Source organism: Flavobacterium plurextorum, assembly GCF_002217395.1.
Taxonomy (GTDB): Bacteria; Bacteroidota; Bacteroidia; order Flavobacteriales; family Flavobacteriaceae; genus Flavobacterium; species Flavobacterium plurextorum.
Genome location: NZ_MUHD01000005.1, coordinates 1 through 57,671 on the forward strand (window position 1 = coordinate 1; position 57,671 = coordinate 57,671).

The following is a 57,671-nucleotide window of genomic DNA, read 5'->3' on the forward strand; positions in this document are numbered from 1 at the left end:
AAAGGCAGTAATGTCATAGTCGAGTAGTACTAATAATCCGTAAGCTTATGTACACCCTTTTCCCCGCTTCGGCGGGGAAGAAACTTTCTAAAATAGTAAATAAAAGTACTTTTCTTTATCTCAGTATGTTAAGATATTTTTTTTAATTATCAATTGTTCATAATGAATTGTTAGTTAAAAAAGTTGCCTAAAGCAACTAACAACCTTAAGGTGGTTATTGCGGCGGGGCTCACCTCTTCCCATCCCGAACAGAGTAGTTAAGCCCGCCTGCGCAGATGGTACTGCAGTTATGTGGGAGAGTATGTCGTCGCCTTTCTTTTGAAAACCCTATTTCCTCGAAATGGGGTTTTTTATTCAAATTTTGCTTAATTTTTTAAGCAAAAAAGGTACCTTAGCTCAGATGGTAGAGCAATGGACTGAAAATCCATGTGTCCCTGGTTCGATCCCTGGAGGTACCACATAATGCTCGGATGGTGAAATTGGTAGACACGCTGGACTTAAAATCCAGTGAACAGCAATGTTCGTGCGGGTTCAAGTCCCGCTCTGAGTACTAAAACTTCAATTAGCTTTTGCTAGTTGAAGTTTTTTTTTGATATAAAACGCCGGTTTTATTTACTACTATTAGTATAATTTAAATTATGATTGATTAAATAGGTACTTTGTACATAATTTTTATATTTTTACTTTACATATTTAACTATATACTGTTTTTTAATCATGCAAAATGTTTTTTCAAAAGAAGATTGTGATCAGTTTATTAATAGAATCAATCAGCTTAAGCCTGATTCGAAAGGGCTTTGGGGTAAAATGTCTGTCGATCAAATGCTTGCGCATTGCAATGTGTCGTACGAAATGGTTTATGAAAATGTTCATCCAAAACCAAACGGTTTTATTAAGCTTATTTTAAAATTATTGGTTAAAAATAAAGTGGTTGATGATAAACCATATCCTAAAAATAACCAAACGGCGCCGCAATTTATAATTAAAGGAAATCGTGATTTTGAAGCTGAAAAGGAAAGACTGATATCTTATTTGGTTAGAACTCAGTCTTTAGGAATAAATGAATTTGAAGGTAAAGAATCGCACTCTTTTGGAAAATTGACTTCGAAAGAATGGAATAATATGTTTGCAAAACATTTAGAGCATCATCTTTCGCAATTTGGAGTTTAAATAGAATAAAATTTATGAGAAGTTTTATTGTTATAATTGCTTTATTCCTTGGGGGAGTATCTAATGCTCAAAAGCAAGAAGTTCAAAAATGTATTGATGTATTTTTTGAAGGATTTCATCAAAAAGATACTTTTAAGTTGAAATCAGTTTGTGGAGATAAAGTTATTTTGCAATCAATAAGCGAAAGTAAGAGCAAAGGCAATAAATTGACAAATGAAAGTGCAAAAGACTTTTATAAATCTATTGCTTCAATTCCAGAGGCTACTAAATTTCAGGAAAAAATATTGAGTTATAATATTCAAATTGATGGAGCAATGGCACATGTCTGGGCGCCTTATGAATTTTATATAAATGATAAATTAAGTCATTGCGGCGTAAACACTTTCACATTATTTAAAGAAAAAGATAATTGGAAGATTGTTTATTTAATTGATACGAGAAGAAAGTAGTTTTTTTTTAGATTACTTCTTGCAAATAGTAGTGACATACATCAGCTATAAGGCATTCTTCACATTTAGGTTTTGGTCTGCAGGTTTCTCTCCCAAGAAAAGAAATCGCCATGCCAATTTCAGACCAAATATTTTTTGGTAGTATTTGCATGAGATCCTTTTCTACTTTATTTCCGTCTTTACTTTCTTTAATAATTCCAATTCTTGGAGCCACTCGAATTACATGTAAATCAGCAATAATGCCCTCAGCTGGCTTATTAGTTTCTCTTAAAATTACATTTGCAGATTTTCTTCCAATTCCTTTTAAGGCTGTTAAGCCACTCATAGTTAATGGAATATTATTGTCTTCTTGAATAGTTTTTGCAATTTCTAAAAGCCAGTTTGCTTTTGTCTGGAAGTTTCGAACTTTACTGATATAAGGAATGAATGTTTCTAAATCTGTTTTTGAAAGACTATTTAATGAAGGAAATTTATCAAATAGAGCAGGTGCTATTTTATTAATATTAGCATCAGAATCTTGTGCTGATAAAACAACCATAACCAATAATTGGTAAGCGTTCTTATATTCTAAAGGATGTTTCTTCCCTTTATATTTCTCTAGAATGGGTTCTAATTTAGTTTCCCAATTTGATGTTTCTCCAAATAAATCCATTTTTTTCTTTTTTTGAATTAAGCAGGTAAAACGTTTATTCTTATAAAATTAAGAGTTTTTGATGAATTCTAAAGTCTTTTTAATTACATTTTGATTTCCTAGAATTTTTCTATGTCCTAAACCATCTGTTAAGAATAATTCTCCATTTTCAAGATTTTGATGAATATGAATTCCAGCTTTTACAGGCACTTCAGGATCATCATTATCGTGTATAACCAAAACTGGTATTTTTACTTTTTGAGCAGCTCTGTAAGCTGAAAAATTATCCATTTTCACTTGATATTTATTCTCAAAAAACTCGCGAAGATGTTCGCTGATAGCTTGTTTTAAACCTAATTTAGCAACAAAATCATCTAGAATATCCTGAACAATATCTCCGCTTCCAATTACAATTGCTTTTTTAACCTGCAAGCCGTCTTTAATTGCATTTAATACCGACATTCCGCCTAAAGAATGACCAATTGCATATTCAAATGGACCATATTGTTTTTCTATTTCTAGTATAGAAGCGATAAATTCAGACATTATCGTCGTATTTCCTTTTGATTTTCCATGTGCAGGAGCATCAAAACTTACTACGGAGTAACCATTATCTAAAAGTTCGTCGGCTATTTTAAACAATTGGGTGCCGCGTCCTGACCATCCATGAACTAATAAAATTTTGCGTTCACTTTTGCCGTACTCATACGTAACAACACTTTTGTTTATTTCTGGAACATAGATTAAGTTTTGGATGCTTTTTTTATCCATCTCAAATTCTCGTTTTGGAACCTTATGTTTTATGGGTGTTGTAAATAATTTTGCGGCATATGATGTTACTAGTTTAGATGAAATTAAAGCACAAATTTTACACGATACAATAATAAACTGTGGAATTTTTAATGATTTAGTAGGATTGTTTGTCTTTTTTGACATATCAATAAATTTTACTTGTGGGCTTAATTCTGTTTATTTTTTGCTAAATTTAAAAAACATAAAAGTAGCTATTTATATAGGACTGCTGAAAAATAATTCACAATTTGTTATAATTTTTAACATGGAAATATTTCATATTAGTGCCGAATGTTATCCAATGGCAAAAGTTGGCGGTCTAGCTGATGTTGTTGGAGCATTGCCAAAATACCAAACTAATGCAGGTCATCAGGTACGAGTAATTGTTCCTTGTTATGATACTAAGTTTAGAAAAGAGAATGACTTTGAATGTGTTCATTGGGGCACAGTTAAACTTGGGAATTTTAATTTCCCATTTAGTATTCTGAAAGAAACAACTAACAAATTGGGGTATGAGTTATACCTTGTAGAAATAAATGAATTATTTGATCGCCCTAATGTTTATGGTTATGAAGATGATATAGAACGTTTTTTAGCTTTTCAGATAGCAGTTTTAGATTGGATAATTTGTCGAAATACAGTTCCAGATGTTATAAATTGTCACGATCATCATACTGGATTAATTCCGTTTTTAGTTCAATTTGCGTACAAGTATGATAGTTTGAAGAATGTTAAAACGGTAATTACAATTCATAATGGTTTGTATCAAGGCTGGTTTGGATTTGATAAGCTGCATTATTTACCAGAATTTGATTTAAAGCATGTTGGATTTTTAGAATGGAACAATTCTATTAATTCATTGGCAGTTGGTGTAAAATGTGCAAATGCTGTAACGACAGTGTCTCCAAGTTATTTAAATGAAATTAATCATGCCGCTAATGGTTTGGAATCTTTGTTCAAGTCAGTCCGCAGTAAATCGAGGGGAATTTTAAATGGAATTGATATAGAAGTTTGGGATCCTTTAAAAGATCAAATGATTACCGCAAATTATTCTATAGAAACTTTTGAAGCGGGAAAACAAAAGAATAAGGAAAAACTTTGCGAACAGTTTGATTTAGATCCTGAAAAACCGCTATTTAGTTTTATCGGCCGTTTGTTTGAGGAAAAAGGAGGTGATTTATTACCCCAAGCTTCAGCTTTAGCATTATCTGAAAATTTTGAAAATATTAATATTCTGATTTTAGGATCTGGAAATGCTGTTATAGAAGAGCAGTTGGTGCAATTAAGAAACGATTATAATGGTAATTACAATGTTTTTATAGGTTATAACGAAGAATTAGCGCATTTGATTTATGCAGGTTCAGATTATATTTTAATGCCTTCTAGAGTTGAGCCTTGCGGATTAAATCAAATGTATGCGATGCGTTATGGAACAATTCCGATAGTTAGGAGAACTGGAGGATTAAGAGATACGGTTGCTGATTTTGGAGATGAAGGAAACGGAATTTGCCATGATCAGGCTTCAGTTGGAGATATCTGTTATTCTATAAATCGGGCTGTAAAGCTGTACAATAATAAATTAAATTTCAATAAAGTTTTAGAAAGAGGAATGGCTGCTGACCATTCCTGGGAAAGAGTTTGCCAAGAATACATCGAGATATACAACCTAATAATTGAGAAAAATGAAATTTAAAAAGAAAAATGTAGTTGCTATTATTTTAGGAGGAGGACAAGGATCACGTTTATTTCCATTAACCGAAACGAGATCAAAACCTGCAGTGCCAATTGGCGGAAAATATAGATTAGTCGATATTCCAATTTCAAATTGTATTAATTCGGATATTTTTAAAATATTTGTTCTAACACAGTTTAATTCGGCATCTTTAAATGCGCATATCAAGAATACCTTCAATTTTAGTATTTTCAGCCAGTCGTTTGTAGATATTTTAGCAGCCGAACAAACTCCAGATAACCCAACATGGTTTCAAGGAACTGCAGATGCTGTTAGACAATGTATGTCTCATTTTTTAAAACACGATTTTGATCACGCGTTAATTCTTTCTGGCGATCAATTGTATCAAATGGATTTTAATGAAATGCTGGAGGCTCATATTGCAGCCGATGCGGCTATTTCGATTGCAACTCTTCCTGTAAATGCTAAAGATGCTCCGGAGTTTGGAATTTTAAAAACGAATCATGAAAGTTGTATTGAAGCTTTTATCGAAAAACCAGATCCATCATTATTACCAGATTGGGAATCTGAAGTAAGCGAACAAATGCAGGAAAAAGGTAAAAAGTATCTTGCCTCAATGGGAATTTATATTTTTAATAAGCCATTGTTGGAAGAATTAATGGCGAATCCAGAAACAAAGGATTTTGGAAAAGAAATTATTCCGCAAGCCGTTGGAAAGCATAAAATTCTAAGTTATCAATATGAGGGTTATTGGACTGATATTGGAAATATCGAATCCTTTTTTGAAGCAAATATTGGTTTAACTGCTGATATTCCAGAGTTTAATTTATTCGATAATGAGAATAAAATTTTTACGAGACCTAGATTATTGCCGCCGTCGAAATTTAGAAATTCAATTGTCGATCAATCCTTAATTTCTGAAGGCTGTATTATTAATGCAAAAGAAATTAAAAGTTCTGTAATTGGTATTCGTTCTAGAATTGGAGTAGGAACGGTACTTGAAAATTGTTATGTTATGGGGAATGATTTCTATCAGGATCTTGACGAACTAAATCATGAGAGTACAATTAATAAAATTCATGTTGGTATTGGTGAAAACTGTTTTATAAAGAATGCTTTAGTCGATAAAAATGTTAGAATTGGAAACAATGTTCATATTAGCGGCGGAAAACATCTAGAAAATTTCACCAATGAATTGTACAGCATAAAAGACGGAATTGTTGTAATTAAAAAAGGCGCAGTTCTTTCTGATAATTTCAGAATAGAATAAATTATTAAATAAGTTTCCAATAAAAATAAATTCCAATTGCCTTAAAAAACAAATATGACAAAAGTAATTACACATTCTCTATTTACTGATTTTGATATTGATTTATTCAAAGCTGGAAAGCATTTCAAATTGTATGAAAAGCTGGGAGCTCATTTAATTGAAGTTAATGGAGTAAAAGGAGTTTACTTTGCCGTTTGGGCTCCAACTGCGCAGACAGTTTCGGTGGTAGGCGATTTCAATTATTGGACTCAAGGAGAACATGTTTTAAATGTGCGTTGGGATTCTTCCGGTATTTGGGAAGGTTTCATTCCAGAAATTACAAAAGGAGCTCTTTATAAATATAAAATTCAGTCAAATATTGACGGAATTGTAACTGAAAAAGCAGATCCATTTGCTCTGTATTGTGAGAAGCCGCCGCATACGGCATCAGTAGTATGGGATTTGGAATACAAATGGAAAGACGAAAACTGGATGCAGAATCGTAAGCAGAATAATGCGTTAGACAAACCTTATTCTGTTTACGAAGTGCATTTAGGTTCATGGAAACGTGCCGAGAATAACCGTTTTTTAACTTATTTGGAGCTTGCTGATGATTTAGTTAAATATGTTAAAGAAACTGGTTTTACTCATGTTGAGTTCATGCCAATAATGGAGTATCCTTATGATCCTTCGTGGGGATATCAGTTAACTGGATATTTTGCGCCAACATCGCGTTTTGGTAAACCGCAGGACTTTATGGTTTTAGTTGATAAACTGCATCAAGAAGGAATTGGAGTAATTTTAGATTGGGTTCCATCACATTTTCCAGATGACGCTCACGGTTTAGGCTTTTTTGATGGATCACACTTGTACGAACATCCAGATCGCCGAAAAGGATATCATCCTGATTGGAAAAGTTTGGTTTTTAATTATGGGCGAAATGAAGTTCGAGCCTTTTTGATTAGTAATGCTGTTTTTTGGCTTCAGAATTATCATGCCGATGGTTTAAGGGTTGATGCCGTTGCTTCAATGTTGTATCTTGATTATTCAAGAGAAGATGGAGAGTGGGAACCTAATATTTTTGGCGGAAGAGAGAATCTAGATACCATTAGTTTTCTAAAAGAGTTCAACGAAGTAATTTATGCTAATTTTGATGGAGTACAAACTATTGCCGAAGAAAGTACTTCGTTTTCAATGGTTTCTAGACCAACTTTTACAGGTGGTTTAGGTTTTGGAATGAAATGGATGATGGGTTGGATGCACGACACTTTAGAGTATTTTCAAAAAGAAACAGTTTACAGAAAATACCATCAAAATGATTTAACTTTTTCGATGACGTATGCTTTCACCGAAAATTTCATGCTTCCGTTTTCGCACGATGAAGTAGTTTACGGAAAAAAATCTCTTATCTATAAAATGCCTGGCGATGAATGGCAGCGATTTGCCAATTTGAGATTATTGTACGGATATATGTTCACGCATCCTGGAGCAAAATTATTGTTTATGGGTGCAGAATTTGGTCAAACGAGTGAGTGGAATTTTGAGAATAGTTTAGATTGGCATCTGCTTCAATATGATTTTCATTCCGGAATAAAAAAACTAATTACAGATTTAAATCTGCTGTATAAATCATATCCTGCTTTATACGAAAAGCAATTTACAGTCGAAGGCTTTGAGTGGATTAATTACTCAGATCATCAAAATGCCGTTTTGTCCTATATTCGAAAAGGAAACAAACCTGACGAAAATGTTATTGTGGTTCTTAATTTTACACAGATTGTACGTGAGAATTATAGAATAGGAGTGCCAAAGAAAGGAAAATTACAAGAAATTTTTAACAGCGATGCAGCAGTTTATGGAGGAAGCGATGTTGGAAATTCTAAAGTATTAAAAACAGATGCAATACCATATGACGGAAGAGAATTTTCTGTTGAATTAATTCTGCCGCCTTTAAGTATTACTGTTTTTTCTTTTGCATAAAAATAAGGCAATTAAAATTTTACAGTTATTTTATTATTATTTCGTTCTTAAATTATCAAATTGATGATTTTTTGAGAGGAATTCTAATACCCATTCAGAAAAAACGTTTTCGTGAATAAACCTTTTATTCATAGGGCTTTATAAACTTTTTTTGTAAGTTTGAAAGAGCGTTAACGTTATATAATTAATTCATTTGGAGATATGATTACAAACACGGCATTAGAATACAAAGGCGATTTATATCCATCAAAAATCGTCTCTTTTCAACACGAAGGCGATTCCATTTTTTTTAATACAGATAATAAAGTAATCTTAAAAGTCACTATCCTTAGAGATAGTTTAATTCGATTTCGCTTTACAACAAAAGGGTATTTCAGCAACGACTTTTCGTATGCAATTGATAAATCCCAACTTCATGGTTATAATTTTCTTGAACTAACAGAAGAAGAAACTTATTTTCAAATTAGAACCAGTAAAGTAAAATGTAAAATTCAAAAATCAGATCTTCGTTTATCGATTTACGATTTGAATGATTTTCTAATTCTTGAGGATGAGCTTGGTTTTCATTGGGAAGAAAGCTACGAATATGGTGGAAATATCGTAAAAATGAGTAAATCATCTAAAGATGGTGAATGTTTTTACGGACTTGGAGACAAAGCAACTCAAATGAATTTAAAAGGCAAAAGAGTAGAGAATTTTGCAACTGACCAATATGCTTATCAAAAAGAACAAGACCCGCTTTATAAAGTAGTTCCTTTTTATATAGGTTTACATAACAAACAATCCTATGGTATTTTCTTCGACAATACATTTAGAACTTTCTTTGATTTTTGTCAGGAAAGGCGAAATGTAACTAGTTTTTGGGCAGAAGGAGGTGAAATGAATTATTATTTCATTTATGGGCCGCAAATGCAGGATGTGGTGACCAATTATACAGATTTAACTGGTAAACCAGAACTTCCGCCGCTTTGGGTTTTAGGATATCATCAATGTAAATGGAGTTATTATCCTGAAAGTAAAGTAAAAGAAATCACTTCAAAATTTAGAGAACTTAAAATTCCGTGTGATGCCATTTATTTGGATATTGATTATATGGAAGGATTTCGATGCTTTACATGGAATAAAAATTACTTTCCAGATCCCAAAAGAATGGTTGCCGAACTAGCCGAAGATGGTTTTAAAACGGTAGTAATTATAGATCCGGGAATTAAAATTGATCAAGATTATTGGGTTTATAAAGAAGCTTTAGAGAAAGATTATTTCTGTAAAAGAGCCGACGGACCTTATATGAAAGGAAAAGTATGGCCAGGCGAATGTAATTTCCCAGATTATACAAACCCAGCAGTTAGAGAATGGTGGGCAGGATTATTTAAGGAATTAGTTGCCGAAATTGGAGTAAAAGGAGTTTGGAATGATATGAATGAACCAGCTGTTATGGAAGTTCCAAATAAAACATTTCCAATGGATGTTCGCCATGTTTACGACGGAAACCCTTGCAGTCATAGAAAAGCACATAATATTTACGGAACTCAAATGGCAAGAGCGACCTATCATGGCGTAAAGCGTTTTGCTTATCCTAAACGTCCCTTTGTTATTACAAGGTCAGCTTATTCAGGAGCACAGCGTTATACATCATCTTGGACAGGAGATAACGTAGCAACTTGGGAACACTTATGGATTGCTAATATTCAGGTACAAAGAATGTCAATTTCAGGAATGGGATTTACAGGTTCTGATATTGGTGGTTTTGCCGAGCAGCCAACAGGCGAATTGTATGCACGCTGGATTCAGTTAGGCGTATTTCATCCGTTTTGCAGAACACACTCTTCAGGAGATCACGGTAATCAAGAACCTTGGGCTTTTGATGAAGAAGTGATTAATATTACTAGAAAATTTGTAAGCTTACGTTATCAATTACTTCCGTATTTATATACCATGTTTTGGCAGTATATCGAAGAAGGAATTCCAATGTTGAAACCATTAGTTTATTTCGATCAAGATGATACACAAACGCATTATCGCAACGACGAATTTATCTTTGGAAATCAAATATTAGTCTGCCCAATTCTTGAGCCAAACGCAGTAGGAAGACGTATGTATATTCCAAGAGGAGAATGGTATAATTACTGGACAAATGAATTTTCAGTTGGAGGACGTGAAGTGTGGATTGATACTAAATTTGATGAGATTCCAGTTTTTGTAAAAGCAGGTGCAGTAATTCCAAAATATCCAGTGCAGCAATATGTTGGAGAATTAGAGTTTGATGAATTAACACTTGATGTATACTATAAAAACGGCAAAGAAAAATCAGTAGTTTATGAAGATGCACAAGATGGTTATGATTATAAAAAAGGGCGTTACAGCTTTCTATCTTTTAGAACCGTAGGAAAAGAAAAAGAATTGATTATTCAGCTTCATAAAGAAGGTAAATATGATACGCCTTACAGCAAATACAAAATAAACTTGATTGGATTACCATTTAAAGTGAGTGAGATTGAAATTGACAATGAAAAAATACAATTTGATAAAATTGCTTTTGAATCCAATCAGTTTTTAATTGTTGAAAAAGGTTTTAATGAACTTCACATAACTGGAGAATAAGTTAATTCTGATAAATTAGTCAATAATTATATAAAAGCGAAATTAATAATTATTGTATTTTTGTATGTTGAAAAATATCAGAATCATGAAAAAGCAATTATTACTAGGGTTATGTGCGGCTCTTTTTGTTGGATGTGCAACCAATCCAGTGACCGGAAAAAAGAATTTAAATTTCGTTTCAAATAGCGAATTATTTCCCTCTTCTTTTCAGCAATACAGTCAGTTTATTTCTGAAAATAAAGTAATAACAGGAACAGCCGATGCAAAATTAGTAGAGAAAGTTGGTATTAAAATAAAAGCTGCGGCCGAAAAATACTTAACCTATTTGGGACAATCTCAATATCTAAAAGACTACCGATGGGAATATAAATTGGTAGATAATAAAGAGGTAAATGCTTGGTGTATGCCAGGAGGGAAAATCGTAGTTTATTCAGGAATTTTGCCAGTTACACAAAATGAATCTGGTTTAGCAACTGTTATGGGACACGAGGTTTCGCACGCTTTGGCTAATCATGGAGCACAAAGAATGAGTGCAGCACAATTGCAGCAAATAGGCGGAGCAGCATTAGATGCGGCTACAAGCGGTAAATCGCAATCGACAAGAGATATTTTTGCACAAGCATATGGAGTAGGTTCACAAGTAGGAGTAATGCTTCCGTTTAGCAGAAGCAACGAAAGTGAAGCAGATAAAATTGGACTTACTTTAATGGCAATTGCAGGTTACAATCCAGATGATGCCATAGCATTTTGGAGTAGAATGTCGGCAAAATCAGGTGCGTCTGGAACACCAGAATTTATGAGTACGCACCCTTCTGATGCCACTAGAATTGCTAACTTAAAAGCATTAATTCCAGAAGCAAAAGCTACAGCATTGAAAGTTGGAGTTATTAAATAAAAACAAAACACTACAAAGATAATTTGAAAGCTGTCCAGATTTTTGGACGGCTTTTTTGTTTCTATAGATGACATTACACAATAGCCTTGTTTATAATTTATTAATACATGATTTATTGAAATTCTATTTGATTATCATAAAAAAGAGATAAATTCGTAGCCTGTTAACAAAACCATTTCTATGAAAGAATTAAAAAAAGGCGATAAAAAATTGTTAAACGCCTGGGCATTTTATGATTGGGCAAATTCTGTTTATACGCTTACAATAGCATCCGCAGTATTTCCCATTTTTTATGAAGCATTATTTTCAAAAAGAGATCATTACATTGATGTTTTTGGGCTTCATCTAAAGAATTCAGCACTAATTAGTTTTATTACCGCAGCAGCATTTTTAGTTGTTTCTTTTATTTCACCTCTATTATCAGGTATTGCAGATTATGTAGGAAATAAAAAATCCTTTATGAAGTTTTTCTGTTATTTAGGAGCATTATCCTGCATGGGATTATATTGGTTTGAATTAACAGATATTTATATCGGATTGGCATTTTATTTCTTTGGATTATTAGGATATTGGGGAAGTTTAGTTTTTTACAATTCATATTTACCAGATATTGCTTTTGAAGAACAACAAGATAGAATTAGTGCAAAAGGATATTCTTTAGGTTACATAGGAAGCGTTATTTTATTGATTATCAATTTAGCGATGATTATGAAGCCGGAATGGTTTAATATTTCTGGTCCAGAACCAGCAATGAAAGCTATGCGTTATTCTTTTATCATGGTAGGAGTTTGGTGGATATTATTTAGTCAGTATACGTATTATTATTTACCAAAAGGGAGAAAAGAAAAAGGCGAAAAACTAACAAAATCTGTCATTTTTAATGGCTTCAAAGAATTGAAAAAGGTTTGGGGTTTACTGAATGAAAATGTTCCTTTACGACGCTATTTAGGCGGTTTTTTTGTTTCAAGTATGGCTGTACAAACCGTAATGCTGGTTGCAACTTATTTTGGAGCACAGGAAATTCAATGGTCGTCAAAAGAAGAAAGCACTATTGGTTTAATAATTTGTATTTTGATAATTCAGCTGGTAGCTGTTGTGGGTGCGGTTTTAACTTCGAGAGCTTCCGAAAAATTTGGAAATATTCCAACCCTGATTTTTATTAATGCCATTTGGGCAGCTTTTTGCGCCTTGGCTTATTTTATAATATTGCCAATGCATTTTTATGTTATGGCAACAGTTGCCGGTTTTGTCATGGGCGGAATTCAGGCGTTGTCACGTTCGACGTATTCAAAGCTCTTACCAGAAACAGAAGATACAGCTTCGTTTTTTAGTTTTTATGATGTTGCTGAAAAAATAGGAATTGTAATAGGAATGTGTGTTTACGGAATTATCGATCAAATAACAGGAAGCCCTCGTGCAGCAATTGTTATTTTAGCAGTTTTCTTTGTAACATCGATTTTCTTATTAAGAAGAGTGCATAAAAAAGACGTTTTAAATTAATAAAACGCCTTATAAAAATTTAAATGTCACGAATTAGAATTTGTTATTGATTGATGATGAATAAAAATTCGTGACATTCATTGTATCATACTTTTGAAATATTTCCTGATCCAGAAACTTTTACATCACGTTTCTCAGGATTTCCAGTATATTTAATATCACCTGAGCCAGAAACTCGAGCAGTCAAACTTTCGTTACAATTTACTTTACTGTTTCCAGAACCCGAAACATTCACGACTACATTTTTAGATTTTAAAGCGCTTGCATCGATGTCGCCAGAACCTGAAAGTTTTGTAGTAAAGTTATCAGCGTTTCCTTTTAAATTTACATTTCCCGATCCGCTTAAGTTTAATTCAAAAGAATTTGAATCAACCGCTAGTCTAAAATTTCCTGATCCAGAAAGCTTTGCTAAAAACGAATCGTTTTTGATAATATCTTTTGATTTAATATTTCCAGAACCAGAAAGAGTCAGCTCTGATATTTTCTCAAACGGAATTGTTACTTCAACTTTTTTGCCTATACTAGAACGGATGTTAGTGTTTTTCTTTGTATAAATTTTTAAAGTATTTTCTTCAACTTCAACTATCATTGCAGATAGAATATTTTCTTCACCTTTAACGATAATTTTCCCTTCTTTTCCAGCAACCAAATCAACATCAAAAGAGCCTGCAATTTTTATTGCATCATAGCCGGCTGTTGATCTTGTTTCAGTAACAACTTTACCGTTTCCGTTTATTTTTTCAGATTGCGCATTAGCCATAAAACCAATTAAAAATGCACCACAAGCTACTAATAGAGATAATTTTTTCATTTCTTTAAATTTTTATGATTATTGTTTTTTGTTTAATGTTACGTTTCCGTAATTAGAATTAATAGTAACCTTATTTTGACCTTTCTTTTTATTAAACCCGCTGATTCTTTTACTTGTATTTTTAGTTTCATTGACCAAAACATCTAGAGAATTGTCGCTTTTGATGCCTCCGTATCTTGTATTAATATCAAAATCAAAAGAATAGTTCATGTCATATCCCAAATAAACATCAGAATAACCAGAGTTTATATTGACATTATTTGCCTTGCTTGTTATAGTCGAAATATTGATTTTACTATAGTTAGTATCCAAATTAACGCTATTTGAAATCTCACCAATAGATATGGTCAGATAATTTCCTGCACCAGAGAAGGAGTTTATTTTCTGAAATTTAAACGTTCCATAATTACAGTCGTATTTTATGTTTTGTCCTTCAAGAATTACTAAATCTGTATAATTAGTATCTAAATTTAAATTACCTGATTCGTTAATTTTTAATCCAGAATACCTTGCTTCAATATTCCCGTTTTTGATATAATCAATAGTTGAGTTTTGACAATATTCTATTTTTACGTTATTGGTTGAACTGTTTAACTTTCCTAAAGAAATTTTGCCATATCTGCAGGCAATATCTGCAGCTCCAAAAATGTTTTCAGTTGCAATATTTCCGTATTTATTAAGCAGTTTAACAGAGCCGTTTTTCGGAATTTTTATGACATAATTAATTTCAAAACTATTATTGCTCCCTTTGCTTTTATACGAAGAAGTTCCAATTGAAGTTACCGCAGTAACCATTGACTTTAGAGCCGTAATGTTAACATCAATATTGTTTAATTTTTCGTTAACCCAATTTTCATTTGGTCCGTTAACTTTTATCGTGATATCAAGATCTATTTTATCCTCGTCCCAAGTAGAGACAGAGATATTTCCGTATTTGTTTTCAATATCAATACCCGCATTTGAGTTTACGATATATGTTTTTTTAATGTTTTTTTGTTTTGTGATATAAGTACCGTCATTTGAAAAACCTAAAAAAGGAATCAAAAGAAGTAAAAAAAGTAAGTTATAAAGTTTTTTCATGAGAAGTATTTTTTAAGTTTTCGTTTTCTTCGATTCGCTGTAAAACAGTCTGCAAAAAAGAGATTCTGGTTTGCAGGTTGCTGATCATAGCGTAGATAATTTGTTTGTTTTCTCCATTCTTCTGAACCTCTTTAATGATTTTTTCGTAGTCAGCATCAAAGACTTTCATTTGTTTTAAAGCATCATTTATAATTTGCTCATTTTCTGGAGAGTTCTTTTCTTTTAATTTAACCAGCTCATTTTTAATCAAAATACTAAAGATAGAATCCGTGCGTTTTGTCTCATTTGAAGCAAATTTTAGTTCTTTCGGTTTCTCATTATTGTTGTAAAATATTGATACTCCCAAAAACAGAACTATTGAAGCAGCAATTGCCCACACAGCATAATTTTTTCTCTTAGGTTGTTTTTTGTTTAATTTGTTTAAAAAGTCAACTTGATGATCTGAGCTCATTTCGCGAACATCCCATTGGTTTTCAAACTTGTTAAACAATTGATCTAATTCGTCATTTTCCTTTTTCATAATATCCAAAATTTATTTTTTTAGAAGTGTTATATTGTATCGCATTTTATTTACCGGCGTTTGTGTACACAAACATTTTTTAAACGGCGATCTCATAAATCTTCTAATTTTTTTCGTAAACTTTCTTTAGCTCTGCTCAACGTTGTTCTGCAATTAGCATAACTAATATTTAAAATTTCACAGATCTCTTCCTGATCGTAACCTTCAATATAAAATAAGGTTAGAACCATTCGGTAATTATCTTTTAAGCCTGAAATTGTGTCTAAAACCTGTTGCACTTTAAGAGAATTGAGATCGATGTTTTCAGATAAAATAGAATTATCTTCTTCAATCTTATAAAGTGTTTTGTTCAGGTCTTCCATTTGGAAAGCATTGTTTTTTTTGTAAAAATCAATACTATAATTAATTACAATTTTTTTGAGCCAAGCTCCAAACGCTACTTCCTGTTTGTAATCGTTAATCTTTGTAAAAGCTTTCAAAAAACCTTCCTGCATGACGTCTTGTGCAAAATGTTCGTCCTTTACAATTCTATAAGCTACGTTGTACATAGCTTTAGAATAGCGGTTGTAAATTTCGAATTGAGCCTTTTGATTATTGTTTTTACAAAGTGCAATTAATTCTTCGATATTTTGATTAGTTATACTCAAGTAATGGTTGCTAGTTTTTTATAAGGACGGTGCTTTTTTTTGTTTGTTACAGTTTTATAAAAATAATTTTATTTTTTTTAGAAATAAATGCAAATACTAGTTAAAATATAAAATTCAAAACTGACTATTTTGGATTTGGCATAATGATTGTCTAATTTTATGGCCTATCTTGTAACTGCAGTACTTAATAGAAATTATAATCTTTTATGCTCCATTTGCAATTTGGATTAAACTTTTAATGACAAAACGACTTATATATTATTATGTCAAATCATAAAATACTCACTATTGACAATCTGTCACTTCAAGAATTTGATTCAGAAGCAGAATTAATTCCATTATTAACTCCAGAGGACGAGGAGGAAATGAACAACGAAGAACTTCCTGTTTCGCTTCCAATTTTGCCATTACGTAATACCGTTTTATTTCCAGGCGTTGTAATTCCAATTTCTGCAGGAAGAGACAAATCAATTAAACTGATAAATGATGCCAATGCAGGCGGAAAAATTATTGGTGTAGTTTCTCAAATTAACGAAGAAGACGAAGATCCATCAAAAGATGATATTCATAAAATAGGAACTGTAGCACGAATTTTACGTGTTTTAAAGATGCCTGACGGAAATGTAACCGTTATTTTACAAGGAAAAAAACGTTTTGAAATTGACGAAGTTGTTTCAGAAGAGCCTTATATAACTGCTACAATCAAAGAAGTATCAGAAGAACGTCCAGACGAAAATGACACCGAGTTTACTGCGATCTTAGATTCTGTAAAAGAATTGGCAATTCAAATTATAAAAGAAAGTCCAAATATTCCATCAGAAGCGACATTTGCGATAAAAAACATTGAAAGCCAGTCGTTTTTGATCAATTTTGTTTCTTCGAATATGAATTTATCCGTAAAAGAAAAACAAGGTTTGTTATCTATTAACGGATTAAAAGACAGAGCTCTTGAAACTTTACGTTATATGAACGTTGAGCTGCAAAAGCTGGAATTAAAAAATGACATCCAGTCAAAAGTTCGTTTTGATTTAGATCAGCAGCAGCGCGAATATTTTCTTCACCAGCAAATGAAAACCATCCAAGAAGAATTGGGAGGTGTTTCGCAGGAAGAAGAAATGGACGAAATGGGGCAGAAGGCGAAAACCAAAAAATGGGACGAAAAAACGCAGAAACATTTCGAGAAAGAATTATCTAAAATGCGCCGCATGAATCCACAATCTCCTGATTTTGGAATTCAGCGTAACTATTTAGAGTTGTTTTTAGAATTGCCTTGGGGCGAATATTCTAAAGATAAATTTGATTTAAAACACGCTCAAAAAATATTAGATAAAGATCACTTTGGTCTTGATGAAGTTAAGAAAAGAATGATTGAGCATTTGGCAGTTTTAAAATTGCGAAATGATATGAAATCTCCAATTATATGTTTAACAGGGCCTCCAGGAGTTGGAAAAACTTCTATCGGGCGTTCAGTTGCAGAAGCCTTAGGTCGTGAGTATGTTCGTATTTCATTAGGTGGTTTACGTGACGAAGCGGAGATTCGCGGGCATAGAAAAACATACATCGGTGCTATGCCGGGAAGAATTATTCAGAGTTTGAAAAAAGCAGGAACATCAAATCCGGTTTTCATTTTAGATGAAATCGATAAGTTATCAAACGGAAACAGCGGCGATCCTTCATCTGCATTATTAGAAGTTTTAGATCCAGAGCAAAACAATGCTTTTTATGATAATTTCCTAGAGATGGGATATGATTTATCTAAAGTTATGTTTATTGCTACTTCAAACAATATGGCGGCGATTCAGCCTGCATTGCGTGATAGAATGGAAGTTATAAAAATGTCTGGTTATACAATTGAAGAAAAAGTAGAAATTGCTAAAAGACATCTTTTTCCAAAACAATTAGAAGCACATGGATTAACTTCTAAAGATCTAACTATTGGAAAAAAACAATTAGAAAAAATTGTTGAAGGTTATACAAGAGAATCAGGTGTTCGTAACTTAGAAACTAAAATTGCTCAAGTAATTCGTAACGCAGCAAAAGCTGTTGCGATGGAAGAGGAGTATAACAAAAAAGTTACAGACGAAGATATCGTAAAAGTTTTGGGCGTACCAAGATTAGAGCGTGACAAATACGAGAATAATGATGTTGCAGGAGTTGTAACAGGTTTAGCGTGGACAAGTGTTGGAGGAGATATTTTATTTATAGAATCATTGATTTCTGAAGGAAAAGGTGCTTTGACCATTACAGGAAACCTTGGTAATGTAATGAAAGAATCTGCTACAATTGCTCTGGAATACATCAAAGCAAATGCTAAAAAGTTAGGTTTAGGAATTGAGTTATTTCAAAAATACAATATTCACTTGCACGTGCCGGAAGGAGCGACCCCAAAGGATGGTCCAAGTGCAGGTATTGCAATGCTGACTTCATTAGTTTCGTTATTGACACAAAAGAAAGTGAAAAAAAATCTTGCTATGACAGGAGAAATTACACTTCGCGGTAAAGTATTACCAGTTGGCGGAATTAAAGAAAAAATCTTAGCAGCAAAAAGAGCAGGTATTAAAGAAATCATTTTATGTCACGAGAATAAAAGTGATATTGATGAAATTAAAGCAGAATATCTAGAAGGACTTACTTTTCATTATGTAAAAGAAATGAGCGAAGTATTGGCATTAGCACTTACAGATCAAAATGTAAAAAATGCCAAAGTATTGAAATAAAAACTTCAAATTGAAGTATTAAATTATTTAAAATCCAAATTCCAATTTTTAATTAAGATTGGGATTTGGATTTTTTTTAAATGTAGTTTATTTTTTTAGGTTTATAATTTTACCTTCGCAACTGCGTTATTCCCATATAGGAACGCCAAGAAAAGAATGCTAAAACATTTTGTTTTATTTTTTGTGATATTCGTTTGTTCGGTTTCTTTCGGACAAGTTGGCGGGCGTTACACCTATCAATTTTTAAATTTGACAGCATCACCTAGGCAGGCGGCTTTAGGAGGTAAAACGATCACTATTTATGATGAAGATGTTAATCAGGCAATGTCTAATCCTGCAGTTTTAAACGACGAAATGGATAATCACTTGGCTTTAAATTATGGAAATTACTACGGACAAGCTTCTTATGGAAGTGCTTCGTATGCTTATACCTATGACCGACACGTGCAAACATTTTATGCCGGAGTTAATTATGTAAACTACGGATCATTTGAAGGTTACGATGAAAATGGGCAGTCAACATCGGATTTTAGAGGAAGTGAAGGTGCATTATCGCTGGGATATGCCTATAATGTTCCGTATACAGATCTTCATATTGGAGCTAATGTTAAGTTAATAACTTCAACTTTAGAGAGTTATAATTCTGTTGGAGGTGCTATTGATTTAGGTTTTTTGTATATATTTGAAAAAAATAACGTAAATTTGGCTCTAGTAATCCGTAATATTGGTACACAATTTACAACCTACTCAGGAATACAGGAAAATTTGCCCTTTGAAATTACTGCAGGAGCATCGCAAGAATTAGAACATATTCCTATTCGCTGGCATCTTACATTAGAGAATTTGCAACAATGGAATATTTCATTTTCGAATCCCGTTCGAGGTGAAACTAATATCGATGGATCGACAAGCAGCGAGAAAGTTTCGTTTGTTAATAACGCTTTAAGGCATGTTGTTTTTGGTGTGGAGCTATTTCCCAAAAAAGCAATAAATCTGCGTTTAGGATATAATTTTAGAAGAGGGGAAGAATTACGAGTAGAAGAAAAACGTAATTTTTCAGGAGTTTCATTAGGATTTGGTCTGAAAATGAATAAATTAAAATTTAATTATTCATATTCGAGATACACATTGGCGGCGAATACAAGTCTTTTTGGTCTAATTTTAAATTTTCAATAATTTGTATGAAAATATTTAGTTTATTTTTGTTTATGACTGTGGGGTTTTTTACGGGCACAAACCATTACTTCAAAGAAGAATCTATTACCAGTTTAGAAATTGAAAGAATCAACAGCAGAATAGGCGATATAAGAAACATGATTACTATCGATAAAAAGTACAATACAAAAATTGCTTTTTTGATTGATATGAAAGTGCCTTCTGGAAAAAATCGCTTCTTTGTATACGATTTAGAAAACAACAAGGTTTTAGATCAAGGGCTTGTTGCGCATGGTTCTGGTTCAGAAACTGGAATAAAAGGGTTGCTTAGATTTAGTAATACACCAAACTCCAATTGTACTGCGTTAGGCAGATATGTTGTTGAAAAATGCTATAAAGGGATTTTTGGAAAAGCATATCGATTAAACGGTTTAGAAGAATCTAACAATAATGCTTTAAAAAGAGCAATTGTTTTACATTACTATTCTGCGGTTCCTTATGACGAACAAGATTATTATATTAGTAATAGTCACGGTTGTCCAATGGTGAACGAGCAGTTCTTTAAACGAATTGAAAAAATAATTGATAGTTCTAAGTCGAATATTATCTTAGATATTTATTATTAAAATAATAGTTACCAGTACTTTAAAAAGTATAGTCCTTTTATAATTGTAAACAATTGTGTTTTCGATTTTAAAAGGATTTTTTTTTGCCTTAGTTATTTATGAAAAAGATATTATTTGTCGCAGTTTTCATTCTCTTAGCATTTGCGGTTTATAGATTTGTTTGCAGAAATGAGAATCTGAAAGAAAAAGAGAAAAATGAAGAAAGATTTAGTTCTCAGGTAAATGAAATTAAAAAGTTGCTTAAGAAAGATTCGAAATACAATCAGGATATAGTGTTTTTAATTGATATGAAAATACCTTCAGGTAAAAATCGATTCTTTGTTTATGATTTAAAAACAAATAAAATTATAGATCAAGGTTTGGTAGCTCATGGTTCAGGTTCTGAAACAACAACGAAGGGGAAACTTAAATTTAGTAATGTGCCAAATTCCTTAAGTACTTCATTAGGCAGATATTCGATAGGAAATTCTTATGTTGGTAAGTTCGGAAAAGCATATAGACTACATGGTTTAGATTCAACTAATAGTAATGCTTTTAAGCGAGATATTGTTTTTCATTACTATTATGATGTTCCGTATAAAGAGAAAGATGGTTACATTTGTAACAGCTTTGGCTGTCCAATGGTCAATAAGAAATATTTTGAAAGAATGGCTGAAATTATAGATAACTCAGAATCTGATATTTTAATGAGTATTTATTACTAGAGGCTTTTAGGAATAAAAATTAAAACATAAAAAATTGAAAAAAATTACAATTGCTATCGACGGATTTTCATCAACAGGAAAAAGTACATTAGCAAAACAATTGGCAAAAGAACTTGAATATGTATATGTAGATACTGGAGCAATGTATCGTGCGGTAGCTTATTTTGCTATGCAGAATAAGTTTATTGGAGTTGATTTTTTTGATAAAAATGCTTTGATAAATGCTTTGTCAAAGATTCAGTTAGAATTTAAATTTAATACGGAATTAGGTTTTGCCGAAATGTATTTGAATAATGAAAACGTTGAAAAACAAATACGAACTATTGAAGTTTCAAATTATGTGAGTAAAGTGGCAGAAGTTTCGGAAGTGCGTGCTAAATTAGTAGAGCAGCAGCAGGAAATGGGAAAAAATAAAGCAATAGTAATGGACGGAAGAGATATAGGAACTGTTGTTTTTCCTAATGCTGAACTTAAAATATTCATGACTGCCAGTGCCGAAACTCGCGCACAAAGACGTTTTGATGAATTGCAGCAAAAAGGAGATAATGTTTCGTATGAAGATGTTTTAAAGAATGTGGTTGAAAGAGATTATATTGATACACACCGTGAAGATTCTCCTTTGGTGATAGCAGATGACGCAATAGAAATAGATAATTCTTACTTAAATAAAAAAGAGCAGTTTGAGTCCGTTTTAGAATTGGTAAATGATGCTTTAAAAACCATTTAATTTTTTGTAGATATTATTTTTAATGGTAGTTTTACCGCTTCATTTTTACTAAAAAGACAATTTCATCATATGGGAATTAAAAATAGATTAATTGTAATGAGCTTTCTTCAGTTTTTTGTTTGGGGAGCTTGGCTTATCACAATTGGAAATTATTGGTTTGGAACCAAAAATTGGGAAGGAACACAATTTGGTTTAGTATTTGGAACCATGGGAATTGCTTCTTTGTTTATGCCAACTTTAACTGGAATTATTGCCGACAGATGGGTAAATGCCGAAAAATTATATGGTGTTTTGCATATTGCTTATGCGGCAGTTTTATTTGGAATTGCTCATGTGACTACTCCAGATAATTTTATTTATGTAATGTTTGCGGCAATGTGCTGTTATATGCCGACAATTGCATTAAGTAATTCAATTTCTTACACTTCACTGAAGTTGAATAATAAAAACATTGTAAAAGATTTTCCGCCAATTCGTGTTTGGGGAACAATTGGTTTTATTGCCGCAATGTGGATTACTAATTTAAGCGGAAGTAAAGCAACTGAATATCAGTTTTATATTGCTGGAATTGGGGCTTTAATTTTAGGAATTTATGCTTTTACATTACCAAAATGTGAGCCGCAGCGTTTAACTAAAGAAGACGCTTCGTTAACCGAAACTTTGGGCTTAGAAGCTTTTAAATTATTTGGTAATTATAAAATGGCTTTGTTTTTTGTTTTTTCTATGTTTTTAGGAGGAGCACTTCAATTGACAAATGCGTATGGAGATGTGTTTTTAGATGAGTTTAAACATTTTCCAAAATATGCTGATTCTTTCGTGATTCAGTATTCGACTATTATTATGTCGATCTCTCAAGTTTCTGAAACGTTGTTTATCTTGGCGATTCCGTTTTTCTTAAGACGTTTTGGAATCAAACAAGTGATGCTTATTAGTATGCTGGCTTGGGTTTTACGCTTTGGATTATTTGCTTTTGGAGATCCTGTTGGCGGATTATGGATGATTATTATGTCTTGTATCGTGTACGGAATGGCATTTGATTTCTTTAATATTTCAGGTTCATTATTTGTAGAAAGTAATACAGATTCTAAAATACGTTCTTCTGCACAAGGTTTGTTTATGATGATGACCAATGGAGTAGGAGCGGTTTTAGGAAGTTTAACTTCTGGTTGGGCGATTGATCGTTTCTTTACAAAATCATTCACCAATACTACTGAATTAGCAGGTTTTTTACAAACTGATGTAACAAATTCTAAGATGTTAGAATTTGTAAAAGGTCAAGGAAATTCGATTTCGACAGATGGAATTTTTGCTAATCCGATTTTGATGAAAGATTGGCATACGATCTGGCTTTCATTTGCGGCTTATGCTTTGGTTATTGCAATTGCTTTTGCTGTGTTGTTTAAACATAAACATGATCCGAAAGAGATTGAGAATTTGAGTCATTAAGATTCTAGTTTTTAGATTTTAAAAGATCTAAGGGCAAAAAGGAATAATCTAATAAAATAAAAAATACCACAAAAGTTTCCATTGTTGGAAACTTTTGTGGTATTTTTGTTATACATAAGTTTGATGAAATACTTTGAAACAAAATTTTTGGAAGAAGCTGATGAATTTATTTCTAGGCTTGACCGAAAAATAATTGCTAAAATCTTATATAATATTGATTTGGCTGAAAAAAATCATGATCCAAGATTGTTTAAAAAGCTTAAAGATGATATTTGGGAGTTCAGAATTAAATTTAGCGGTTTGCAAATAAGATTTTTAGCTTTTTGGGATAAAACTGACAATAAAGAGACTTTAGTTTTTGCGACTCATGGTTTTGTGAAAAAAGTTGATAAAGTTCCAACAAAGGAAATTGAGAGAGCAAATAAAATTAGGTTGAATTATTTCGAGAATAAATAAAATTTAAAAAATGGCAAAAGCAACAGTAAAATCATATTCTCTTTCTGAAATGAAAGATAAATATATTGGTGAAATAGGAACTTCAGAAAGAGATCAGTATGAATATGAGCTTAATATGGAGATTCTGGGCAGAATGATTAAAACTGCTAGAAAAGAACGAAATCTAACTCAGGAACAATTAGGAGAGTTAATAGGAGTTAAAAAAGCGCAAATTTCAAAACTAGAAAGCAGTATAAATAGCGCTACAATTGATACTATAATTAAAGTTTTTAAAGCTTTGAAGGCAGAGATAAGTTTTAATGTAAAGATTGAGAATCAAAATTTGCAGGTTTCGTAAGATTGTAGCGGATAGCGGGACTTCAGGTCTTGAAAAACCCAAAAACGTCTGCTTCCGAGCAATTGATTGATAATCATTTGAATTTATTTTGTAAGTACAGAAATTTGTAGTAATTTTGCAAACCTTTTGGCAGAGAAGAGTTTCCATTAGGTATCAACCATTTATGTAAAACAACTTCTGTTTTTTCTATCGCTTTGAGAAACTCAAGAAAAACAGAATACAAATTTTTTATCAGCATGTCTGAACAATTAAAATCACAAGAAGAGTTTTTAGCAAATTTTAACTGGCATAACTTCCAAGAAGGAATTGATGCAGTAGATGAGAAAAACTTACAAGAGTTTGAAGAACTAGTATCAAAAACTTTCATCGCTACAGATCAAGAAGAAGTAGTTGAAGGAGTTGTTGTTAGAATTACAGATAGAGACGTTATCGTTGATATCAATGCTAAATCTGAAGGTGTTATTTCTTTAAATGAATTCCGTTACAACCCAAACTTAAAAGTAGGTGACAAAGTTGAAGTATTAATCGACATCCGTGAGGACAAAACAGGTCAATTAGTATTATCTCACAGAAAAGCACGTACTATCAAATCTTGGGATAGAGTTATTGCAGCTAATGAAACTGGAGAAATCGTTAACGGTTTTGTTAAATGTAGAACTAAAGGAGGTATGATCGTTGACGTATTCGGTATCGAGGCGTTCTTACCAGGATCTCAAATTGACGTTAAGCCAATTAGAGACTACGATGTATATGTAAACAAAATGATGGAATTCAAAGTGGTAAAAATTAACCACGAATTCAAAAACGTTGTTGTATCTCACAAAGCTCTTATCGAGGCTGATATTGAAGTACAGAAAAAAGAAATCATCGGTCAATTACAAAAAGGACAAGTATTAGAAGGTGTTGTTAAAAACATTACTTCTTATGGTGTGTTCATTGACTTAGGTGGTGTTGACGGATTAATTCACATTACTGACCTTTCTTGGAGTAGAATCAATCACCCAAGTGAAGTTCTTGAATTAGACCAAAAATTAAACGTTGTAATCCTTGATTTCGATGATGAGAAAACAAGAATTCAATTAGGATTGAAACAATTAAACGCTCACCCATGGGATGCTTTAGATGCTAATTTAACTATTGGTGATAAAGTAAAAGGTAAAGTAGTTGTAATCGCTGATTACGGTGCATTTATCGAAGTTGCTGAAGGTGTTGAAGGTTTAATCCACGTTTCTGAAATGTCATGGTCAACTCATTTACGTTCTGCACAAGATTTCGTAAAAGTTGGAGATGTTGTTGAAGCTGTTATCTTAACTTTAGATAGAGATGACCGTAAAATGTCATTAGGTATCAAACAATTGACTCAAGATCCATGGACTGATATTACTTCTAAATACCCAGTAGGTTCTAAACATACAGGTATCGTTAGAAACTTTACAAACTTTGGTATTTTCGTAGAATTAGAAGAAGGAATTGATGGATTAATCTACATTTCTGACCTTTCTTGGACTAAGAAAATCAAACACCCATCTGAGTTTGTAAACGTTGGTGAAAAACTTGATGTAGTTGTATTAGAATTAGATGTTGAAGGACGTAAATTATCTTTAGGTCACAAACAAACTACTGCTAATCCTTGGGATCAATACGAAGATTCTTTCGCTGTAGGAACTATCCACAACGGTGAGATTTCTGAAATCGTTGACAAAGGAGCTACTGTAGAATTCGGAGATGATATCGTTGCTTTCATTCCAACTCGTCACCTTGAAAAAGAAGACGGAAAGAAATTGAAAAAAGGTGATACTGCTGATTTCAAAGTAATCGAATTCAACAAAGAATTCAAAAGAGTAGTTGCTTCTCACACTGCTATCTTCCGTGAAGAAGAAGAGAAAAACGTGAAAGCTGCAACTGAAAATACTTCATCTAACTCTACTACAAATGCACCAGCTGCAACTTTAGGAGATAACAATGATGTATTAGCTGCATTAAAAGCTAAAATGGAAAAAACTGAGAAAAAATAATTCTTAAGTTTCCTCTAAATAGAAAGTCCCACAGTAATGTGGGACTTTTTTTTGTCTTATTGTTTCAGTTTTTTTTGTTTCAAGTTTCAAGTTGTCACGCTGAGCGAAGTCCAAGCGCATCCCAATTAGATTTTGGAATTTATAGAATTAGTATTTTAAGGAGCTATTTCCTGCTCTCGGCTACATCTTTTCCTGGCTAAAGGAGCCAGAAAAAGGATGCCGCTTCGATCAGGGCTAGGGTATTCGTTTTTGCAAGAAGCTTTATTTTGAAGCTAGTAATTTTGATTCTTCTGGCGTGAATTCGTTGACTATTGCATAAGTGTCAATTTTTGCAATTGCCATTTCATCTAAAATATCTATCAAATTTTTAAAGTTTGATTTTTTGCTTGGTTTTATAATGATTATTACACCACTTTTTGGTTTTCCCATCGCGGTCATATATTCTTGCATTTCTTTTTTCTTAAGAAACACTTCTTTTTGAATTCCATTTTTCCCATATTTAATTTCTTTCGGAGAATGAGTAGGATAGTGTAATAAACCAGAATAGGTAATTATTTTGTCATTTTTGTCTAATAAAATAGTGTAAAGTCTAGTTGCATCAATACATCCTATTGGGCCACAACCTCTTTCTTTATTTGGTAAAGCTAAATCCATAACATTTGGCTTCGATAATTCACCAACAACCATAAAAAAAATAATCAGCAAAAACGAAACGCTGACCATTGCGGTTAAATCGACTTTTGTATTTAACTTTTTACTTCTCACTTTTTTAGGTAGATTTTCCATAATGAATTGGTTTTGAATTTAAAGTTAATAATAAAATAGAGACAAAAATCATCGTGTCTTTAAAAATAATTAAAAAACTTTTGAAGAGCTAAAGGCTTGTTTTATAATCGATTTTGAGAATGTTTCGGTGTTATTTAAGATTATTTCAGATTTCTTTAAAACCAAAACAAATAGTTCTCCGTAAATGAAGATATAACTTAAAACATTAATTATGAAAACTAGAAAATTTTTAGCTGCAGCAATTTTGACATTAGCATTAGGATTTACATCTTTTGCTCAAAAAACAGTAATGGTAGGCGGTGCCGCAATGTATCCAAACAAAAATATTATTGAAAATGCCGTTAATTCAAAAGATCATACAACATTGGTTGCTGCTGTAAAGGCTGCTGATTTAGTAGAAACACTTCAAGGAAAAGGTCCGTTCACTGTTTTTGCTCCAACAAATGCAGCTTTTGATAAACTGCCAAAAGGAACTGTTGAAACATTGTTGAAACCAGAGAATAAAAAAATGCTTCAAAATATTTTGACTTATCACGTTGTTGCAGGAAAATGGAATGCATCAGACATTGCAAAAGCAATAAAAGAAGGAAAAGGAAAAGCAACAATAAAAGCGGTAAACGGTGGAACACTTACAGCTTGGATGAAAGGAAAAGATTTATATATAAGCGATGAAAGCGGAAATAAATCTAAAGTTACAATTGCCGATGTCAATCAATCAAATGGCGTAATTCATGTTGTTGACACAGTATTATTGCCAAAGAAATAATTTAAAATCTCCAAAACAATTACCTACGTTTATGAAAGCCTTGTATTTGCAAGGCTTTTGTTTTTTTATCGTTTTGCTGTTAATGTAGCGCCAACAGAGGCAGATACTACACAAATGACAGCTAGGATCTCATAAAAGTTCAGTTTTTCTTGTAGAAATAGAAAAGCACAAATTGAAGCAGCGGCTGGTTCTAAACTCATTAAAATGCTAAATGTGCGGGGAGGAAGTTGTCCAAGAGCTTTCATCTCTAAAGTAAATGGAATTGCGCTTGATAAAAGTGCAAGAGCAACACCATAACCAAAAAGTTTAGGAGTAAGATTAGCTAATCCGTTCTCGTAAAAACCAAAAGGTAAAATTAGCAGCGAGGCAAACAACATACCAGTTGCAACGGCCTGACCACCATGCATTATTTTTGATACTTTTCCGCCTAGAATGATGTAAGTTGCCCAGAATGCTCCAGCTAAAAGTGCAAACAAAACTCCTACTATGTCTATTGTGTCATTTGACCACGGTGCTATTAAAGCAATTCCGGTTGCGGCCAATAATACCCAGCAATAATCAATTAGACGTTTTGAGCCAATGATGGCCAGTAATAAAGGCCCCACAAATTCTAAAGTAACGGCTAGTCCAATTGGAATTCGTTCGATAGCCAGATAAAAAGTTAAGTTCATGACTCCTAAACACAAGCCGTAAGGAACTACAATTTTCCATTGGTTTGGTTTTACCTGTTTTAAATTTGGTCTATATGCTAAAAGCAGAATCAATGCCGAAACACCAATTCGGATAGATGCCGTTCCAGCTGCTCCAATAGCAGGAAAAAGGGTTTTTGCAATTGCAGCTCCACATTGAACGCTAATGATTGCTAAAAGTACGGCAGGAACAGGAGGGATATTTAATTCTTTATTTTTCATGGAGAAATTCATGTAAAGTGAACAGCAAATTTTATCTCATTGCGGTTCATTTACGTTATGCTGCTATTTTGAATTCGATTTATAAATATCGATTCAAATATGATTTTTATTCTAAACTAAATTATTCTAAAGCCCGTTTAGTAATAAAAGCTCTGTAACCAATAATAGCCATCTGCCATTTTTTGGCTTTAGAAATATCTAAACCTTGTTTAGTAAAACTTGGTAAAAGTATTTTATTTAATTTGGCTAAAAATTTGTACATCGCAGGTTAATTTTGCGCAAAGATACAAAAAAAAGACTTTGCGGTTAGGCAAAGTCTTTTTTGTAACGTATTCTTAAATTTAAGATTAAGAACGTTTATTATCCTTTTCAAATTTCTGCATGTTTTTTTCGTACACTTTCATCTTCTGTTCGTATACTTTCATGTCTTTTTCAAATTGCTCCATCTTTTTTTCAAAATCACCTCCAAATTGCTGATCGATCTGAGCGTTATATTTGTCCATTTCTGCGTTAAATTTATCCATTGCAATTTCGAACTTTTGCATTTCTTTATCATAGCCGCCTTCACGTTTAGACATAATTTCATCTACTTGTTTTTCATAAGCTGTTAATTGTGGCTGAAAAGCTTCCATTTTTCTTTCAAATTCCGCCATCTTTTTTTCGAAGTTCTTCATTGCAGCTTTGTCTTCAAGATTTCTTGGCGCAACTGGAGGTTTTGGCATTTTTGACATATTTGGTACAGGAGGAAGCTCTAAGTTTTTTGGTAACTCAGGTGCCATAGGAGGTACTGGTGCAGCTGGCAGTGCTGCAGTTGCTGGTGGTGCAGGAGGAACTGGCGGCTCAGGCATATCTTTACCGTTAAAATGCTTAATTTCTACAACACGATTTCCTGTTGTCATTGGTTGGTCAACTTCTTCACCAGTAAGGATACCAGCTTTTTTAGAGCCATTACTGTTCGTTGTAATTACTATGCCGCTGTCATTAATAGGATTATTGCCTTCAATCTCTAGAGTTCGTGCTTTTCCAGTTCCCTTGTCAATATCAACTTTAATAGCTGTTAATTCATTTTTAGAGTTTCTTACGACATTAGAAACGACAACATCTACATCATGTTCTTTTTTAAGTTTAACAGTCATTTCTTTTAGCTCCTGATCAGTTGTTGTTTTCTTAATTTTGAATACAATAACCGAATCACCTTTTGCAGTGATTTCTTGAGCTTCTTTTCTCTCTTTTTCTTGTGCTACTGTTTTGATTTGGAATAAAAGTACAAAAGCGACAAGAGCAGGAAGTATAGCATAATACTTCCAGTAATTCCATTTTTTTGATTGATTTTTGTTTAACATGACAATTCGTTTTTTGATTAATGATTGATAAAAATGATTGGTGATTGCGACACAGCTTTCATGTGTCGTGATTTTTAAAAGCGTGTATTGATACGCTTTTTTGTCTGAAATTTTTTTGGCTGCTTCGCTGTCAGCAATAAATTCAAGATTTTGCAGAATTGCTTTTTTGTACAGCCAGATAATTGGATTGAACCAAAACAGCACACAAAATACTCTAGAAATCAAAACATCCATTGTATGATTTTGATCGCTGTGCACTTTTTCATGCTCAATAATATTCTCTAATTCAGCCTCTGTATACATTGATGAGTTGTATACGATATAATCAAAATAAGAGAACGGAGCAATATTTTCATTTACATCTATAAATTTAAAATCAGCTTGCTGTTGTACTTTTTTGCCTTTTAAAACGGAATTTAAACTATAAAAATCCATTCCAAATTTTATGATTAAAGCTAGAAAGCCAAGAGCATAAACGGCTATTGCAACATAATTCCAGTTGATCTCAAAAGATTCTTTTTCGACAGTCTGCGGAAGATAGTTTTGTGTGTAATTAAAGTTTTGAATTATTGGAGCTGGATCAACCCAAACGATTTTGGTGTAAACCAGAAACGGCAAAGCGATAGAGGTGAATAATCCGGCTAATAAAAACCATCTGCTGCTATTGAAAAAAGTCTCTTTTCGAAGTAAAAAGAAATAAGCACAATAAAACAGTACTAATAAACCGCTCGATTTTATAATAAAAATAAAAAGTGCTTCCATAACGATTATTTTTCTTCTTTTGGAGTTTCGATCATAGCTAAGATTTCGCGTAATTCATCGGCAGAGATTTTTTCTTCTTTGGCAAAAAACGAAACCATATTTTTGTATGAACTATTAAAATAGTTGTCAATCGCAGTATTCATGTACTTTTTGCTGTAAGCTTCTAAACTAATTGCAGGATAATATTGATGTGTATTTCCAAATGCATTGTGCGCCACAAAGCCTTTTTCTTCAAGATTACGAACAATAGTCGAAAGCGTGTTGTAATGCGGTTGATCTTCAGTGATTTCTGCCTGAATTTCTTTTACGAAAGCTTTTTTAAGCTTCCATAAAATATGCATTATCTCTTCTTCTTTGTTGGTTAACTTTTGCATTTTTTGATTATTTATTTGTTTCAATCTCAATTACACCATTCGATCCGCTTTCTCCATATTTAACTTTTGCTTCAGTTCCTTTAGAAATAACAATGGTTTTAATCTGATTTGGTTTAATCTCTTCTAAATTAAAATCAGTTGACATTACAGTTCCATTTAAAACTATTAATTGATTGCCTTTTTTCATATTACTTCTAGTAGAATTCGAGATCGTTATGGTCGAAGAATCGCCATCTGTAGTAATTACTTTTGTAGTAACATTATTGTTAGTATCTGTAGTTACAGTAGTGCTAATATTTGTAATATTATTAGCGTCAGCTTTTGCATTAACATCAGAATTAGTGTTGTCATTGGTGTTTGATTTAGTAGTTGTTTTTGTGCTGCTTACAAATTTTGCTTTTTTGTCAGTTTTAGAATTATTGGTTTCATCAGAAGTTTGAATACCAACTTTTTTACTGCCATCTTTATCCGTTGTAATAACTATTCCGAAACTATTAATTGGTTTATCACCTTTTGTTTGAATAGATTGTACCTGCTGAGTTCCATTTTTGATATCAACTTTAATTGAAGTTAAATCATTTTCTGCATTTCTTTGTGTTTGAGAAAATTCGAAATCAATATTGTGTTTTTTCTTTAAGTTTTCTTTGATTTCGTTTAATTCTTTGTCAGTCGAGTTTTTCTTGATTTTGTAAACATCCTTTGATTCTACTTTTTCAGAAACTCCTTTTGAAACGGGTTGTTTTTCTTTTGCAATTACTTCAATTTGAAATAAGAATACAAAAGCGATAAGAGCTGGAATTACAGTATAGTATTTCCAAGAATTTCGTTTTTTTGATTGATTTTTGTTTAACATAACGATTCGTTTTTTGATTAATGATTGATAAAAATGATTGGTGATTGCAACGCAGGTTTCGTGCGTTGTTATTTTTAAAAGCGTGTATTGATAGGCTTTTTTATCAGATATTTTTTTAGCAGCTTCCTTGTCGGCAATAAATTCTAAGTTTTGAACTATTGCTTTTTTATAAAGCCACATAATTGGGTTAAACCAAAAGATAATGCAAAAAATACGAGCGATTAAAACATCGATGGTATGATTTTGTTCGCTGTGTACTTTCTCATGTTCAATAATATTTTCTAACTCTTGTGCATTATACATTGATGAATTGTATACGATGTAATCAAAGTAGGAGAAAGGGGCGATGTTTTCGGCAATATCGATAAATTTAAAATCGGCTTGTTGTTTTATTTTACGGCCTTTTAAAATGGTATTTAAACTATAAAAATCGAAAGCAAATTTTACGATCAATGCTAAAAAGACGACAGCATAAACCGCAAGTAAGATATAGTTCCAATTAAGTTCAAAAGTTTCCTGGGTAATTTGTGACGACTGAAGTGGTGAATAGTCCATATTAAATGATGGAGCAGGATCAACCCATATAACTTTAGTATAAACTAATAAAGGTAAAACTACTGCTGTTATTAAACCCGCCAATAAAAACCATCTGTTGCTGTTGAAAAATGTTTCTTTTCGAAGCAAAGCTTGATAAGCACAGTAAAATAATACGATTAAACCTGTAGATTTTGCAATATAAATGAAAAGTGCTTCCATAACGATTATTTTTCTTCTTTTGGAGTTTCGATCATAGCTAGTATCTCGCGTAATTCATCAGCAGAGATTTTTTCTTCTTTGGCAAAAAACGAAACCATATTTTTATAGGAACTGTTGAAATAGTTGTCAATTGCCGTTTTCATATATTTCTTGCTGTAGGCTTCAAGAGTTACAGCAGGATAATATTGATGTGTGTTTCCAAATGCATTATGCGCTACAAAACCTTTTTCCTCCAGATTTCGAACTATTGTCGAAAGTGTATTGTAATGCGGTTGATCTTCAGTGATTTCTGCCTGAATCTCTTTTACAAAAGCTTTTTTCAACTTCCATAAAATTTGCATTATCTCTTCTTCTTTGTTGGTTAACTTTTGCATGTTTTCTAATTTTAATTCAAACCTACAACTATTTTTCTAGTTATGCAACTATAAAATTAGTTATTTAACTAAAAAACACGTTTATTGAGAATAAAAGGCACAGAAAAGTTATTCAAGTTCAAAGTTAATGAATTGAATTTTAATGGTTTAATTTTGAATAGAGGATTTATTTGTTTTTCTCTTGCAGTAAAGCTTTTTTAATCCAAAGGCAGCAAAGAGTTGCAATTATTCCGATACAAGCCATAAATAACCAATTTATTTGATAGCCAAAATCAGAGATAATTTCAAACCCAACTTTAGAACTTACAATATGTGCGAGACTAAAACTCATCGTGTAAAGCGCCATATAACGTCCTTCCTGACCGCGGGGAGCACGGCTCAATGCAAATGCATTTGAGAACGGAAAGGTTAAGATTTCTCCAATCGAAATACAGATCATGCTGATTACTAACATTCCTGCCCAAAAATTAATTAGTAAAAGAAAGAAGCTCGAAGCCATTACAAAGGATCCTAGAATTATTATTTTAATTTTAGCAAATCCTCGTCTTTCCATAAAACCAACCGTCGGCATTTCTAAAGCAAAAATCAAAAGTCCGTTTAAAGTCATTAAAAGACCTGTTTGAAGTTCGCTTAACCCAAATTTTTCGTTATGATATAATGGAAGCGTTGTAAAAAGCTGAAAGAAAATCATAGCGGTTATGAAGCTCACAAATAAGAAAACCCAAAATATTCCATCATGAAAAACAGATTTCACTTCAGCGGCACTTTCGGTTTTATCACCATGATCGACTTTTTTCTTTTCCTTAACTAATAATGCAAAAATTAGAATAGAAATAATACAAGAAGCACCATCAACCCAAAATAATCCAGAATAACCCATTCCCATAATTATTAAACCGCCAAGTGCAGGTCCGGCTGCAAAACCTAAATTTACAGCAAGACGAACCAGTGTTAATGCACGGGTTCTATTTTCCGGTTTTGCATATGCTCCAAGAGATACAAACATTGCTGGTCGAAACATGTCGGCAATAGTCATTAAAACAAACATTGCAATACACAAACCCCAGAAAGTGGTAACAAATTGTACTAGAAACATTGAAATTCCTGTAGTAAATAAACTAAAAATCATGATTTTATAAAAACCAATTTTATCAGATAATTTACCGCCCAGCCAAGAACCAAGCATTGAGCCTAAACCAAATGCTACCATAATCCAGCCAACTTGATTATACGTAAAATGAAGATCTTCTTTTAAATATTTAGACAAAAAAGGAAGTACCATTGTTCCGGCACGATTGATAAAAGTGATAATTGTAAGTATCCAGATTTCTCTAGAAAATCCTTTAAAATTGTTTATATAATGACTAAAAGCAGTTTTGAGCATTGCGATGATTAAAATTTGCAACAAAGTTAGAAAACTTTGTCATGTTCTGCCGTTGTCATTTTGTTACTTTTAAACTATTTTTGCACTAAATTTCTACGATGAAAAACTACATTATCCTATGTTTGCTTTTAACTTTTAGTTTTGGCTTCAGCCAAAAGAAATTTAAAAGTGTTGATGCCGAAAAATTTCAAAAGCAAATAAACTCAGAATATGCTGATGCTAAGACAAGTCCGTTGATGGAGGAAGATTTAAAAACTTTTAAAACACTGGATTTTTATCCCATTAATGAAAAGTATTTTGTTAATGCAAGATTCGAAAAAGCAGAGAATGAAAAGGTTTTTGAAATGAAAACTACTGGAACAAGAACGCCAAAATATGTAAAATACGGAACTATTTATTTTACGATTGACGGTGTCGAAATGCAGTTGAATGTGTATAGAAACATTGAACTGTCTAAACAAGAAAAATATAAAGATCATTTGTTTCTTCCTTTTTCAGATTTAACCTGCGGAAAAGAAAGTTACATAGGCGGAAGATATATTGATTTAAAAATTCCAAAAGGAAATACAATTGCAATCGATTTTAATCAAGCTTACAATCCGTATTGTGCATACAACCATAAGTATTCCTGCCCAATTGTTCCTTTAGAAAATGATTTAAAAATAGAAATTAAAGCAGGTGTAAAAACGTTTCATTAATGGACTTTTTTAATTTTCATACACATCAATTTACTAATCAATCTGATATTCTAGAATTGGTTAATCAGTATCCGCAGGATTTTGATGCATCGATTCCGTATTATTCAATTGGAATTCATCCTTGGTATATTAAGGAAGATCGTTTAGAAGATGATTTGAAAATTATTGAAGAAAAACTGCAGACCAAAAACTGTTTAGCACTTGGAGAATGTGGTTTAGATAAACGTGTTGAAATTCCGCTTGAACTTCAAATTCAGGTTTTCGAAAAACAATTGGCTTTAGCCGAAAAGTACAGGAAACCAGTTGTTATTCATTGCGTTGCGGCGTTTCAGGAAATTATTGCAATCAAAAAGAGAATGAAAATTTCGGTTCCAATGATTATTCACGGTTTTTCTAAAAACAGTCAAGTTGCAGAACAGCTTATCGCAGCTGGATTTTACATTTCGTTTGGGAAATATTTGCTGCAGAATCCGAATTTGAAAGAGGTCTTTCAAAAAATTCCTAACGATCGATTTTTTTTAGAGACAGATACAATCGATGAAAGTATTCAGCAGGTTTACAATTTGGCAGCAGCATATAAAAACAGTACAGTTAAAGAACTACAAGAAATTATTACAAGAAATTATGAAAGAGTTTTTGGTGAGAAGTAATTAGTAATTAGTGAAAAGTAAATAGTAAAAAGTAAAATGAGTTTGTCACCCTGAGCGAAGTCGAAGGGGCGCTCAAATTGGACTTCGACTTCGCTCAGTCTGACAGGCAGTGAACTTGAAACTTGAAACAAAATTTAAAACAAACAAAAAGAACAAAAGAAAATATATGGCAGAGTGGACAGAAAGAGCTGAGCTTTTATTTACAAAAGAAGGATTAGAGAATCTAAAAAATGCAAATGTACTGGTAGTAGGTTTAGGCGGAGTAGGATCATTTGCAGCCGAGTTTTTGGCTAGAGCGGGAGTTGGAAATATGACAATTGTAGATGGAGATGTTGTTGATATTACTAATATTAACCGACAATTACCTGCTTTGCATTCAACTGTTGGTCAGCCTAAAATTACTATTGTAGGCGATCGTTTAATGGATATTAATCCCGAATTGAAATTAACTCGTGTTCAAGAGTTTTTGTCGCCGGAGCGCGCTTTTGAAATCGTTTCTCCTGAGTTTGATTATGTTTTGGATTGTATTGACAGTATTACGCCAAAACTAAATTTGATTATTGCAGCAAAACGTAAAAGAGTAAAAATTATCAGCAGTATGGGAGCAGGAGGAAAGATGCTGGCTTCTAAAGTAAAAGTGGCTGATATTTCTAAAACTATAAACTGTTATTTCTCAAAAGCAATTCGTAAGAGATTAAAAGCTGTAAAAATCAATAAATTAAAAGTAGTTTTTTCATCTGAAATTCAAGATGAAAACAGCTTAAAATTGACAGACGGGAAAAATTTTAAAAAATCATTTTACGGAACTAACAGTTATATGCCTGGTTTGTTTGGACTTCATGCCGCTGAAACTGTAATTCGTTATTTGCTAAAAAAATAAGAAGCTAAGATTCTAAGTCGCTGAGTTTAAAAGCAGCATTTTTAGAATTGGATCAATTAAAAAATTGTAGAGACGCACAGCTGTGCGTCTCTACAGAACCTCAGAACCTAAAAAAAAATGATTAAAACAGTAATTTTTGATATGGACGGTGTAATTGTCGACACAGAACCCGTTCATCGTTATGCGTATTACAAGCAGTTTTCAGAATTAAATATCGAAGTTTCAGAGGAAATGTATACTTCATTTACTGGATTTTCGACTCGAAATACATTTCAAACATTAAAACAACATTTTCCTTCGATCGCGCATGAAGTTGAAGATTTGATTCAACGAAAAAGAAGTATTTTTAATGATGCTTTTGATACAAAGGAAGATTTGTATCTGCTGGAAGGTGTTGAGGATTTAATTAAAGATTTACATGCAAGCGGAATTCAGTTAATTTTAGCTTCTTCGGCATCGAAGGTTACAATAGAAAGAGTTTTTACTAGATTTAATCTGCACCAGTATTTTTCTCATATTGTGAGTGGTGAAGATTTTCCTCAGTCAAAACCAAATCCTGCTATTTTTATACATGCCGCGTCATTATCAATTGCGCCAAAAGAGAATTGTATTATCATTGAAGACAGTACAAATGGTGTAAAAGCAGCTAAAGGAGCAGGGATTTTTTGCGTAGGTTATAACAGTCTTCATTCGAACATGCAGGATCTAGATGAAGCGGATTTAATCATTAATAATTTCAACGAATTAAACGCCAAAAAAATAGCTGATTTTCAATCTTGAATTATGTAAATTTTAACATTTGTTCGGTAATTGAATTTGTAAATTTGAACAAACAAAAAAAACTCTTAATAATGAAAAAACTACTTATTGCATTAGCTATAATAATGGCTCCTTTTGCGTCTGAAGCACAGGTGAAAACACCGCAAGCGAGTCCAAAAGCTTATATTAAACAAACAGTTGGGTTAACAGATGTTGAGGTTACATACTCGCGTCCAGGTGCAAGAGGCAGAGCAGTTTTTGGTAATTTAGTTCCGTTTGGAAAATTATGGAGAACAGGAGCAAACGAAAATACAATTATTAATTTTAGTGATGATGTTGTAATTGACGGAAAAACTTTGAAAAAAGGGAAATATGCAATTTACACTATTCCTAAAATCGAAAGCTGGGAAGTTATTTTTTACCTTTCTACAGACAACTGGGGATTGCCAGAAAATTGGAGTGACGCTTATGTAGCATTAAGAACAACAGTAAAAGAAAATGCACTGCCAACGCCGGTAGAAACTTTTACAATTGGAATTAATGGTTTAGATCCTAATTTTGGTTACTTAGAAATGGCTTGGGAAAACTCTCACGTTGCTTTAAAGTTTGAAGTTCCTACTGCAAAAATTGCAACAGCAAGTATCGAAAAAACATTGGCTGGACCAACTTGGAATGACTATTTTGCTGCAGCACAATATTTGTTTCAATCAAATGGAAACATTGAAACTGCAAGAACTTACATTGATAAAGCTCTTGATATGAGTACTGAAAAACCATATTACGTTTCTAGATTGAAATCATTAATTCAGGCAAAACAAGGAGATAAAAAAGGCGCTGTTGAAACGGCTAAAATCTCATTGGCTGCTGCTGAAGCTGCAAACAATCAAGATTATGTAAAAATGAACAAAGACAGTATCGCTGAATGGAGCAGATAATATCTTTTAAATTTTAATAAAAAAATCCAAATTTCTAGAATCTTGAAATTTGGATTTTTTTTTTTAACTCTTTCCCTAATAAATATAATGCTGATTACTTTTTAGGCATTTCATCTTCCGGCAGAATAATTTTATTGAGCTCAGCATCTTTTTCAGCTCTTTTTTGAGCAGCTTTTCCTTTTCCAATAGGCAAACCTGCAGTTACATATAAAGATCTGTTGTATACATTTGGACCGTCGCCTTTCATTACAGGAACCAAACCATAATAATATTGAACCGTTAAATTCAAGCCATTTCCAACATTCATATGATAACCGGCTCCTAAAGCAAGTCCCGCATCAATAACACGAATTTGATCCCTGATATTCTTTTTGTAAACTACATCGTCTTTATTTACCTCTTTCGAAAACTGATCAAAAGCTTTAGCTAACAATCCCAATTGCGGTCCTGTTTTTAGATAAATTCTATTTTTAAATTGGTATTTAATCAAAATAGGAACATTAAAATATCGAATCTCGCGATTTACAGTTCCGCCCGCAAAAGTATTATCTAAATTTACATCGTCTAGAGAATACAGCGGAATATGTCGCGCTCCCATTGGCGATTTTACAATTACACCAGTATTAATCATCCAAGCAGGATTTTGTTTTGATCGTAAATCAAAGTAAAAACCTAGATTAAATCCAGGATTACTTCCAGAACTATCCAGATTAGAAATCGTCGAAAAATTCATACCGCCTTCTAAACCAAACTCTAAAAAAGGAGAATTTAACTTGTCACCAAAAATTAAGGAAATCAACACCTGGGATTTCGCTTGTGACATACTTAATAATGCAGCAAGCAAGAGCAAACCTTTTTTCATACAGCTGGTTTTAAAGTCCAAAACGATATTGAAGTCCTCCTAAAACCTGAGTACGACTTCCTAAAAATCCGCATTCTGCTCTAAACATAATGTGTTTGTTATATTGAAATTGAGTTCCAATAATAAAATTCCACATATCTTTTGGAGCTTTTTGCAAAGAATATTGAACAGAAGAGTTGTCTGCAGTACTCAAAGCACCATCAAGAGTAGTTAAAAAAGTACCAGCTCTTTCTAATGCTCTAGTTGCTGTATTGTGCTTAGCCGCATTTATAGGATTCGCTTGTTGCGCAGGAGTTAAACCATTCCACCAGTTATCCACTTTTGTTTGATTCTCGGCTACTTTTTCTAAACCGCTGTCCACTTTTCCTTGTGCAGTAGTTAAATCAAAAATATCAGACAATGCAATATTTCCGTTCGTATCACCGGCAATGTGCACTCTGAAACCACCTACCCATAAAGCAATATTTTGATCTTGTTTATGAAATTTAAATGTTTTACCCAATCTAGGTCCAAAAACATAAGAAAAAGCAGGTTTATCTAAAGAGCTGATATCAGTCCAAGCCATATTCATGTCCAGTGCGAGCCAGCCGCCGCCAATACCAATTGTTGGAGTCATACCAAAACCAAAAGTTGTAGCATTAAAATTGGCTTTAGTGCTGAAAGAAGCAACTTGTGACCAATTATTATCCGCATCTGGAATCCATATCCCAGCATTAATTTTTGTGGCAGTATTTGCTTTACCAAAAATTCCATAGATATTTAAAAAAGGTAATAACCAGATGTCAGGTCGTATTGTAAGAGCTCCGGCTTCGACTGAAGATTTGTCAAAACGTACAATTTCATCTAAGTTGTATTGCGGACCATTATTGAAACCAACATTCAAATCACTAATATCGATTTGAGAATCCTGCCAAAAATAATTTACTGATAACCCTGCAGAATAAGGAAGCTTGTATCCTTTTTGAGCTACTTTCTCACCCCAAATAGGAAGAGCGTATGGGTATTCTTCTATTTTAAGACTGTCTTTTAATTGTTGATTTTTTTGTCCTACGATTTTATCGGTATAAACCTGACCGAAAATTTGTACACTAAAGAATAGTAAAAAGGCTGATATTACTGTATTGCATTTCATTGATTGTGGTATTTGTTAATTAATAAAACTGCGCAAAATAAAATAGAACTAATGTATTCTTAAACTGATAGGTATGTACGATTCTGTTTTTTAGATATATAGGATATAAAAGGTTGAAATTTTGGATGTATAATATTATGTTAATTATTGTTAAAGTTAAATAAATTTTCTTTTGACTTGTACTATTTTTTTTAGAAAATGTAATTAAAAAGTGACATAGTAAAATAATTTGTTTCAACTAAAGAGATAAAGTATTATTTTTACAGTCATGAAATGGATCGCAATAGTATTATCACTTTACTTAACAGTACTTTCAAATATGCCTTGTGCAGATGTGGAAGTGGGTAGTGCTATGCATAAAACAGCTCAGTTTTCATCAGAAAACAATCATTCTCATGATAAAGACAATGATTTATGTTCTCCTTTTTGCGCTTGTAATTGCTGCGGAGCACAAATTTTGACTTTTCAATATTCTGTGAGTTACGATTTTCCTGCTGTTCACACCATTATTTCAACTTCTTTACCAAATTACATTTCTGTATTTACTTCTAATTTTTATGGAAGTATTTGGCAGCCGCCTCAAATAGCATAATGATAACCCAATTGTTTAGTTTTAAATTTTAAAACTAGAGAATTATTTGGGTCAGAGAATTGTGGACTTTCCACAAAATCACAAGACAAATTTTTGTCTAATTTCTCATGTCATTAAATATTTCAAATGCTAGATAAAATCATTCAGTTTAGTATACGAAACAAATTCGTTATACTATTGTTTACCCTTGTTTTAATAGCTTGGGGAAGCTATTCACTTAAAAAATTACCACTTGATGCCTTGCCGGACGTAACCAATAATCAAGTTCAAATTATTACAACCGCACCTACTTTGGCAAGTCAAGAGGTCGAACAATTAATTACATATCCATTAGAACAAGCTGTAAAAACAGTTCCAGATATTATAGAACTACGCAGTATTTCACGTTTTGGATTATCTGTTGTTACCGTTGTTTTTGAAGATGATGTCGATATTTATTGGGCGCGTGAACAAATATTTCAGCGTTTAAAACAAGCCGAAGAAAACATTCCAGAATATGCAGGTTCGCCTGAATTGGCACCAATTTCTACAGGTTTAGGTGAAATTTATCAATACGATGTTTATGCCAAAAAAGGATACGAAAATAAATACGATGCCGTAAAACTAAGAACCATTCAAGATTGGATAATTATTCCGCAATTGCAAGGAATTAAAGGAGTTGCGGACGTAAGTACTTGGGGCGGGAGATTAAAACAATATGAAATTGCCGTAAACCCAAATACATTGAACAGTCTTGGCGTAACCATTACCGAGATTTTTGATGCTTTAGAAAAAAACAATCAAAATACAGGCGGCGCTTACATTGAAAAGGATCAATATGCTTTTTTTATTCGCGGCGTCGGAATGGCAAAAGGAGTTAAAGATCTTGGAAATGTAGTGGTTAAAAACCGAAACGGTTCACCAGTTCTGGTGCGTGACGTAGCGCAGGTTCGCGAAGGCGTTGCATTGCGTTATGGAGCATCAACTAAAGACGGTAAAGGCGAAATCGTGTCAGGAATGGTTTTGATGTTGAAAGGAGAAAATTCCAGCGCAGTTGTTGATCGCGTTAAAGAAAGAATGATCCAAATTAATAAAAGTCTGCCAGAAGGCGTTGTTGCCGAAGCTTTTATCGATCGTGGAAAATTAGTTGATAACGCCATCGGAACCGTTACAAAAAACTTATTAGAAGGAGCTTTAATTGTCATTTTTGTATTGATTTTATTTTTAGGAAATCTTCGTGCAGGATTAATTGTAGCCTCTGTAATTCCGCTTGCAATGCTTTTTGCTATTATTTTGATGAATGCCTTTGGCGTAAGCGGCAATTTAATGAGTCTGGGAGCAATTGATTTTGGAATTATTGTTGACGGTGCCGTGATTATTGTCGAAGCTTCCATGCATCATTTGCAGAAACTCAAACGTAAAAAAGAACTTTCGCAGGAAGAAATGGATGCTGAAATCTATAATTCGGCATCAAAAATTAGAAATAGTGCCGCTTTTGGCGAAATCATAATTTTGATTGTGTATTTACCAATTCTGGCTTTAGTGGGCACCGAAGGAAAAATGTTCAAACCAATGGCAATGACAGTTGGTTTTGCTGTTATTGGTGCATTTATACTTTCGCTGACATATGTACCAATGATGAGTGCTTTATTTCTTTCGAAAAAAACAGAACATAAAGAAAATTTCAGCGACAGAATGATGCGTTGGTTCGAGAATTTATACACACCATTTTTAAGCAAAGCACTTCAGTTTAAAAAAGTAGTTTTAGGAGCTTCTTTAGGATTGTTTGTATTAGGTGTTATAGTTTTTCAGAATATGGGAGGAGAATTTATTCCGACTATTGAAGAAGGCGATTTGGCTATTAATGCAACAATTATGACAGGAAGTTCGCTTACGCAGATGGTTGAAACTACCACTAAGTACGAGCAGATTCTAAAAGCTAAATTTCCTGAGATAAAAACAATAGTAACCAAAATTGGAAGTGGCGAAATCCCAACAGATCCAATGCCGATTGAAAGCGGTGATTTGATTATTGTTTTGAAAGACAAAAAAGAATGGAAAGGCAAGTATCGCAATTGGGTAGAACTGGCAAATGCGATGAAAAAAGAAATGGAAGTGATTCCAGGAGCTAATATTGAAATTTCGCAGCCAATTCAAATGCGTTTTAACGAATTAATGACAGGAAGCCGAAGCGATATTGCAATCAAGATTTTTGGAGATGATTTGGAAATTCTAGATTCAAAAGCAACTGAGTTAATTTCGAAGATTAAAAGCATTGAAGGAATTGGCGATTTAAAAGCGGATAAAGTAACAGGTCTGCCGCAAATAACAATTAAATACGATTACAACAAAATCGCCTTATACGGTTTGAATATTTCTGATATTAATCAAATCATTCGTTCGTCGTTTGCGGGAGAAAGCGCAGGAAAAATCTACGATGAAAGCAAACGATTTGATGTTGTGGTTAGAATGAATGAAGATAATCGTGCTGATATTACTGATGTAAGCAATTTGTTTATTCCGCTTCCAAGCGGACAGCAGGTACCGCTTTCTCAGGTGGCGACAGTCGATTACGAGCAAGGGCCGGTTCAGGTGGTTCGTGAAGATGGGAAACGTAGAATTACGGTTGGATTAAATGTACGCGGACGTGATATTAAAACGGTTGTTGAAGAAATTCAACAAAAGCTGGATAAAGATTTTAAACTTCCAGCAGGTTATTATGTAACGTATGGCGGACAATTTGAAAATTTGATCGAAGCGACAAAAAGACTTTCAATCGCATTGCCTATTGCTTTAAGCTTGATTTTAATACTGCTTTATTTTACATTCAAAAGTTACAAGCAGGCTCTTTTAATATTTACAGCAATTCCTCTGTCTGCAATTGGAGGTGTTTTTGCACTTTCACTGCGCGGAATGCCGTTTAGTATTTCTGCGGGAATTGGATTTATTGCTTTGTTTGGAATTGCGGTTCTTAACGGAATTGTCTTGATTTCGTGTTTTAACCAATTAAAAACGGAAGGAATTTTAGATCCGATGCAAAGAATCTTAATTGGAACCAAAACCAGATTACGTCCCGTTTTAATGACTGCTGCGGTAGCTTCATTAGGATTTTTGCCAATGGCGTTGTCTACAAGCGGTGGAGCCGAGGTTCAGAAACCGTTGGCTACAGTTGTAATTGGCGGATTGTTTTCGGCAACTTTATTGACTTTAATTGTTTTGCCGATTTTGTATTTAATGTTAGAGAGACTTAAACGCAAAGAACGCTAAGGTTTACGCAAAGGACACAAAGAAAATTAAAAAAAGATGAAAAACTTAAAATACACTCACAGAAATTTAACCTTCGCGAACTTCGCGCATTCTTTGCGAACTTTGCGGTTAAACAAGTTTCTATTGGCGAATAAAACGTTGTGGTTAATCACATTTTTACTGATAACCACACTGGCATCAGCGCAAACTAAAATATCATTAGAAAAAGCAATTGAGCTTGCTAAATCAAACAATATTGATTTAAAAATTGCCGATAAGGAAATAGAAAAGCAGAAGACTTTACAAAAAACTGCTTTTCAGCCAGATCCGCTTCAGGTGCAATATCAAGGCGGACAGTTTAACAGTGCGGATTATGATCATAATGTTTCCGTGCAGCAATTTTTTCCGTTAGGAAACATTACAAAGGCTAACAGACAGTTACAGGAAGAACTGGCAAAATTGGCAGAGAAACGTAAAGCTTTATCATCTTATGAAATTGAAAAAGCGGTGACATTGGCTTATTATCAATATTTGTACGGAATTTCGATTCAGAAGTTAAATTCTGAGTTAAATGAGATTTATACCAAATTTCTAAAAAATGCTGAGCTTCGTTTTAAAACTGGAGAAAGCGGTAATATTGAGGTAATAAGTGCTAAAGCGAAAGTAAAAGAAATCGAAACTCAGAAAGAACAATTGGCTTATGATATGGCAATTTATCAAAAGCAGCTTCAGTTTTTCATTCAAACGAATGAAAATATACTGCCAGATGAATCGACTTCGTTAAAGTATTCTTTTATTGAAAATCAGGATTCAAAAGCAGAAAGTGTAATGACCGATTTGTATCAACAAGAGATTTCGGTTTTTCAAAAGGAAGCTAAAACATTTAAAGCTATGCGAACGCCAAAGGTAGGTTTAGGTTATTTTGCACAAACGATTAATAAAGAATCTTTATTTCAAGGTTTTACAGCCGGTCTTCAGATTCCGTTATTTGGAGGAGTAAATACAGCAAAAGCAAAAGCGGCTGAGATTAGTATTTCGCAATCACAATTGGCATTAGATAAAAATAGAATTATGCTGAATCTTCAAAAAGAAGAATTACAGAACAACTTCAAAAAACAGCAGAAGAATCTGGATTATTATCAAAATGAAGGTTTACAATACGCCAATCAGATTATTGAAACAGCACAAAAAACGTATGCAAACGGCGATTTGAGTTACTGGTCTTATATTAGTTTTTTAAATCAGGCAATCGATATTAAAAAACAATTTGCAGAAGCAACACATAGTTTTAATCAAAGTGCTATCGAACTCCAATTTCCAACCATCAAAAACAATTAAAATGAAAAACATACTTATATATTTAACCGCAAAGAGCGCTGAGGTTTCGCAAAGAGCGCAAAGTTTAATTTCTTCGCGTACCTTGCGCTTTTTCCTTGCGTTCTTTGCGGTTACATTAATCTCGTGCAATGAAAAAAAGGCAGAAGAAACAAAAGAAGAAGAAAAGTCTACTACAGAAGTTGCATTAACAGAATCTCAATATAAAACGGTAGGAATTGAAACAGGATTTGTTGAAGAAAGGAATCTTAACAAGATCATCAAAGCAAATGGATATACTACAGTTCCTCCACAAAATTCTGCTGAGGTTTCGACTTTAATCGGTGGAACGGTGAAGGATATTTTTGTTTTAGAAGGAACTTTTGTCAATAAAGGAAAAGTATTGGCAACCATTCAAAATCTTGAAGTTATCGAAATGCAGGAAGAATATCATTCGGCAACAGCCAATGTTGAATATCTGCAGTTAGAATACAATCGTCAGAAAACATTAAGTGACGAAAACGTAAATCCGAGAAAAACATTTCAGGAAGTAAAAGCCAAATTAGCAGCGGAAAGAGCGCGAGCACAAGCCGCAAAAAACAAATTAGAAGCTTTGCATGTTTCTACAAAAGGAAGTACTTCTGTAGTTCCAATTGTGGCGCCGATTAACGGTTATGTGGGGAAAATTAATATTGCCAAAGGTGCTTTTGCACAAACGGGAGTTTCTTTGTTTGAAGTAGTAGACAATAGTCAGATGCATTTAGATTTGAATGTTTATGAAAAAGATTTAGGTTCAATTTCGATTGGTCAGGTTATCGATTTTGTATTAACAAATCAATCTAATAAATCAATTAAAGGAAAGATCTTCGGAATCAATAAATCATTTTCTAACGAAAGTAAAACTGTTGCAGTTCATGCTAAAATTGATCCAGCCGATGCAAAAGGATTGATTCCGGGAATGTACGTTTCGGCAAATATTAATATTGTTAATGCAACTGTTCCGGCTTTACCAAAAGATGCCGTAGTTCGAAATGCCGATAAATACTTTGTTTTTGTACAGGAAGAAGCACATGCCGAAGAAAAGCACGAACATGCAGCAGGTGAAAAAGAAGAAGCTCACGAGAAAGAAGTTCATTTTAAAGCCGTTGAAGTGGTTCCAGGAACAACAGATTTAGGTTTTACAGAAATTAAGTTTGTTGGTGCAATTGAATCAGGAGCTAAAATTGTTACAAAAGGAGCATTTTATTTGTTGTCTGCCATGAAAGGCGGAGGTGAGCACAGTCACTAGATTATTAGCCTAAAAAGTTTTTGATGTTGCAATGAATTAATTTTACAATCCCAATAACCATTGGCAGCTAAGTTTTTAAGATTTAATTAGAATTGCCTCCAGCTTTAGCTGGAGGTAATAAATTTGAAGTAGAATAGTGGCTTTAGCCAAACTCATGCAATTTTGACTAAAGCCATAAATTAGAATTTAGTTGACCTCCAGCTAAAGCTGGAGGCAATTAAAAACAGTTGCTTTAAGACTTCGTCTCGATAGTAAAGGTTTCTAATAACAAATAGTAGAGTTAATTTTTAATAAAAAACTTAGTGGCTTAGTGCCTTTGCAGCAATGAACTTTGACATAAAAACCGTAAATTTAGTGCATTATTTAGAAAAAGTTTAAACAAGAAGTTTCCCCTCATGATACATCAAGATAAAGAAATAAAAAGCACAAAAAATAAAGCAAAATCATCCTGCAGCTGTTCGCATGATGAACCTGTACATTCTGATAATGACGGACATGATCATGGACATGATCACGAACATAACAGCGAAGGAAGTTTATTTAAAATGTTTCTGCCTGCCATCATATCCTTTGTTTTATTACTTATAGGAATTGGTTTTGATAACTATTTTCCGCAAACTTGGTTTTCAGGTTATGTAAGGATTGCTTGGTATGCTGCTGCTTATCTTCCAGTAGGTTTTCCTGTTTTGAGAGAAGCTTATGAAAGCATTATAAAAGGAGATGTTTTTTCGGAGTTTTTTTTAATGTGTATTGCTACAATCGGAGCATTTGCAATTGGAGAATATCCAGAAGGTGTTGCAGTTATGCTGTTTTATACCATTGGAGAAACATTTCAAGGAATGGCAGTCAGCAAAGCAAAATCGAATATTAAAAGTCTATTAGATTCACGCCCTGATGAGGTTACTATTTTTGAAAATAATATTGCTGTAAAAGTAAAAGCTTTTGAAGTGAAAATAGGATCAGTTATTCAGCTTAAAGCTGGAGAAAAACTGGGATTAGATGGAGAGTTATTATCAGATACAGCTTCCTTTAATACGGCAGCTTTAACGGGAGAAAGTAAACCAGACACCAAAAAGAAAGGCGAAACAGTTCTTGCAGGAATGATAAACGAGAATACAATTGTTCAAGTAAAGGTTACAACTGCATACAGCGACAGTAAATTATCTAAAATTCTAGAATTGGTTCAAACAGCAGTAACCAAAAAAGCGCCTGCAGAATTGTTTATTAGAAAGTTTGCCAAAATCTACACTCCAATTGTCGTTTATCTCGCAATCGCAATTTGTGTACTGCCAGCGTTTTTTGTAGATCATTATATATTTAATGAATGGTTGTACCGCGCGTTAGTTTTCTTGGTTATTTCTTGTCCGTGTGCGTTAGTAATTAGTATTCCGCTAGGATATTTTGGCGGAATTGGAGCGGCAAGTAAAAACGGAATCTTGTTTAAAGGCAGTAATTATCTAGACAGTATTTCGGTTATACAGAATGTTGTAATGGACAAAACCGGAACAATGACGGAAGGTGTTTTTAAAGTTCAGGAAGTAATTATTAATCCTGAATTTGATAAAAAAGAAATTCTGAATCTGGTAAATGTTTTAGAAAGTCATAGTACGCATCCTGTTGCAACCGCAATTCATAATTATGTAGGGCAAATTGATTCATCGATTGAATTGAAAAATGTTGAGGAAATTTCAGGACACGGATTAAAGGCACTTTTTAACGGAAAGGAATTGCATGTTGGTAATTTTAAACTCTTGGATAAGTTTGCGATACCGTACAATATAGATCCCAGCACAGTTGTTTATACGACAATTGCCATCGCATACGACAGAAAATTTGCAGGTTATTTGACCATCGCAGATGAAATTAAAAAAGACGCGCAGGAAACGGTTACTAAACTAAAAGCATTAGGTGTAAAAGTAACAATGTTAAGCGGTGATAAAACAAATGTGGTTCAGTTTGTAGCCGATAAATTGGGTATTACCAATGCTTTTGGAGATTTGCTTCCCGAAGATAAAGTAAATAAAGTAAATGAAATTAAGGCTAAAAACGAAACTGTTGCATTTGTTGGTGACGGCGTAAACGATGCGCCGGTTATTGCTTTAAGCACGGTAGGAATTGCGATGGGAGGTTTAGGAAGCGACGCCGCAATCGAAACTGCCGATGTTGTAATTCAAGATGATAAACCAAGTAAAATCGCAATGGCAATTAATATTGGAAAACAAACCAAAAAAATTGTCTGGCAGAATATTACGCTCGCTTTTGTTGTAAAGGCTTTTGTGCTGATTTTAGGCGCAGGCGGACTAGCAACTATGTGGGAAGCCGTTTTTGCCGATGTTGGAGTTGCCTTACTGGCGATATTGAATGCCGTAAGAATTCAGAAAATGAAGTTTTAACATTAAATTAATATAGATAAAGCCCAATTCAAATTACTTGAATTGGGCTTTATATTTTTAGCAGTGTTATTTTTTTAAATGTTTCTGTTCCTGAATTTCACCATTTCCAAAAGACCAATTTTCATGTCCATTATTTTCTAATAAAACAATGATAACATTATTGATTAAAATTGATGTTGTTGCCGAAATTCTTGTGGCAATTTGATGATATAACTTTTTCTTTTGTTCTAAAGTTCTTCCTTGTCCAGCCGTTATTTGAACATAAATTATTTCATCAGAATGTGAAATTCCGAGATAACTTTCTGGATATTTTATTTGATGAGGTTCTAATTCTTCAATAACATGGAAATAATCATCTTTTGGAATATTAAACTCTTCGATCAAAGAGTGATGGATCGATTCTGAAATAGTGTTTTTTGTTTCCTGAGAAAGTTTTTTGAGCAGACTGATTCGGACAAATGGCATTTTAAATATTTTTATGTTATTTGTAAAGTAGTGTCAAGGTTTTATAAAAATAAGGAAATAAAAATGATTTGAAATTCGAAGTTGTTTAAAATTTTAAATCAATAATCTGCCCATTATTTTCAAGTCTAATATCTGTTTTGTTACTTTCAGATGGAGTTTTGGTAGGATACCAATTTCGATTAGGTCTTACCATAATCAATAAACCTTCGTCATCGCCAATAGCAGCAAAAACTTCGCTGTTTGTATTTTTTGTAAAGAAGTTTAAGTCGTGTTTTGCGATTAATTGATTTCCTAATTCCAATGGATTTTCATTTGCGATTCCAATTTCACTAATATTTAAAATGGATTTAGCGCTAAATTCTTCCGTTTGAAAATTATTGAGATCATGTCTGGCAATAAACTCTAATAAATTTCCATTATTATCATAAAAATAAACTGCGTGAGCATTCCAGTTTTCAAAATTGGTAATAACATTTTGATCTTCAATTACAATTAAATCGACTTTGCTTTTACACCATTCAATAGCTTCATCAAGTTTGTTCTCGGGAATATTGAAGGCAAAGTGATATATTGAGTTGAAATTGCTGTTTTCAACAAACTTTAAAGTTGAGTTTCCTGCTTTGATGGTAACAAATTCGGAGTTGTTTTCTATAATCGGTAAACCAAGAATATCTTGATAAAATAGTGCAGTCTGTTTAATATCTGCAGTCTGCAGTTGGATGTGTTCAAGTTTCATAAGTGGTATTTTTTATAAAAAGGAGAGTTTCTTTTTGTTACAAACAAATTTAAAAAATGACAATATCATTTTAGCTGCGGTGTCATTTTATACTTCAATGTGAGAATAGCAAATTGTTATCGAAAAAAGGAAAAGTATAGTTTAGATTTTGTATAAAAGTAAAGCCTGTTTTCTAAATGAAAACAGGCTTTAAGAGTATTGTATTTAACTGGTTTATTTTGGCATTTCAGGTGTCATAATTCTTCTTGTTGGTGTACTTAAAGTTTCAATAAAAGCTAATAAATCACTTATTTCTTCTTTATTCAAATTCAACTTTTTAAGCGCAGGATCAACTTTCGGAATCAAAGAATCTCGTGCTGTTCCCAAATATTTTTTTTGAACAGGAGAGGGGTTTCCTAAATTATAAAGTTCAACAACATCAAGTAAAGTTGGAAAATGTCCGTGATGCATCCATGGCTTAGTATTTACTACTTCACGAAGTGTAGGCGTTCTAAATTTGCCAATATCTTTTACATCTTTAGTAACATTATAACGTCCAAAATCTTCATTTTTTGTTCCAAACAAAGTCTGTCCGTCATTATGAAATTCATTGTCGCTAAAATATGGTGTATTGTGGCAGTTAATACATTGTGCTTTGGTTCGAAATAAATGCATCCCTTTTACTTGCTGATCGGTGTAAATGTCTGATTTTCCGCTTACAAATTGATCAAATTTACTTTTCGGACTATTAATTGATCTTTCAAATGTAGCAATGGCATATTGAATACGTTCTAAAGAAACTTTTTTATCTCCAAATGCGGCTTCAAAAAGCGGTTTATAGCCTTTAATTTTGGCAATTTTATCAACGGCAATTGTTAGTTTCTCATTCATTTCTAAAGGATCTCCAATAGGAAATTGCGCTTGATCTTCTAAACTTTTTGCGCGTCCATCCCAAAATAAGGACGTGGCGTATGCCGAGTTTAAAATGGTCATAGAATTACGTTTTCCTGTTTGGCGGTCGTGACCAAAAGAACGCGTTAAATTATCAGTCCATCCCAATTCTGGATTATGGCAGGATGCGCAGGCAATTTGTCCGCTTCGAGATAACCTCGGATCAAAAAACAATATCTTGCCTAAACTTTCTTTTTCTTTAGAATAAGGATTATAATCAGGATAAGGAACGGCAGGTAAAACTCCAATATCTTGAAATTTCGACTTATCGATGCTTTCATGTAATTCTGCCGCAGGCCATTTGGACAAATCTCCGCTAGAGTAGATTTTTCGTAATTCCTGAATATCAATGTAATTTGGCTGCTCAATGCTTTTGTAAGCCGTTAAACTTACCAAAAAGAGAATAGGGAAGATTAGCTTTTTCAATTTTGTTTTTTGTGTTTTTGTTCTTTTTTTGAATGTATTTTTTTTAACAGCTTTTGATTTGTATAATGTGTAAATCTAAAGCTGTCAATCAAAAATTATAGATCAACTTCTTTAGGACAGTTGATGTTTAAAGCTGCTGGTTTAGGATATGTTCTATTGTTGTATATTCTATATTGTGTAGAGACAGTTCCTCCAAAAAGCGCATCGTTTGTTAGTTTTAATTCGAACGAAATTTCAAATAAACCAGTACTAATTTCTTTGTAAGTTCCTGATCCTGAAATTGCAATTAGATGCTTGTTTTTATTGCTTCCTGTAATGGTAATGTATTGCGGAATTACTAAAACATTTCCGTTTGTTTTACTATTTCCGTTTGCTGGAAAAAACTCTAAAGCGGATGAAATATTAAATCCAGGCGAACTTGCCGCAGTTGTGCTTTCGTTGCTAAACCATCTTTTCAGGTTAAATGAATTTGTGGTATTTGTTCCAGAAGCCACATTAAAACCAATTCTGAAAGCATCGTGATAAACGTCGTCATTTGGATTTGCAGTTCCTTTATCGCTGTATAAAACAGCATTTTCATGACTTTTAGGAACAACAATTGGAAAGGTAAAGGCATTGTAAGCCTGCCATGCACAAACGCCGCTTCTATCAAACCAAGTTTCGCCGTAAGTAAGGTAAAAAGCGTTTGATAAATCATAAAATTTAGATGCTGGATTTGCATTGACATCTCTTATTGATTTGATCGGTTTTACAATTTGTAAAATCGTGTTTCCTGTTGCAGTATAATCACCAGCATTTACTAATGAAATGGCTGATTCATAATACACATCATCGTTTTTAATGTTTTCTAAAAGGGTAAAATGATAGGTAACAGAATTGCTGTTTGCTTTAAAAGGATCATGAGTTAATGAATAATTAAATCCATCTAAGGATTCAAATATTTCAAGATTTTCCATTTCAGAAGGAAAATACCCGTTTGGAAAATTAACATTAAAGTCAAATTTTTCTCCCGCTTCTCCTTTGATGTCAAATCGACTTATTGGAAATGTATAATTAGTAGTTATTGGAGCTAAATCAATTTTGAAGGTATCATTTTTAGATTCCGTATTCAGGTTTCCAATATGAATACTTGGATCTGATATTGTTTCGAGTTTCAATGTAATACTTTGGTTTGCGGTCCATCTTTTATCAAACGAAATAGAAATCGTGTCGGTTAATTTGTTTCCTTGAAAAACAAGTTCATTGATAGGATTTAATCTGAAACCTGAATTGTCGCCTGTTATCGTCGAGCTGAAATTCGCTGTAACGGTATTTTTTAAGGAATAGGCTGTTAGAGCAACTGGGACTTTTAATGTTTTTATTGCTTTATTTATATAGTTCGACTGTGGAATAAGAGTTCCATTAATCGCAGGATATTCTAAAGGAGTATTGTCGCTTTTTACGAAAAAGTTAAATCTTACGTGCGGGTCAATTTCAGAACCCATCTTGTAATCATCTTTAGAACAAGAAAAAATAAATAATACAGTTAAAGTTAATATGCTGAATATCTTAATACGATTCATTTTGTTGTAAGTTTTCATTAAGATTAATATTATAGATTGGAATAGGCAGTACAAATTTTAGCGACGGATATTCGATGCTGCAATTGTTTGAAATGCAACCATCATTTCTTGTAATTCCTTTTTGATTACGGGTTAAATCAAAGAAAAGCTGTCCTTCAAAACACAATTCTTTTCTTCTTTCTAATAATAGCGCTTCTTTTAAATTGGTTGTATTGGTAAGCAATGAGGCATTTGCACGGCTGCGAATGGTATTAATATCGGCAAATGCAAGATCAGATCTATTGTTTTCTAAAGCAGCTTCGGCTCGTATTAAATACATTTCGCTTAATCTGAAAGCGACATAGCCGGCATTATCCTGAAATTTTTTGGTAAAGTTATAATTGGCACCAGTAAGCACTCCATTTATTAAAGTAGGCAGGGAGGCAGTAACAAATAGTTGTTTTCTTAAATCGCCGTTTTCATATAAATTAATTAAGTCATTTGAAGCAACATATGCAGCATAATTAGATCCGTTATATCCAAAATAAGATGACATTGATGATGACACAGAACCTTCGGCATCTTTTGGAATCGAAAATTCTAATAATGTTTCAGAAAGAGGAATATCTGCCTGCGACCATTGTGCAATTAAATTTGAGGAGTTTACTAATGTTATACCTGAATTTGCAATAACATCATTTGCAGTTTCATAAGCATTTGCCCAGTCTTTTTTATACAGATATACTCTTGCAAGAAGTGCTTTTGTATTGTTTTTATTGAAAAATGAATACGCTGGCCCTGCTAAAGCGGCGTTGCTGGAATAATTGTCTAAAGCTGTTCTTAGATCAGCAATAATTAAAGAATAAGTTTCGGCGGCTGTTTTTCTTGCCGGATATTTCAAGCCAGACTTAATAGATTCAGTATTATAAACAATTCCTAAATGCGATGCATTTGGTGTGTAACCGTAATTTTGACTGTAAACTAAGGAAAGTAAAAAGTGTGCATAAGCTCTTATCGTTAAGGCTTCGGCTTTTATTTGATTTTTCTCAACATCAGTGGCATCAGGCAGCGACGGAATATATTCTAGAATCAAATTGGCTTGATTTATAATAGCATAGCTGCCATCGTAAAATAATTTAAAGTTGCTGGTTTCAGATAAATCTTCAAAAGAATATACGGCTCTAACATTTGGCGCAGCGGTAATTTGTCCTTTGCTATTTCCAGCTGAAGCAGGAGTAAATTTTATGTTTCCTCCCTGCATATCAGCATAAACAGCAAAACGTTCGCCTCTGGTATTTGCTTCAACTTCACGATACAATCCGTTTAAAGCAGTTAAAACACCTTTCTTATTTTGTAAAAGTTCGTCTATAGAAGTTTGTAATCCAGGTTCTTGCTCTAAAAAGTCACTGCAGCTTTGTACCGAAAATATTAGGACAGCAATTGTTATATATTTTAAATATTTCATTTTCTTAAAATTTAGCATTAACACCAAGCGAGATTGTTCTGGCTTGCGGATATGTATAATTAAACTCGCGTATTCCGTTCATTCCTTTTGGACTTTTTTCTTTGTACCAATACGCGACATTAGTTGCATCTGCAAAAACCGCAAGGGAATTTAGAAAAGTATTTTTGAGCGGTATATTATAGCTTAAATTAATATTACTCAATCTGATATAAGTCGCGTCATAAACATATTTGCTGAGGTTTGCCACGATTGGAGTTGAAGTAACTGCCGGCTGCGACACAATGTCTCCAGGATTTCTCCAATGATCATTAGCATTAACAGAAAGGTTTCTGTTGAATGTATTTGAATATTTATCGATAAGAACATCTTTTGCTAAGAATTCACCGCCAATTTGAAAATCTCCCCTAAATGACAAAACAAGATTGCTGTAAAAAGAAAAACTATTGTAAAATCCTCCAAAAGCATCCGGTTGTCGGTCGCCAATTGGTTCCCAATCTGCGATAGTATACAATGATCTATAAGTCATAATATCGTAGATTTTTCCGTTTTTCTGTACCAAGTCTCTTCCAGTTGCAGGATCAACGCCCACCCAGTTTAATCCCCAAATGGTAGTGGTGCTGTAGCCTATTTTTTGTGCAAGCGCCATTTCGGCTTGAGAATAATCGCTTCCTAAACCTTTTAATTCTGTTACTTTATTTTCTATTGTAGAAATATTAAAAGCCGTAGTCCATTTAAAAGCATCACTTTTAATCCATTTAATTCGGGTTGAAAATTCAAAACCTTTATTATACATGGTTGCCGCATTTAATTGAAGAGAATTATAACCAGTTTCAGTTGGAATATCTCGTGTTGCAATCAAATCGCTCAAATTATTATAATAGTATTCAACAGAAAATTCTAGACGTTTAAAAATATTAAAATCGATTCCGCCGTTGAATTTTATGTTTTTTTCCCAGCTTAAATCTCCATTTGGAGCTGTGTTCGGAACTGCGCCGTCTAGACCATTATAACCATTTTGATGAATTGTGTATAAACCTTTAGATCTATAAGAACCAATTCTTGAATTTCCTGTAGAACCATAACTGGTTTTCAATTTTAAGAAGTCAATCCAAGAATTAGAATTAAGAAAATTTTCATTACTTATAATCCAGCTTGCACCTGCGCCGCCATTGTAAGCAACATTGCTGTCAACACCAAAAACAGAACTTTCGTCGCGACGGAAATTAGCTAAAAAGTAATAGCGCTTTTTATAATTGTAATTTACTTGAGCAAATGCCGAAACTCTCGAATTATTGCTTATATCATTTCCAAAAGTTTGATTGTTTTTTGATTCATCTTCCGGCGTATTTGGGTTGTCATCCATAACAGCATCCGAAATAGCATTAACTTGATTTGGATTCACAAAACCCACAGCAGATTTATAATTAAAATTGGTTTTATCCTCCGCAAGTTCAAAACCTAAAACTCCATCAATACCATGGCTTTCAGTAAGCTGTTTCTCGAACAAAAGTTGTCCCTGCCAGTTCCATTTTGTAGAATTTCGTTGGTTTATAAGACGGCGTCCCCATCTAGGATAATCAATACCATTCAACTTAAAAGTATTCAAAAACTGTCCGCTTTCATTTTCAGCAGAATAGTAGCGATCCTGTTCTTTATCTGTATAATCAATACCAAAAAGAGTAGAGAACTTTATCGCTTTGTTAAGCTGATAAGAAACATTTAAACTGCTTAAAAGACCGTAAGTATTAGTCTCATTTTTATTTTGTTCAATTGCCGCCAGAGGATTTCCTCTGGTAATACCGCTTGAGCCTAAAAAAGAGTAAGAACCATCTGCGTTATAAGGAGACAGAGTAGGAAGGTAAGCAAATGAATAAAAGATATTTGGAGCGTGCTGCTGTACAAAACTTGGATTAAGCATTAAGCTTACATTTAGATTTTTATGGTGAAAACCTAAATTAATTCCCGCATTTAATTGTTTCGTATCATTCCCCAATTGAGGTTCATCAATTTTGGTATAACTCACATTAGTACGGTATGAAAATTTTGAAGTTGAACCTGAAACATTAAAGTTGTATTTATTGTAAACACCAGTTCTGTTCAATAAACTAAACCAATCTGTGTTTACCCCGTTGTAAGGTGTTAAAGCACTTCCTGGTGAAGTATTTTTTATAAACTCATTACGCAGTTCAGTATACTGCTCGCCATTTAAATATTTAATTTGATTAATGGCTGACGAAATACCAAGCTGATTTGAGAATCCAAATTGTGTTTTTCCCTTTTTTCCTTTTTTAGTTGTAATTAAAATTACGCCATTTGCACCATCAGCACCATAAATACCAACTGCAGCGGCATCTTTTAAAACCGAAATACTTTCTATATTCTCTGGAGCAATCTTCATTAACGGGTTAGAAAATGTTTCTGTAGCATCTCCATTTCCACTAAAAAAAGTACTGTCTAAACCAAATTCTTCGCTCATAACAACACCATCAACAATAAAAAGAGGCTGTGTAGAAGTTCCAGTTCTAGCATTTGTAAAAGAAGGCAGAGTACCTTGTCCGCGGATATTAATTTTTACAGGACCTCCAACTCCTGTTGTATTTTCAACCAAAACTCCTGCAATTTGCCCCGTAATCATTTTATCAACAGATTCAGAAGCTTGTTCAACCGCAATATCTTTTGCGTTCAAAGTAGAAATACTTCCCACGATTTCCTCTTTTAACTTTGTTGTACCATATGATGAGGTAATAATAACCGGATTCAGCTCATCAGTAGTTTCTTGAAGGTGAAAAACAAATTGCTTTTTGTTGTCCGCTTTTTGCGATTGCGTTTCCATACCCAAAAAGCCAACTTCAAGAACAAGATCATTGATA

At 33.1% G+C, this 57,671-nt stretch carries 50 protein-coding genes, 2 tRNA genes and 1 rRNA gene (1 of these 53 running past the window's edge); 31 read left to right on the top strand and 22 right to left on the bottom strand.

What is annotated here, in order from left to right; genetic code table 11:
• Positions 1 to 206: 206 nt before the first annotated feature.
• The 5 genes from rrf to B0A81_RS03115 all read left to right on the top strand — a co-directional run bounded on the left by rrf (position 207) and on the right by B0A81_RS03115 (position 1,619).
• Positions 207 to 316, top strand: a 5S ribosomal RNA gene (rrf, locus tag B0A81_RS03095).
• Positions 317 to 385: 69 nt separating this feature from the next.
• Positions 386 to 458, top strand: a tRNA-Phe gene (locus tag B0A81_RS03100).
• A 6-nt stretch (positions 459 to 464) separates the two neighbouring features.
• Positions 465 to 550, top strand: a tRNA-Leu gene (locus B0A81_RS03105).
• Positions 551 to 717: 167 nt separating this feature from the next.
• Positions 718 to 1,170: a DUF1569 domain-containing protein gene (locus B0A81_RS03110; protein WP_089056664.1), complete on the top strand. Its 453-nt coding sequence runs from the start codon at positions 718 to 720 to the stop codon at positions 1,168 to 1,170.
• A gap of 14 nt (positions 1,171 to 1,184) precedes the next feature.
• Positions 1,185 to 1,619 carry a nuclear transport factor 2 family protein gene (locus B0A81_RS03115; RefSeq protein ID WP_089056665.1) on the top strand — a complete coding sequence of 145 codons (435 nt, stop codon included), beginning with the start codon at positions 1,185 to 1,187 and terminating at the stop codon, positions 1,617 to 1,619.
• 7 nt (positions 1,620 to 1,626) lie between these two features.
• On the opposite strand, the gene B0A81_RS03120 is transcribed toward B0A81_RS03115, so the two are convergent.
• Together B0A81_RS03120 and B0A81_RS03125 are read right to left on the bottom strand one after the other, a co-directional pair.
• Positions 1,627 to 2,271, bottom strand: coding sequence for an endonuclease III domain-containing protein (locus B0A81_RS03120; protein WP_089056666.1), 645 nt, complete (start codon positions 2,269 to 2,271; stop codon positions 1,627 to 1,629).
• A gap of 48 nt (positions 2,272 to 2,319) precedes the next feature.
• Entirely contained in the window at positions 2,320 to 3,186 is an 867-nt protein-coding gene (locus B0A81_RS03125; protein ID WP_089056667.1) for an alpha/beta fold hydrolase, read from the bottom strand.
• Positions 3,187 to 3,307: 121 nt separating this feature from the next.
• Here B0A81_RS03125 and B0A81_RS03130 point away from each other — a divergent pair, with 121 nt between their 5' ends.
• The 6 genes from B0A81_RS03130 (at position 3,308) to B0A81_RS03155 (ending at position 12,960) form a co-directional block, all read left to right on the top strand.
• Positions 3,308 to 4,735, top strand: a complete 1,428-nt coding sequence (locus tag B0A81_RS03130; protein WP_089056773.1) for a glycogen synthase — start codon at positions 3,308 to 3,310, stop codon at positions 4,733 to 4,735.
• Positions 4,725 to 6,005, top strand: coding sequence for a glucose-1-phosphate adenylyltransferase (locus B0A81_RS03135; protein ID WP_089056772.1), 1,281 nt, complete (start codon positions 4,725 to 4,727; stop codon positions 6,003 to 6,005). The genes B0A81_RS03130 and B0A81_RS03135 overlap by 11 nt, the downstream gene beginning before the upstream one ends.
• Before the next feature lie 54 nt (positions 6,006 to 6,059).
• Positions 6,060 to 7,964, top strand: coding sequence for a 1,4-alpha-glucan branching protein GlgB (gene glgB, locus B0A81_RS03140; protein ID WP_089056668.1), 1,905 nt, complete (start codon positions 6,060 to 6,062; stop codon positions 7,962 to 7,964).
• A gap of 201 nt (positions 7,965 to 8,165) precedes the next feature.
• Positions 8,166 to 10,565 (top strand): glycoside hydrolase family 31 protein, encoded by a 2,400-nt coding sequence (locus B0A81_RS03145; RefSeq protein ID WP_089056669.1) that lies wholly within the window; start codon positions 8,166 to 8,168, stop codon positions 10,563 to 10,565.
• Between the two features lie 85 nt (positions 10,566 to 10,650).
• Positions 10,651 to 11,460, top strand: coding sequence for a M48 family metallopeptidase (locus tag B0A81_RS03150; protein WP_089056670.1), 810 nt, complete (start codon positions 10,651 to 10,653; stop codon positions 11,458 to 11,460).
• Between the two features lie 180 nt (positions 11,461 to 11,640).
• Complete coding sequence (locus tag B0A81_RS03155) at positions 11,641 to 12,960, top strand: MFS transporter (RefSeq protein ID WP_089056671.1); 1,320 nt, start codon at positions 11,641 to 11,643, stop codon at positions 12,958 to 12,960.
• Between the two features lie 85 nt (positions 12,961 to 13,045).
• Here the strand turns inward: B0A81_RS03155 and B0A81_RS03160 are convergent, their stop codons facing one another.
• The 4 genes from B0A81_RS03160 to B0A81_RS03175 all read right to left on the bottom strand — a co-directional run bounded on the left by B0A81_RS03160 (position 13,046) and on the right by B0A81_RS03175 (position 16,018).
• The gene (locus tag B0A81_RS03160; protein WP_089056672.1) at positions 13,046 to 13,771 is read right to left on the bottom strand and encodes a head GIN domain-containing protein; all 726 of its coding nucleotides are present in this window, start codon (positions 13,769 to 13,771) and stop codon (positions 13,046 to 13,048) included.
• An 18-nt stretch (positions 13,772 to 13,789) separates the two neighbouring features.
• A complete protein-coding gene (locus B0A81_RS03165; RefSeq protein ID WP_089056673.1) occupies positions 13,790 to 14,851 on the bottom strand; it encodes a DUF4097 family beta strand repeat-containing protein in 1,062 nt (353 codons plus the stop codon).
• Complete coding sequence (locus tag B0A81_RS03170) at positions 14,835 to 15,371, bottom strand: anti-sigma factor (RefSeq protein WP_089056674.1); 537 nt, start codon at positions 15,369 to 15,371, stop codon at positions 14,835 to 14,837. Before B0A81_RS03170 ends, B0A81_RS03165 begins: the two co-directional genes overlap by 17 nt.
• A 92-nt stretch (positions 15,372 to 15,463) precedes the next feature.
• Entirely contained in the window at positions 15,464 to 16,018 is a 555-nt protein-coding gene (locus tag B0A81_RS03175; protein WP_089056675.1) for an RNA polymerase sigma factor, read from the bottom strand.
• A gap of 263 nt (positions 16,019 to 16,281) precedes the next feature.
• On the opposite strand from B0A81_RS03175, the gene lon reads away from it, so the two are divergent.
• The 9 genes from lon to rpsA all read left to right on the top strand — a co-directional run bounded on the left by lon (position 16,282) and on the right by rpsA (position 26,201).
• Positions 16,282 to 18,735: an endopeptidase La gene (gene lon, locus B0A81_RS03180; RefSeq protein ID WP_089056676.1), complete on the top strand. Its 2,454-nt coding sequence runs from the start codon at positions 16,282 to 16,284 to the stop codon at positions 18,733 to 18,735.
• A gap of 156 nt (positions 18,736 to 18,891) precedes the next feature.
• Positions 18,892 to 19,911, top strand: coding sequence for a type IX secretion system protein PorQ (gene porQ, locus B0A81_RS03185; protein WP_089056677.1), 1,020 nt, complete (start codon positions 18,892 to 18,894; stop codon positions 19,909 to 19,911).
• 5 nt (positions 19,912 to 19,916) lie between these two features.
• The gene (locus B0A81_RS03190; RefSeq protein ID WP_089056678.1) at positions 19,917 to 20,516 is read left to right on the top strand and encodes a murein L,D-transpeptidase catalytic domain-containing protein; all 600 of its coding nucleotides are present in this window, start codon (positions 19,917 to 19,919) and stop codon (positions 20,514 to 20,516) included.
• Between the two features lie 98 nt (positions 20,517 to 20,614).
• Positions 20,615 to 21,220, top strand: a complete 606-nt coding sequence (locus B0A81_RS03195) for a murein L,D-transpeptidase catalytic domain-containing protein (protein ID WP_089056679.1) — start codon at positions 20,615 to 20,617, stop codon at positions 21,218 to 21,220.
• Between the two features lie 34 nt (positions 21,221 to 21,254).
• Complete coding sequence (cmk, locus tag B0A81_RS03200; protein WP_089056680.1) at positions 21,255 to 21,947, top strand: (d)CMP kinase; 693 nt, start codon at positions 21,255 to 21,257, stop codon at positions 21,945 to 21,947.
• Between the two features lie 69 nt (positions 21,948 to 22,016).
• The gene (locus B0A81_RS03205) at positions 22,017 to 23,393 is read left to right on the top strand and encodes a nucleoside permease (protein WP_089056681.1); all 1,377 of its coding nucleotides are present in this window, start codon (positions 22,017 to 22,019) and stop codon (positions 23,391 to 23,393) included.
• A 123-nt stretch (positions 23,394 to 23,516) separates the two neighbouring features.
• Positions 23,517 to 23,849, top strand: coding sequence for a type II toxin-antitoxin system RelE/ParE family toxin (locus B0A81_RS03210; protein WP_089056682.1), 333 nt, complete (start codon positions 23,517 to 23,519; stop codon positions 23,847 to 23,849).
• 10 nt (positions 23,850 to 23,859) lie between these two features.
• Positions 23,860 to 24,186: a helix-turn-helix domain-containing protein gene (locus B0A81_RS03215; RefSeq protein WP_089056683.1), complete on the top strand. Its 327-nt coding sequence runs from the start codon at positions 23,860 to 23,862 to the stop codon at positions 24,184 to 24,186.
• A gap of 236 nt (positions 24,187 to 24,422) precedes the next feature.
• Positions 24,423 to 26,201 (top strand): 30S ribosomal protein S1, encoded by a 1,779-nt coding sequence (rpsA, locus tag B0A81_RS03220; RefSeq protein WP_068840655.1) that lies wholly within the window; start codon positions 24,423 to 24,425, stop codon positions 26,199 to 26,201.
• 261 nt (positions 26,202 to 26,462) lie between these two features.
• Here the strand turns inward: rpsA and B0A81_RS03225 are convergent, their stop codons facing one another.
• Complete coding sequence (locus B0A81_RS03225; protein WP_089056684.1) at positions 26,463 to 26,987, bottom strand: ExbD/TolR family protein; 525 nt, start codon at positions 26,985 to 26,987, stop codon at positions 26,463 to 26,465.
• A 211-nt stretch (positions 26,988 to 27,198) separates the two neighbouring features.
• On the opposite strand from B0A81_RS03225, the gene B0A81_RS03230 reads away from it, so the two are divergent.
• The gene (locus tag B0A81_RS03230) at positions 27,199 to 27,753 is read left to right on the top strand and encodes a fasciclin domain-containing protein (protein ID WP_089055576.1); all 555 of its coding nucleotides are present in this window, start codon (positions 27,199 to 27,201) and stop codon (positions 27,751 to 27,753) included.
• 65 nt (positions 27,754 to 27,818) lie between these two features.
• On the opposite strand, the gene B0A81_RS03235 is transcribed toward B0A81_RS03230, so the two are convergent.
• From B0A81_RS03235 to B0A81_RS03265, 7 genes are all read right to left on the bottom strand, one after another.
• Entirely contained in the window at positions 27,819 to 28,664 is an 846-nt protein-coding gene (locus B0A81_RS03235) for an EamA family transporter (RefSeq protein ID WP_089056685.1), read from the bottom strand.
• Between the two features lie 121 nt (positions 28,665 to 28,785).
• Entirely contained in the window at positions 28,786 to 28,926 is a 141-nt protein-coding gene (locus B0A81_RS03240; protein ID WP_089055574.1) for an SsrA-binding protein, read from the bottom strand.
• Positions 28,927 to 29,011: 85 nt separating this feature from the next.
• Positions 29,012 to 30,769: a M56 family metallopeptidase gene (locus B0A81_RS03245; RefSeq protein WP_089056686.1), complete on the bottom strand. Its 1,758-nt coding sequence runs from the start codon at positions 30,767 to 30,769 to the stop codon at positions 29,012 to 29,014.
• 5 nt (positions 30,770 to 30,774) lie between these two features.
• On the bottom strand, positions 30,775 to 31,143 hold the full coding sequence (locus B0A81_RS03250; protein ID WP_089055572.1) for a BlaI/MecI/CopY family transcriptional regulator: 369 nt from the start codon (positions 31,141 to 31,143) through the stop codon (positions 30,775 to 30,777).
• A gap of 7 nt (positions 31,144 to 31,150) precedes the next feature.
• On the bottom strand, positions 31,151 to 32,752 hold the full coding sequence (locus tag B0A81_RS03255; protein WP_089056687.1) for a M56 family metallopeptidase: 1,602 nt from the start codon (positions 32,750 to 32,752) through the stop codon (positions 31,151 to 31,153).
• 5 nt (positions 32,753 to 32,757) lie between these two features.
• Positions 32,758 to 33,126, bottom strand: coding sequence for a BlaI/MecI/CopY family transcriptional regulator (locus B0A81_RS03260; RefSeq protein ID WP_089056688.1), 369 nt, complete (start codon positions 33,124 to 33,126; stop codon positions 32,758 to 32,760).
• Positions 33,127 to 33,292: 166 nt separating this feature from the next.
• Positions 33,293 to 34,510: an MDR family MFS transporter gene (locus B0A81_RS03265; RefSeq protein WP_089056689.1), complete on the bottom strand. Its 1,218-nt coding sequence runs from the start codon at positions 34,508 to 34,510 to the stop codon at positions 33,293 to 33,295.
• Between the two features lie 98 nt (positions 34,511 to 34,608).
• Here B0A81_RS03265 and B0A81_RS03270 point away from each other — a divergent pair, with 98 nt between their 5' ends.
• The 5 genes from B0A81_RS03270 to B0A81_RS03290 all read left to right on the top strand — a co-directional run bounded on the left by B0A81_RS03270 (position 34,609) and on the right by B0A81_RS03290 (position 38,432).
• Positions 34,609 to 35,208, top strand: a complete 600-nt coding sequence (locus B0A81_RS03270; protein WP_089056690.1) for a DUF1684 domain-containing protein — start codon at positions 34,609 to 34,611, stop codon at positions 35,206 to 35,208.
• Positions 35,208 to 35,858, top strand: coding sequence for a TatD family hydrolase (locus B0A81_RS03275; protein ID WP_089056691.1), 651 nt, complete (start codon positions 35,208 to 35,210; stop codon positions 35,856 to 35,858). Before B0A81_RS03270 ends, B0A81_RS03275 begins: the two co-directional genes overlap by 1 nt.
• A 166-nt stretch (positions 35,859 to 36,024) precedes the next feature.
• Positions 36,025 to 36,738, top strand: coding sequence for a tRNA threonylcarbamoyladenosine dehydratase (locus B0A81_RS03280; RefSeq protein ID WP_089056774.1), 714 nt, complete (start codon positions 36,025 to 36,027; stop codon positions 36,736 to 36,738).
• A gap of 117 nt (positions 36,739 to 36,855) precedes the next feature.
• A complete protein-coding gene (locus B0A81_RS03285) occupies positions 36,856 to 37,518 on the top strand; it encodes an HAD family hydrolase (protein WP_089056692.1) in 663 nt (220 codons plus the stop codon).
• Positions 37,519 to 37,589: 71 nt separating this feature from the next.
• The gene (locus B0A81_RS03290; protein WP_089056775.1) at positions 37,590 to 38,432 is read left to right on the top strand and encodes a DUF2911 domain-containing protein; all 843 of its coding nucleotides are present in this window, start codon (positions 37,590 to 37,592) and stop codon (positions 38,430 to 38,432) included.
• A gap of 94 nt (positions 38,433 to 38,526) precedes the next feature.
• Here B0A81_RS03290 and B0A81_RS03295 read toward each other — a convergent pair whose 3' ends face one another.
• Both B0A81_RS03295 and B0A81_RS03300 read right to left on the bottom strand, forming a co-directional pair.
• Positions 38,527 to 39,294 (bottom strand): porin family protein, encoded by a 768-nt coding sequence (locus B0A81_RS03295; RefSeq protein WP_089056693.1) that lies wholly within the window; start codon positions 39,292 to 39,294, stop codon positions 38,527 to 38,529.
• A 10-nt stretch (positions 39,295 to 39,304) separates the two neighbouring features.
• A complete protein-coding gene (locus B0A81_RS03300; protein ID WP_089056694.1) occupies positions 39,305 to 40,426 on the bottom strand; it encodes a hypothetical protein in 1,122 nt (373 codons plus the stop codon).
• 268 nt (positions 40,427 to 40,694) lie between these two features.
• On the opposite strand from B0A81_RS03300, the gene B0A81_RS03305 reads away from it, so the two are divergent.
• The 5 genes from B0A81_RS03305 (at position 40,695) to B0A81_RS03325 (ending at position 49,238) form a co-directional block, all read left to right on the top strand.
• Entirely contained in the window at positions 40,695 to 41,018 is a 324-nt protein-coding gene (locus B0A81_RS03305; RefSeq protein WP_233206962.1) for a DUF6660 family protein, read from the top strand.
• A 126-nt stretch (positions 41,019 to 41,144) separates the two neighbouring features.
• Positions 41,145 to 44,264, top strand: a complete 3,120-nt coding sequence (locus B0A81_RS03310) for an efflux RND transporter permease subunit (RefSeq protein WP_089056695.1) — start codon at positions 41,145 to 41,147, stop codon at positions 44,262 to 44,264.
• Positions 44,265 to 44,387: 123 nt separating this feature from the next.
• A complete protein-coding gene (locus B0A81_RS03315; protein ID WP_244281249.1) occupies positions 44,388 to 45,581 on the top strand; it encodes a TolC family protein in 1,194 nt (397 codons plus the stop codon).
• 1 nt (position 45,582) lies between these two features.
• Entirely contained in the window at positions 45,583 to 46,845 is a 1,263-nt protein-coding gene (locus B0A81_RS03320) for an efflux RND transporter periplasmic adaptor subunit (protein WP_089056697.1), read from the top strand.
• Positions 46,846 to 47,240: 395 nt separating this feature from the next.
• The gene (locus tag B0A81_RS03325; protein ID WP_089056698.1) at positions 47,241 to 49,238 is read left to right on the top strand and encodes a heavy metal translocating P-type ATPase; all 1,998 of its coding nucleotides are present in this window, start codon (positions 47,241 to 47,243) and stop codon (positions 49,236 to 49,238) included.
• Between the two features lie 66 nt (positions 49,239 to 49,304).
• Here B0A81_RS03325 and B0A81_RS03330 read toward each other — a convergent pair whose 3' ends face one another.
• The 6 genes from B0A81_RS03330 to B0A81_RS03355 form a co-directional block, all read right to left on the bottom strand.
• Entirely contained in the window at positions 49,305 to 49,703 is a 399-nt protein-coding gene (locus tag B0A81_RS03330; protein WP_089056699.1) for a tautomerase family protein, read from the bottom strand.
• 85 nt (positions 49,704 to 49,788) lie between these two features.
• Positions 49,789 to 50,439, bottom strand: a complete 651-nt coding sequence (locus B0A81_RS03335; RefSeq protein WP_089056700.1) for a VOC family protein — start codon at positions 50,437 to 50,439, stop codon at positions 49,789 to 49,791.
• Positions 50,440 to 50,652: 213 nt separating this feature from the next.
• Entirely contained in the window at positions 50,653 to 51,795 is a 1,143-nt protein-coding gene (locus B0A81_RS03340; RefSeq protein ID WP_089056701.1) for a cytochrome-c peroxidase, read from the bottom strand.
• A 95-nt stretch (positions 51,796 to 51,890) separates the two neighbouring features.
• On the bottom strand, positions 51,891 to 53,357 hold the full coding sequence (locus B0A81_RS03345) for a hypothetical protein (protein ID WP_123922152.1): 1,467 nt from the start codon (positions 53,355 to 53,357) through the stop codon (positions 51,891 to 51,893).
• On the bottom strand, positions 53,344 to 54,801 hold the full coding sequence (locus B0A81_RS03350) for a RagB/SusD family nutrient uptake outer membrane protein (RefSeq protein ID WP_244281251.1): 1,458 nt from the start codon (positions 54,799 to 54,801) through the stop codon (positions 53,344 to 53,346). The genes B0A81_RS03345 and B0A81_RS03350 overlap by 14 nt, the downstream gene beginning before the upstream one ends.
• 4 nt (positions 54,802 to 54,805) lie before the next feature.
• Positions 54,806 to 57,671, bottom strand: partial view of a SusC/RagA family TonB-linked outer membrane protein gene (locus B0A81_RS03355; protein ID WP_089056704.1) — the 3' portion only. It continues 488 nt past the right edge of the window; the window shows 2,866 of its 3,354 coding nt (coding positions 489-3,354); the start codon falls outside the window, past its right edge; its stop codon occupies positions 54,806 to 54,808.

What these genes read in the sequence shown, in the direction of transcription:
- B0A81_RS03110 (WP_089056664.1), top strand. Translation starts at nt 718, where the DNA reads ATGCAAAATGTTTTTTCAAAAGAAGATTGTGATCAGTTTATTAATAGA.
- B0A81_RS03115 (WP_089056665.1), top strand. Translation starts at nt 1,185, where the DNA reads ATGAGAAGTTTTATTGTTATAATTGCTTTATTCCTTGGGGGAGTATCT.
- B0A81_RS03120 (WP_089056666.1), bottom strand. Translation starts at nt 2,271, where the DNA reads ATGGATTTATTTGGAGAAACATCAAATTGGGAAACTAAATTAGAACCC.
- B0A81_RS03125 (WP_089056667.1), bottom strand. Translation starts at nt 3,186, where the DNA reads ATGTCAAAAAAGACAAACAATCCTACTAAATCATTAAAAATTCCACAG.
- B0A81_RS03130 (WP_089056773.1), top strand. Translation starts at nt 3,308, where the DNA reads ATGGAAATATTTCATATTAGTGCCGAATGTTATCCAATGGCAAAAGTT.
- B0A81_RS03135 (WP_089056772.1), top strand. Translation starts at nt 4,725, where the DNA reads ATGAAATTTAAAAAGAAAAATGTAGTTGCTATTATTTTAGGAGGAGGA.
- glgB (WP_089056668.1), top strand. Translation starts at nt 6,060, where the DNA reads ATGACAAAAGTAATTACACATTCTCTATTTACTGATTTTGATATTGAT.
- B0A81_RS03145 (WP_089056669.1), top strand. Translation starts at nt 8,166, where the DNA reads ATGATTACAAACACGGCATTAGAATACAAAGGCGATTTATATCCATCA.
- B0A81_RS03150 (WP_089056670.1), top strand. Translation starts at nt 10,651, where the DNA reads ATGAAAAAGCAATTATTACTAGGGTTATGTGCGGCTCTTTTTGTTGGA.
- B0A81_RS03155 (WP_089056671.1), top strand. Translation starts at nt 11,641, where the DNA reads ATGAAAGAATTAAAAAAAGGCGATAAAAAATTGTTAAACGCCTGGGCA.
- B0A81_RS03160 (WP_089056672.1), bottom strand. Translation starts at nt 13,771, where the DNA reads ATGAAAAAATTATCTCTATTAGTAGCTTGTGGTGCATTTTTAATTGGT.
- B0A81_RS03165 (WP_089056673.1), bottom strand. Translation starts at nt 14,851, where the DNA reads ATGAAAAAACTTTATAACTTACTTTTTTTACTTCTTTTGATTCCTTTT.
- B0A81_RS03170 (WP_089056674.1), bottom strand. Translation starts at nt 15,371, where the DNA reads ATGAAAAAGGAAAATGACGAATTAGATCAATTGTTTAACAAGTTTGAA.
- lon (WP_089056676.1), top strand. Translation starts at nt 16,282, where the DNA reads ATGTCAAATCATAAAATACTCACTATTGACAATCTGTCACTTCAAGAA.
- porQ (WP_089056677.1), top strand. Translation starts at nt 18,892, where the DNA reads ATGCTAAAACATTTTGTTTTATTTTTTGTGATATTCGTTTGTTCGGTT.
- B0A81_RS03190 (WP_089056678.1), top strand. Translation starts at nt 19,917, where the DNA reads ATGAAAATATTTAGTTTATTTTTGTTTATGACTGTGGGGTTTTTTACG.
- B0A81_RS03195 (WP_089056679.1), top strand. Translation starts at nt 20,615, where the DNA reads ATGAAAAAGATATTATTTGTCGCAGTTTTCATTCTCTTAGCATTTGCG.
- B0A81_RS03205 (WP_089056681.1), top strand. Translation starts at nt 22,017, where the DNA reads ATGGGAATTAAAAATAGATTAATTGTAATGAGCTTTCTTCAGTTTTTT.
- B0A81_RS03210 (WP_089056682.1), top strand. Translation starts at nt 23,517, where the DNA reads ATGAAATACTTTGAAACAAAATTTTTGGAAGAAGCTGATGAATTTATT.
- B0A81_RS03215 (WP_089056683.1), top strand. Translation starts at nt 23,860, where the DNA reads ATGGCAAAAGCAACAGTAAAATCATATTCTCTTTCTGAAATGAAAGAT.
- rpsA (WP_068840655.1), top strand. Translation starts at nt 24,423, where the DNA reads ATGTCTGAACAATTAAAATCACAAGAAGAGTTTTTAGCAAATTTTAAC.
- B0A81_RS03225 (WP_089056684.1), bottom strand. Translation starts at nt 26,987, where the DNA reads ATGGAAAATCTACCTAAAAAAGTGAGAAGTAAAAAGTTAAATACAAAA.
- B0A81_RS03230 (WP_089055576.1), top strand. Translation starts at nt 27,199, where the DNA reads ATGAAAACTAGAAAATTTTTAGCTGCAGCAATTTTGACATTAGCATTA.
- B0A81_RS03235 (WP_089056685.1), bottom strand. Translation starts at nt 28,664, where the DNA reads ATGAAAAATAAAGAATTAAATATCCCTCCTGTTCCTGCCGTACTTTTA.
- B0A81_RS03240 (WP_089055574.1), bottom strand. Translation starts at nt 28,926, where the DNA reads ATGTACAAATTTTTAGCCAAATTAAATAAAATACTTTTACCAAGTTTT.
- B0A81_RS03245 (WP_089056686.1), bottom strand. Translation starts at nt 30,769, where the DNA reads ATGGAAGCACTTTTTATTTTTATTATAAAATCGAGCGGTTTATTAGTA.
- B0A81_RS03250 (WP_089055572.1), bottom strand. Translation starts at nt 31,143, where the DNA reads ATGCAAAAGTTAACCAACAAAGAAGAAGAGATAATGCATATTTTATGG.
- B0A81_RS03255 (WP_089056687.1), bottom strand. Translation starts at nt 32,752, where the DNA reads ATGGAAGCACTTTTCATTTATATTGCAAAATCTACAGGTTTAATCGTA.
- B0A81_RS03260 (WP_089056688.1), bottom strand. Translation starts at nt 33,126, where the DNA reads ATGCAAAAGTTAACCAACAAAGAAGAAGAGATAATGCAAATTTTATGG.
- B0A81_RS03265 (WP_089056689.1), bottom strand. Translation starts at nt 34,510, where the DNA reads ATGCTCAAAACTGCTTTTAGTCATTATATAAACAATTTTAAAGGATTT.
- B0A81_RS03270 (WP_089056690.1), top strand. Translation starts at nt 34,609, where the DNA reads ATGAAAAACTACATTATCCTATGTTTGCTTTTAACTTTTAGTTTTGGC.
- B0A81_RS03275 (WP_089056691.1), top strand. Translation starts at nt 35,208, where the DNA reads ATGGACTTTTTTAATTTTCATACACATCAATTTACTAATCAATCTGAT.
- B0A81_RS03280 (WP_089056774.1), top strand. Translation starts at nt 36,025, where the DNA reads ATGGCAGAGTGGACAGAAAGAGCTGAGCTTTTATTTACAAAAGAAGGA.
- B0A81_RS03285 (WP_089056692.1), top strand. Translation starts at nt 36,856, where the DNA reads ATGATTAAAACAGTAATTTTTGATATGGACGGTGTAATTGTCGACACA.
- B0A81_RS03290 (WP_089056775.1), top strand. Translation starts at nt 37,590, where the DNA reads ATGAAAAAACTACTTATTGCATTAGCTATAATAATGGCTCCTTTTGCG.
- B0A81_RS03295 (WP_089056693.1), bottom strand. Translation starts at nt 39,294, where the DNA reads ATGAAAAAAGGTTTGCTCTTGCTTGCTGCATTATTAAGTATGTCACAA.
- B0A81_RS03300 (WP_089056694.1), bottom strand. Translation starts at nt 40,426, where the DNA reads ATGAAATGCAATACAGTAATATCAGCCTTTTTACTATTCTTTAGTGTA.
- B0A81_RS03305 (WP_233206962.1), top strand. Translation starts at nt 40,695, where the DNA reads ATGAAATGGATCGCAATAGTATTATCACTTTACTTAACAGTACTTTCA.
- B0A81_RS03310 (WP_089056695.1), top strand. Translation starts at nt 41,145, where the DNA reads ATGCTAGATAAAATCATTCAGTTTAGTATACGAAACAAATTCGTTATA.
- B0A81_RS03320 (WP_089056697.1), top strand. Translation starts at nt 45,583, where the DNA reads ATGAAAAACATACTTATATATTTAACCGCAAAGAGCGCTGAGGTTTCG.
- B0A81_RS03325 (WP_089056698.1), top strand. Translation starts at nt 47,241, where the DNA reads ATGATACATCAAGATAAAGAAATAAAAAGCACAAAAAATAAAGCAAAA.
- B0A81_RS03330 (WP_089056699.1), bottom strand. Translation starts at nt 49,703, where the DNA reads ATGCCATTTGTCCGAATCAGTCTGCTCAAAAAACTTTCTCAGGAAACA.
- B0A81_RS03335 (WP_089056700.1), bottom strand. Translation starts at nt 50,439, where the DNA reads ATGAAACTTGAACACATCCAACTGCAGACTGCAGATATTAAACAGACT.
- B0A81_RS03345 (WP_123922152.1), bottom strand. Translation starts at nt 53,357, where the DNA reads ATGAATCGTATTAAGATATTCAGCATATTAACTTTAACTGTATTATTT.
- B0A81_RS03350 (WP_244281251.1), bottom strand. Translation starts at nt 54,801, where the DNA reads ATGAAATATTTAAAATATATAACAATTGCTGTCCTAATATTTTCGGTA.